The sequence below is a fragment of the Variovorax sp. 10L421 genome, assembly GCF_056395365.1.
Map to the genome: position 1 here is coordinate 166,353 of NZ_JBFTJJ010000004.1, position 55,404 is coordinate 221,756.

Consider the following 55,404-nt stretch of genomic DNA (forward strand, 5'->3'; position numbering starts at 1 on the left):
GCCGCGCTCGAAGCGCTCTGCCCGGCCAGCGCAGGCAACCGTTCGCCGCGCGACCTGCCGATGGAAATCGGCCAGGCGCTTCGCAGCCGCGGCATTGCGCTGATCCTCTACCTGCCGTTCCGCGCGCCGCAGGGCGACCGCGCGCTGATGGAATGCCTGGGCGACGTGTCCGAACAGGAGCCGCCGCCCGCGCGCTTCATCGCCGCCTGGTCGAGCGTGATCCGCGACTGGTCGGAACGCTACGGCTCGCTCGTGAGCGGCTGGTGGTTCGACGGCACCTACAACACGAAGGGCATCACGCCGGCCGGCTGGGAGCTGCTGTGCAGCGCAGCCCGCGCGGGCGGGGGCAACCGCTGGCTGGCCTTCAACGCGGGGGAAGGCGCGGAGCACTTCAGCGCGAAATCGGCGCCCTGCCAGAACCTGATGGCCGGCGAGTACATGCAGCCGCCCGCGCGTCTCTCGGCCCCGCCGTCGGAGCTGGCGCTCCACGTGCTCACGCCGCTGAGTGCCTCGTGGGGCCGCGAGGCGCCGGCGCGCTTCTCGGCCACGCAGCTGCGCAACTGGATCTCGGAAGCGGCCGCCGCGCGCGGCCTCTTCACGCTGGACATGCCCATCGATGCCACCGGCCGTTTTCTTCCCGCGCATGTCGCGCTGATGAAGAGCGTCACGGCGCGCACCCCCTGAATTCAACGAGTGCTGTCACGTCCCCTCACCCCTCAAACAAGAGCCATGAATCCATCCTTGCCCTTCATCGTCGTGGAAGACCGCCAGAACAAGACGCTCGCGCTGTGCCGCGAATCGGCCGCGCTGGCCGGCGAGCCGCTTTTCGTGCTCTCAAGCACCGACGCCGGCCCGGCCTACGAACGCTTCTGCCGGTCGTACGTGCATCTGTCGAGCAACTCGCCCGAGTTCGAGAAGATCTGCTTCCGGCGCTACTTTCTTCTAGCGCAGTTTCTGGAATCCAACCCGGAAGTGCGCGAGTTCACGCTGATCGACAGCGACGTGCTGCTCTTCCAGGGGGCCGGGCCGCATGTCGCCCGGCTCGCGGGCAAGGCCGATTTCTCGGGTTCCTGCATGCAGACCTCGGACGGCTGGAACCACTGCCAGATCTCGCCGCACGTGAGCTACTGGACCGCGAACGGCCTGCGCCAGTTCGTGGCCTACGTGCTCGACTGCTACGCCACCCCGTCGGGACGCAGGAAGCTGCGCGAGATTGCCGCGCGCTTTGCCGCGCGGGGCGTGCGCGGCGGCGTGTCGGACATGACACTGCTCTACCTCTGGGCCCACGCCACGGGCAACGACGCGCCCATCAACCGCGTGCTCAACGGCACCGTCATCGACCACAACATCAACGGCATGCACAACCAGCTGCAGCGGGAGTTCAAGGTCCTGGGCGGCGCCAAGCGCATCGCGTACCGCGAGGGCAAGGCCTGGTTGACGAGCACCACCGGCGACATGACGCGCGTGGTGGCGCTGCACTTCCAGGGCAGCGCCAAGATGGCCATGCCCTACGCACTGCGCGGCCACACGTACGCCGTGGCGGTCGTGACCTTCGTGCTGCAGATGGCACGCCGCGCCAGGAACAATGCGTTCCGGGCCGCGGCGTTCGCGCGCCGGGTCTTCGACCCGCGCCGCGCGCCCCGCGCCTCGGCCAGCAAGCAACCGTGAACCGGCCTGCGCCATGAAGCACTTCAGCCCGCAACTCGCACTGCCCGGCGCCCGCATGGCCTGGCTTTCGGGCGTGGGCGCGCTGGCTTCGCGGCTGTATGTGTACCTGTCGGGTTTCCTGGCCATCTTCCTGATGGCGGCGAGCATTTCCCCGGCGCGCTTCGGCGAGTACTCCATCTACCAGTCGGTCATGGAAGTGGCGCTGGTGGTGGGCACGCTGGGCAGCTCGCTGCTGTTCTCGCGCAATGCGGCCACCGTACCGCCGGGCGTCACGCGCGGCGACGTGGTGCGCACGCTGGCCATCGGGCTGCCGCTGGCCGCGATGCTGGCGACCGTGATCCTCACGGTGCAGCACATGCCGGTGGGCGACGCGCCCTTCCTGCTCGTGATTGCCACGCTGGCGGTCTTCGCGTTCAACAGCCTGCGCCTCTCGTTCAGCCGCGGCCTCGGCCACGCAGGGCTGCTCAACCTGGAGACCGGCATCCGCTCGACCATCCTGGTCGTCGGCGTGGGCCTCTGCGTGGCGGTGCGCTTCGAGCTGGGCGTGGCACACCTGCTGCTCATCAACCTGTTCGCCGTGGTGGTGGTTTGCCTGGCCATCGGCCTGCCGGGCAGCGGCGCGGCGCCACCGGCCGGGCGGGCTGCGCTCGGGCTGGCGTCGCAGGCCGGCGCAACGATGTACTCGCTGCTCATGTTCCTGCTGCGCAAATCGGACCTGCTCATCGTGGCGTACTTCATGCCGCTCGGCTACGTGGGGGCCTTCAAGATCGCCTTCCTGCTGGCCGAGGCGCCGTCGCAGTTCGTGCAGGCTTTTCTCGTGACGAAGACACCCGCGATGCTGGAGACGGATGCGCACAACTTCTCCGCGGAAAAGCTGCGCCTCGCGAAGTATTCCTTCCTGCTGGGCTGCGGGCTCTTCGTCGGGCTGGCCGCCCTCATCTCGGTGGCTGCGCCGCTGCTCAAGCTGGGCAACGAGGCGCGCTCCATCTTCCTGTGCATTGCGCCGTACTTCCTGCTGCGCACCTACACGATCCATCACGAAATGGTGCTCTCGCTGAAGACCTCGATGGGGTCGCTCGGCCGGTGGGCGCTGCTGGAGGTTGCCCTGCGGCTGGCGTCCTACGTCGCGGTGGCGGCGATGTTTCCGGGCAAGCCGCACTACGTGTTCTTCATCGCCTGTGCGACCGACCTCGCGCTGTACGAAACACGCATGCGCCTGCATTTCGGCTTCTTCCCCCTGCTGCGCCTGCTGGCGCGGAGGCAGGCATCGTGAAGATCCTCCTCTACTCGATGAACTTCGCGCCCGAGCTGGCCGGCATCGGCAAGTACTCGGGCGAGATGGCTGAGTGGCTGCACGGCCGCGGACACGAGGTGCGGGTGATTGCGTCGCCGCCCTTCTTTCCGCAATGGTCGGTGTTCGAGGGCTACTCGGCGTGGAGCTGGCGCAAGACTGGCTGGAACGGTGTCACGGTCTGGCGCGCGCCCACCTGGGTACCGTCGAAGCCCCGTGCGCTGGGGCGCATCGGGCACCTGCTGTCCTTCACGCTGTCGAGCATTCCGTCGCTGCTGGCGCAACTGCGCTGGAAGCCCGACGTGGTGTTCGTCGTGGAACCGCCCATTTCCTGCACGCCGGCCGCCCTGTGCTTTGCGAAGCTGCTCGGCATCCGGTCGTGGCTGCACATCCAGGACTACGAGGTGGACGCGGCATTCGGCCTGGGCTGGATACGCGGCGAACGGGTGCGGCGCTTCGCGCTGGCGGCCGAGTGCTGGCTGATGCAGCGGTTCGACCGGGTGTCGAGCATCTCTTCAGCGATGTGCACCAAAGCCCTGGAAAAAGGCGTGGACGAGGCCCAACTGGTGCTGTTTCCGAACTGGGTCGACGTGGAGGCCATCCAGCCTGTCGCAAGGCCGGCGGTGGCCGAAGGCGTGCCGCCGCAGGGCTATCGGGCCGAGCTGAACATTCCGGCCGACGCAGTGGTGGTGCTCTATGCGGGCAGCCTCGGCAGCAAGCAGGGCATCGAGCTGCTGGCCGAGGCGGCGCGCCTGCTGGTCTGCTCGCACGGCATCCACTTCGTGTTCTGCGGCAACGGACCGAGCCGCGCTTCGCTGATGGACGCCTGCGTCCGGCTGGCCAACACGCATTTTCTCGACCTGCAGCCGGCCGAGCGATTCAACGAACTGCTGGGCATGGCCGACATCCACGTGCTGCCCCAGCGCGCCGATGCCGCGGACCTCGTCATGCCGTCGAAGCTCGGCGGCATGTTCGCGAGCGGCCGCGCCGTGATCGTCACCGCGCACGCCGGCACCGCGCTCAGCGAGGCCGTGTGGGGCCGCGGCGTGGTGGTCGAGCCTGGCGACGCGGCAGCGCTGGCCGATGCCATCGAACAGCTCTCCATGTCGCCCGCGACGCGCGATCTGCTGGGCTCGGCCGGCCGCCGCTTCGCGGAGGAAGAGCTGGACCGCGACACCATCCTGCTGCGCCTCGAAGAGGAACTGCAGCGCTGCATCGCGCGCTGACGAAACGCGCCGCACACCAGGACCACGACCATGCGCGCACCCAGAATTCTCGTGACCGGCGGCGCCGGATTCATCGGCAGCCATACCTGCGTGGCGCTGATCGCGGCGGGCTACCTGCCGGTGGTGCTCGACACGCTCGTCAACAGCGACGCGCGTTCGCTGCAGCGGGTGGCGTGCATCACGGGCGTCGAGCCCGTCCTCGTGTGCGGCGACGTGCGCGACGCGGTGGCGCTCGACCGGGTGTTCGCGGCGTACGACGTCGCAGCGGTGGTGCATCTCGCCGGCCTGAAGGCGGTCGGCGAATCGATGGTCGACCCGGTGAGCTACTACGACGTCAACCTCGCCGGCACGCTGGCGCTGGTGCAGGCCATGGACCGGACCGGCGTGCGCACGCTGGTGTTTTCCTCGTCGGCCACGGTGTACGGCGACTCGCAGCCCTCGCCGATCGCGGAAAGCGCGCCGTACGCTGCGGTGAACCCCTACGGCCGCACCAAGGCAATGGTGGAAAGCTTGCTGGCCGACCTGGCGCGGGCCGACGCGCGCTGGAGCATCGCCTGCCTGCGCTACTTCAACCCCATCGGCGCGCACGAAAGCGGACTGCTCGGCGAGCGGCCGCACGGGCCGCCCAACAACCTGATGCCCTACATCGCGCAGGTCGCGGCCGGCCAGCGCGAATGGCTCGTGGTGCATGGCGCCGACTACGACACCGTCGACGGCACCGGCGTGCGCGACTACGTGCACGTGATGGACGTGGCCGAGGGCCACGTGGCGGCGCTGCGCCACGTGGCCCGCCGGCCCGGCATTCTCATGGCCAATCTCGGCACCGGCCGCGGCGCTTCGGTGCTGGAGGTGGTGTCGGCCTTCGAGCGCGCGAGCGGCCGCCGCATCGCGCTGCGCATCGGGCCGCGCCGACCAGGAGACGCACCCGCCTACTGGGCCGATGCGCGCGGCGCCTGGCAGGCCTTCGGCTGGCGCGCGCGCCGCGACCTCGACCAGATGTGCGCGGACAGCTGGCGCTGGCAGGCTGCGAATCCGCATGGTTTCGACGACCCGGCACCGGCCCATGCCTCGGGCCTGCCGCGCTTCCAGGACAACACCAGCACGAGCATCAACTCCAAACCGGGACACAGCCATGCCTGAAAACGCATCCTCATCTCCTGGCGAGCAGGCCGCTGGCCGCTCGGGGTATCCACCGGGTGTCTGCGCGCCCGCCGCGCCGCTATGGCCCGGTTTCCTGAGGGGGCAGGAAAACGCGCCGGTGCGCGTGCTGCTCGTCGACGACGACGAGTTCATGCGCCGGGTCATCGCGCAGGAACTGCTGTCGGACCTGCGCATCCAGCTCGAAGGCCAGGCCGGCAGCCTGCGCGACGGCCGCCGGCTGCTGGTCACGCACGAGTTCGACGTGTTGATGATCGACCTGCGGCTGGGCGACGGCAGCGGCTTCGAGCTGATCCAGGAGGCCCGCGAGCTCCACCGCGCGGGAGAGATCATCGTGATTTCCGCGATGGAGGACGAGGCGCACGTGCTGCATGCCTTCGAACTGGGCGCCACCGGCTACCTGCTGAAGGACGCCTGGCTGCAGAGCTTTTCCCAGGCCGTGCTGCAGGTGGTCAACGGTGGCGCGGCCATCACGCCGCGGCTGGCGCGGCGGCTGCTCTCGCGACTGATCCATCGGCCCGGCAACATGCCGCCGTCGGTGGAGCCGCCCGCACGCGAGGCGACGCTGACGGCCCGCGAGTGCGAGATCCTGCGCTGCGTGGCGCGCGGCCACGTCACCGACGAGATCGGCACCAAGCTCGGCATCTCGGGCCAGACCGTCAACGCGCACATCAAGAACATCTACAAGAAACTGCACGTGCATTCGCGTGCGCAGGCCGTGAGCTACGCGGCGTACTCAGGGCTGATCTGAAGCCCTCTTCCCACTCCCTCAAAAAGAAACGCAGGCAGGCCATCATGACAACCCCTCTCATCCATCCCGTGGTTCTGTGCGGCGGCAGCGGCACGCGGCTGTGGCCGCTGTCGCGCAAGGCGCTGCCCAAGCAGTTCGCGCCGCTGGTCGGCGGCAAGAGCCTGCTGCACCTCACGCTCGAACGACTGTCGGTGCTGAACCGCGACATCACCTGCATCACGTCGGAAGACCATCGCTTCCTGGTGAAGGAAACGCTGGAGAACGCCAATGCCACGGGCCGGCAGATCCTGGAGCCGGTGGCGCGCAACACCGCCGCGGCCATGGCCTCGGCCGCGCTGCTGGCCGATCCCGGCGACCTGCTGCTGTTCGCGCCGGCCGACCACCACATTCCAGACACCGCGCTGTTCGCCCGCACCGTGCGCACCGGCGTCAAGGCAGCACTGGCCGGCAAGATCGTCACCTTCGGCGTGGTGCCGAGTTTTCCGAGCACCGCCTACGGCTACATCGAGGCCGGCGAGCCCTCGGCCGACGGGCGCAGCCAGGCCGTCGCGCGCTTTGTGGAAAAGCCGACGGCGGCGGTGGCCGAAACACTGATCCTGCACGGCGGCTACAGCTGGAACGCGGGCATCTTCCTCGTGCAGGCGCGCACGCTGGTCGCGGCGCTGCGCGAGCACGCGCCCGACATCCTCCAGGCCTGCGAACATGCCACCGCCGCGGTGGCTGCCGACGGCAGCTTTCTGCGGCTGGAGCCCGTTGCCTTCGAGGGCTGCCGCGCCGACAGCATCGACTACGCCGTGCTCGAAAAGCACAAGGACATCGCGGTCGTGAAATTCGAAGGCGCCTGGAGCGACGTCGGCAGCTGGAACGCGGTTGCCAGCCTGCATCCGGCGGACGATGCGGGCAACCGCCTGAGCGGCAAGGCCAGCGCGCTGAATTCGCGCAACACCTTCATCCACGCGCCGCACCGGCCGGTGGTGGCGCTGGGCACCGAAGACCTGATCATCGTGGACACGCCCGACGCCGTGCTGGTGGCCGGCGTGGGCTGCGCCGAGCAGGTGGCTGACGTCGTGCGCAAGCTCGTGCGGGAAGGCTGCGCCGAGGCCACCCAGCACCGCCGCGTGGTGCGGCCCTGGGGCGCGTACGACAGCATCGATCTGGGCGAGCGCTTCCAGGTCAAGCGCCTGACCGTCAAGCCCGGCGGCAAGCTGTCGCTGCAGATGCACCACCACCGCGCGGAGCACTGGATCGTCGTGCAGGGCACGGCGCGGGCCACCTGCAACGGCGAAGTCACGCTGGTGCGAGAGAACGAATCGATCTACCTGCCCTCGGGAGCGATCCACCGGCTGGAGAACCCGGGCAAGACCGTGCTCGAGGTGATCGAGGTGCAGACCGGCGGCTACCTGGGCGAGGACGACATCGTGCGCTTCGACGACACCTACGGCCGCTGCGGGCCGGCCAGGATACTGGCGGACGCGTCGGCCGGATCGGGCGCGACCGCGGTGCTGCAGGCGCCCGTGGACCACTGAATTCCGCGTTCAGCCGAACCCGAATGTCATCGGGGCAGGTACGGCGTGATGTTCTTCAGCGCATTGGCAACGTAGGCTTCCTTCTCGCCCACGGGGGCGACGTAGTGAAGCGCCGCGGTGGCGGCTTCGAGCCCCTCGGTGCGGGCGATGATCCAGCCGGCCAGATAGGGAGAAGCAAGGCAGCCGCCCGCGGTGGCGACATTGCCGCGCGCATAAAAGGGCTGGTTCAGCACTTCCACCCCCGCCTCCTGCACCCACGGCTTGGTGGTCAGGTCGGTGCAGGCCGGCACGCTGCCCACGAGGCCCAGCTTTGCCAGGATCAACGTGCCCGAGCACTGGGCCGCGATCAGCTGGCGCGCCGGATCGAGCGCGAGGCGCCCCATCAGCTCGGGACTGGCGACGACATCGCGCGTCCGCATGCCGCTGCCGACGACGACCGCATCCGCATGGCGCACGTCTTCGAGCAGGGACTGCGCACGAACAGTCACGCCGTTCATCGACGTGACTTCCGCCGTCGGGCAGCACAGGCTCACGCGCCAGTCCGGCTTCTTGACCCGGTTGAGGACGCCGAGCGCGATGAGCGAATCAAGTTCATTGAAGCCGTCGAAGGTAAGGATCGCGATGTGCATGGTGTCCGTGGAGTTCGTGCGTTGGAAGAAGGGGGCGCGCCCATCGTAGGAGAGACGATCAATACAATCAAAAAATTGTCATGGATACATCCCGCGATGGCCGAAGCCCGCTACAAGCAACTGGTCGATCAACTCGCTGCCGAGATCCGCGCGGGGCGCCTGCAGCCCGGCACCCGCCTGCCCACGCACCGGCGGCTGGCCGAACGCCACGGGCTGGCGCTGGTCACTGCATCGCGCGTCTATGCGGAGCTCGAGGCCATGGGGCTGGTCAGCGGCGAGGTCGGCCGCGGCACCTTCGTGCGCGAGACCGTGCGGCCTCGCGGACTGGGTATCGACCAGCAGGCCGTGGCCGCGGGCCTGGTGGACCTGAACTTCAACTACCCCTCGCTGCCCGGACAGGCCGAGCTGCTGCGCGGCGCATTGCGCCAGCTTGCCGCCGGCGGCGAACTGGAAGCGATGCTGCGCTATGCGCCCCATGGCGGCCGGATGCACGAACGCGCCCGCGTTGCGCGGCACCTCGAGTCGCGCGGGCTGGCGGCCGAACCGTCGAGGGTGCTGATCGTCGACGGCGCGCAGCACGGGTTGGCAGTGACGGTCATGGCGCTGCTGCAGCCGGGCGACGTGATCGCGGTCGATGCCCTCACCTACCCGGGCTTCAAGGTGCTCGCCGAGGCGCAGCGGCTGGAGCTGGCACCCATTCCGGCATCCGGCCAGGGACCCGACCTTGACGCGCTGGAGCGCCTGTGCACGCAGCGCCGCGTGCGGGCCGTCTACACCATGCCGACCTTGCACAACCCGCTCGGCTGGGTGATGAGTGCGAGCCGGCGCCGCCGCCTGGCCGCCATCGCGCGGCGGCACGGCCTGCTCGTCATCGAAGACGCGGCCTACGCCTTTCTGGCCGACGACCCGCCTCCCCCGCTGGCGACGCTGGCACCGGAGACGACGGTGTACGTCTCGGGCTTGTCCAAGAGCGTGGCGACCGGGCTGCGCGTGGGCTTCGTCGTGGCCCCGGAAGCCTGGGTGCCGAAGATCGAACGGTCGATCCGGGCCACGACCTGGTGCAACCCCGGCGTGACCACGGCAATCGCCTGCGCGTGGCTGGAGGACGGCACCGTCGGCCGGCTCGAATCCGAGAAACGGCACGACGCCGCGACGCGGCAGGCCATTGCCGGCGACGCGCTCGCCGGGCTGCGCTGCGTGCGCCACCCGGCGTCGTACTTCGTCTGGCTGCCCTTGCCGGAAGAAACGCGCGCCGACCGCGTCGCGGCGGCGCTGATGCGCGATGGCGTGTCGGTGTCGACGGCGGAGCCTTTTGCCGCCTCGCAGCACGTGCCGCATGCGCTGCGGCTGGCGCTCGGCTCCGTCGGGTTGGACAGCCTGCGCAGTGCATTGCGGACGGTGCGCCGGGTGATTGCGGAACAGTCCTTCTGAGAGTGCCTGCAGAGGCGACACAGCCGTTTCATCGGGGGTGTCCATGCCGGCGAGTGGTGGCGAGGAGCCATCGCAAGCTATATTGCCTGCTCCCCAACCTGAGAGAAATCACCATGGCAAAAGCCTACTGGGTCAGTGCATACCGTGCCATCAAGGACGCCGACAAACTTGCGGCCTACGCAAAGCTGGCCGGCCCGGCAATCACCGCCGGTGGCGGACGCTTTCTGGCGCGAGGGCTGCCGGCCCAGGTCTACGAATTCGGACTGGCCCAGCGCACCGTGTTGGTCGAATTCGACAGCATCGATCATGCAAGATCCGTTCATGACAGCCCCGACTACCAAGCGGCGCTGGCTGCACTGGGCGACGGTGCCGAACGGGATCTGCGGATCATCGAAGGGGTGTGAGCAATCCCCGGCAAGGCGGGCGCGGAATGCGCGAATTTTCTTCTGGAGGACCGATGAACTACCAAGGCAGCTGTCACTGTGGCCGGATCGCTTTCGAAGTCGAGGGCGACATCCAAGGGGCAATGGCATGCAACTGCTCGATGTGCCAGCGCAAGGGGTCGTTGTTGTGGTTCGTGCCGCACGACCGGCTCAGGCTGAAGACGCCAGCCGAGGACATGAGCAACTACATGTTCAACAAGCACGTGATCTCGCATCGCTTCTGCCCGGTCTGCGGCATCCATCCCTTCGGCGAAGGCACCGATCCCAAGGGCAACAAGATGGCGGCCATCAACATCCGCTGCCTCGAGGGCATCGACCTTGAGGCGGTGCCGGTACAGCATTTCGACGGACGTTCGAAGTAAACCCGGCCCCTTGCTGCAACTCCGTCAAAGCCATTCGCACTCACAACAGGAACGAGGGATGGAAAGGGTGCAATCTCGGTGAGCAGAGCGGAACTGGGCGACGTTGCGCGTCCTTGCCGAGGTGTTGCACTTCACTTGGTCAGACGACTGGGGTGTTTCCGCACCCCAGCCGTCGCCTTTTTGCCTCGCGTTCGCATCGATGCATGCGCACCGATGACCCGCTGCGAGGCGCAGCGATCGTTCATCCAGGCGGTGAGCGGAGGTGATGCCTTCCTTGCCCGCTCCGCAACGCCCGCGTCACCAACCGTGGAGCCGTCCCCAGGTCTTCAGCGCGCCCTCTTCCGACAGCGCGTGATATTCGGGAAACTGGGCGCCCGTCGCGCAGGCGTGGTTCGGCAGAATGCGCAGCCGCGTGCCGACGGGAAAGCGCGCCGCGATGTCCGCGTCCGGCGTGCCTTCGCGCGAGAGGATGCCGTGCTCCTGGTTGGCACCGCTGAGCACGTAGCCATCCAGCACCTTGCCGTCGATACCGCAGACCTGCCCGTAACCGAAGTCGCGCTTCTGCTTCTGCGTGCCGCGGTCGCGGCTCATGGCCATCCAGCCCGCGTCGACGATGGCCCAGCCTTTTTCGGCCTGGTGGCCAATCACCGTGGTGAGCACGCTCAAGGCAATGTCGGCCTCGGTGCACACGCCGATGTTGCGCATCACGAGGTCGAAGAACACGTACACGCCGGCCCGCACCTCGGTCACGCCATCGAGCGCCTGGGCCATCAGCGCCGTGGGCGTGGAGCCGACGCTGACCGCGGGACATGGCAGGCCCGCGCCGCGCAGACGCTGTGCGGCGCGCACGCAGCCCGAGCGCTCCTGTTCGGCCATCGCCCTCAGGGCTTCTGGCGTGTCCAGCTCGTAGCTGGAGCCGGCATGGGTCATCACGCCGCCAAGGCGCATGCCGCCGTCGTGCAGCGCGTGTGCCACGTCGAGCAGCGCGTCTTCCTCGGGGCGGATGCCGCTGCGGTGGCCGTCGGTGTCGACCTCGATCAGCACGTCGAACACTTCGCCGTTCGCGCGGCCGAACGCGGCAATCGCCCGCGCCGATTCCACGCTGTCGGTGATGATGCCGAGCGCACAGCCTCGCCGGCGCAGGTCCAGCGCATGCGGCAGCCGGTGCGGCGCCATGCCGACGGCATAGAGGATGTCGGTGAAGCCCCCGGCGAAGAACTGCTCGGCCTCCTTCAGCGTAGAAACGGTGATGCCCTGCGCGCCCGCGTCGCGCTGCGCCTTGGCAACGTCGATGCATTTGCTGGTCTTCACGTGCGGGCGAAAGCGCACGCCGAGCTCGTTCATGCGCTGCTGCATGCGCGCGATGTTGTGCTGCATGCGCGCCTGTTCGATGAGGGCGGCGGGTGTGTCGATGGTGGAAAGGGTACTCATGGCCACCGACTGTACGTTTCAAGGCCGTGCCTGTGCTTCAATGCACGGTCATCAATCGTTAAGCAGAAGTTAATGATCCAGATCGAGGACATGCAGCTCGCCGCCGCCCTTTTGCGCGAACCCTCACTGAGCGCGGCGGCCCGCGCGCTCGACGTGACGCCACCCGCGCTGTCGATGCGGCTGCGCAAGCTCGAAGCCGCGTTGGGCCTGTCGCTCGCCACCCGCACCGCACGGCGGCTGGGCCTCACGCCAGAAGGCGAGCGCTTCGCGCGCGAGGCCGCCGCGCTGCTCGGGCAGATCGAGGGCCTGCGCGAATCGATGCAGCGCGACGACCGGCGGCTCACCGGCGCGCTGCGCATCGCCGCGCCCTTCGGCTACGGCCGGCAGTACATCGCGCCAATGCTGGCGCGCTTCGCCCGGCTGCATCCGGGGCTGCGCGTGCAGCTCGACTTGCGCGAAACCCCGTGGCCCGACCGGCACGACGCCGACGCGGTGATCCACATCGGCACGGTGCGCGATTCTTCATGGGTGGCGCGCACGCTGAGCGCCAACGAGCGCTGGCTGTGCGCGAGCCCGGACTACCTGCGCCTGCACGGCGTGCCGCGTGCACCGCGCGATGTGCTGGCGCACGGCTGCATCTGCATCCGGGAGAACGACGAAGACGTGACGCTGTGGCACGTGCGTCCGGCCAAAGGCGCAGCGGGGTCATCGGGCAAGCGGTCGGCCGCGCGGGAAACGCTGCGCATCTCGCCCGCCTACGTCACCAACGATGGCGGCGTGGCCCGGCAATGGGCCGAGCAAGGCATGGGCCTCGTGCTGCGTTCCGAATGGGACGCGGCCGACGCCGTCGCGCGCGGCACGCTGGTGCGCGTGCTGGCCGACTGGCAGTTCGACAGTGCACCGGTCACGCTGCTGGTACCGAGCCGCAAGGGCCGCACGGCGCGCGTGCAGGCCGTCGTCGGGTTCCTGGTCGAGAGCTTCGGGGCTGCGGGAAAGCAGCTGGGCGCATATCGATAGCCGGATTCGTCCACTGCCGCCCGCAACAGGACTACGATGTTTTGCGGCCGCCTTGCCGCCGCTGTCCAACCAACAACCTGAAGGAGACCGATCCCATGTCCAACCATGTCTACAAATCGCTCGAACTGACGGGCTCCTCGCCGACGGGCATCGAAGATGCCGTGCAGGTGGCCATCGCCAAGGCGCACGAGACGGTGCGCAACATCCAGTGGTTCACCGTGACCGAGACACGTGGGCATGTGGTCGACGGCAAGGTGGCGCACTGGCAAGTGACGCTGAAGATCGGCTTCACGCTGGAGTGAAGCGACGGACGCGGGGCGCCACGCTGCGCAGGCCCACTAGCGCAAGTACCCCAGGTCCCGCAGGTCGGAGCGCACGGCCGAGCGATCCACCCCTTGTATCGGCAGGCTCACGAGCAGTTCCAGCCGGCGGCGCAGCGAGAACAGCATCTGGATCGCGTCGTGCGCGATCTTGTCGAGGTCGCTGCCATCGGCCACGTCCGGGTAGGCCCACAACGCCGCGTCGGGCTGGCCGGGCCATGGCGGCTGGCGGGATTCGGTGGTCGCATCCAGCGTGATGACGAAGTCTGCCGCCGCTGCATTCGCGCGCACCAGTTCGTCCCAGCTGCGCGGCGGCCGCAGCGGCACGGGGATGCTCGTGCTCTTCAATGCGGCGACGGCTGCGGGATGGAACTCGCGGGCGACCTGCCCGGGTTGACCGCAGGAAGATGCCGAGAACCGCTTCGGGTCCAGGTGCGCGAGGCACGCTTCGGCCAGGATGCTGCGTAATGAATTTCGTCGCGAGACGAAGATCACGCCGATACGTTTTTGCATGGAACCTTGACTATAGCCAAGCGCGCTGAATCCGTCCTGACCACCGCACTGCACAACGGCCGGCGAACGGTGCAGACTTGGGGGCATGGACAAGCATTTCCTGAACCCGCTTTTCGCGCCCGCCTCCATCGTGGCCTTCGTCGGCCACGCCGACGATCCGGGCGGCCAGACTCCGGCGGGCCACACGCTGCGCGAGGCCTTTCGCACCGACCGCTTCGACGGCACATTGCGCTTTCTGGACGTGCGCACCAAGGGCACGCTCGAAGAGTTGGCCCAGACCCACGCCGACCTCGCACTGATCGCGCTGGCGCCGCGCGACGTGGCGGCCGCGCTTGAAATCGCAGGGCGCATCGGCTGCACGGCGGCAGCGGTTCTTTCGAGCGGCATCGGCGCGGACCAGGCGGCTCAGTGGCGCAAGATCGCGCAGCGCGAAGGGGTGCATCTGCTGGGGCCGAACTCGCTCGGTTTCCAGCGGCCGCTGCTGCATCTGAATGCGAGTGCGGCCGGTCCGCTGGCCAAGCCGGGGCCGCTCGCACTGGTGTCGCAATCGGGTGCGCTCACGGCCTCGATGCTCGACTGGGCGCGGCAGAACGGCGTCGGTTTTTCCAGCGTGGTGTCGCTGGGCCCGCACACCTCGGTCGACATTCCGCAGGTGCTCGACTTCCTCGCCAACGACCAGGCCACGCACAGCATCATCGTGTACCTCGAAGGTATTGCCGACGCGCGCCGCTTCATGAGCGCGCTGCGTTCGGCCTCGCATGCCAAGCCGGTGGTGGTGCTCAAGGCCGGCCGCAAGCCCGCGGGCAACGAGGCCGCGCAGACACACAGCGCGGCCATCGTGGGCAGCGACGACGTGTTCGATTCCGCCTTGCGCCGCGCGGGCGCCGTGCGCGTGCGTTCCTTCGTCGAACTGTTCTCGGCCGCCAAGTGCCTGGCCTCGCGCTACCGCCCCGTGGGCAAGCGGCTTGCGGTGGTCACCAACGGCGGCGGCCCCGGTGTGCTGGCGGCCGACTGGATCAACGAGATCGGGCTCGACCTGGGCAAGCTCTCCGCACCCGCGCAGAAAGTGCTGCAGCCCGCCCTGCCCCCGCTCGCCTCGCTGGCCGACCTGATCGACCTTTCTGAAGAGGCCCTGCCCGCACACTACCGCGCCGCCATCGACGCAGCCTCGGCCGACAGCCAGGTCGACGGCGTGCTCGCCATCTTCTCGCCCAAGGCCGGCGCCGATGCGGCCGCCACCGCAAAAGCGCTGGCGGACATTCCGCGGCCGATGAACAAGCCGCTGCTGGCCTGCTGGATGGGCGACTCTTCCGTCGGCAAGGCGCGCTCGGTGCTGGCCGAGGCAACCATCCCGAGCTTTCGCACGCCAGAGGCTGCGGTGGGCGCCTTCGGCAACATCGCGGCCTTCTACCAGAACCAGCAGTTGCTGCAGCAGACGCCGCCGCCGCTGTCGGCGCTGGCCAAGCCCGACATCGAGGGCGCGCGCCTGCTGATCGAAAGCGTGCTGGCCGAGCGGCGCCGTGTGTTGACGGAGATGGAATCGAAGTCGCTGCTGTCGTCCTTCCACATTCCGATCACGCGCACGATGCTCGCGCGCAGCGCCAGCGAGGCGATGATGATCGCGACGCAGCTTGGCTTTCCGGTGGCGCTGAAGATCGATTCGCCCGACATCCCCCACAAGTCGGACGTCGAGGGCGTCGCGCTCAACGTGATGAACGGCACCGGCGCGCGCGACACCTACATCGAGATGATGGAGCGCGTGGCCCGCCTCGCGCCCGAGGCGCGCATCAACGGCGTGACCGTGCAGAAGATGGTGCGGGCGCGGCGCGGCCGCGAGATCTACGTGGGCATGGTGACCGACGAACCCTTCGGCCCGGTCATCGTCTTCGGTGCGGGAGGCACCATGATCGAGCTGCTGAACGACCGCGCGATGGAGCTGCCGCCGCTCAACCAGTTTCTCGCGCACCGGCTCATCGAGCGCTCGCGCGTGGCGCAGACGCTGGGTGAATGGCGCGGCGCGAGTGCCGTGAACATGGAAGCGATCGAAGACGTGCTGCTGCGCGTGTCTGAAATGGTGTGCGAGCTGCCCGAGCTGCGCGAGATGGACATCAACCCGATCATCGTGGACGAGTCGGGCGCGGTGTCCGTCGATGCGCGCATCGTGATCGGCAGCAGCACGCAGGCGGCGGCGGGCCACCTGGGCAACGGCTACCAGCACCTGGCGATCATGCCGTACCCCGCGCGCTACCGGCGCGAGTGGCCCCTGCCGGGCACCGGCGGCGGCACCTACATCGTGCGGCCGGTACACCCCAACGACGCCCAGATGCTGCAGGCGCTGGTGCAGGGCCTGTCGCCCGAGAGCCGCTGGTTCCGCTTCGTCTCGCGCTTCCACGAACTGCCGCCGTCGATGCTGTCGCGCTTCACGCTGATCGACTACGACCGCGAGATGGCGCTGGTGGCGGTGATGCTGGAGCGCAGCGTGTCGCCCGAAGGCACCGTGCTCGAGAGCGAGCACATCGTGGGGGTGTCGCGCTACGTCACCAACCCCGACCAGACCAGCTGCGAGTTCTCGCTGGTGGTGGCCGACGAGTTCAGCGGCAAGGGCATCGGCTCGCGGCTGATGGAAAGCATCATCGACGTGGCGCGCGACAAGGGCCTTGCGGAAATCGACGGGCTGGTGCTGGCCAACAACCCCGACATGCTGAAGCTGGTGCGGCGGCTGGGCTTCACGGTGAAGCCCTTCCCCGAGGACCCGGACTTCAAGCTCGTGACTTACATGCTGTAGGGCTCGCCTTCTCTTGAAAAAAAACGGGCCGAAGGCCCGTTGAAAAGTCGCCCGTCGAATTGCAGAAAGCGCAACCCGACTCCGACTCACCTCGAACTCAATGCCTCAGCGTCTCCCCTCTCTCTCCATCCTCCAGTTCAAAGCGCCCGCCAACCGAGTTCCGGCGCGATGCGGCCAGACAAGTCGGTCAGGATCTGTTCGTATTCCGCACCGCTGAAGTTGTAGGGCAGCTCCACACGCAATTCGCTCACATGCGGCAGCACCGGGTCGTGCCGCAGGCGCTCCAGGATTTCGTCGGAGGTACCCACAAGGTCGCCCGCGAACAGCGTGCGCCGCTCGCCCTGCGGCGTCAGCGTGCGTTCGACGCGGCCGGCCACAAACTCGCGGTAGCGCTTGCGCGTGGCGGCATCGGCGCCATCGAGCGGCACGATCACGCGGCCCAGCGCCACCCTGCCCCTGCGCCCATCCGCTTCGCTGGCGCGATAGCGCTCGACGAGGCCCAGCTGCGCCTGCAAAAAGTCGTCGGTGGTCTCGCCCGACAGCACATTGCCCAGCAGCAGGTTGAACGCATTGCGTCCCGCCCACTCGACCGAGCGCAACGAACCGCCGCCGTACCAGAGCCGGTCGGTCAAGCCCTGTGGGTACGGTTGAATGCGCGGCCGAACGCGACCGCCGGCCGACTCGACAAAAGTCTGCTCATCGCCAAGCAGCGTGTCCTCCAGGTTGGCCTTGAGCCGCCCGACGCGCTTGTGCGTGAAGTCGACGGTGTTCGGCGCCGCGTCGTAGAAGCGGTTGCCCAACAGCGCGCCATGCTGCGGCGCGCCCGCGCTCAGGCCCACCTGCAGCCGGCCGCGCGAGAGCACGTCGACCGTGGCGAGGTCTTCGGCAAGCCGGAACGGATTCTCGTAGCCCATCTGGATCACTGCCGCGCCCAGCTCGATGCGACGCGCACGCTGCGTTGCGGCGGCCAGGAAGGTCGCGGCCGACGACACGCCGCGCTCCAGGTGCCGCTGCCGCACCCATGCACCGTTGAAGCCGAGCTTCTCGCCGAATTCGAAGAGCTTCAGCGCGGCTTCGAGTCCGGTGTGCGGATCGCCCTCGGCGTAGTTGCCGGGCGTGAGGAATGCAAGATGGCGGATGCTCATGGCGCGAACTTCGGCAAACCGGGCGGGTTGGTCTCCGACTTCGGCAAGGCTTCTTCCACGAGGCTCCAGCGCGCCAGCGCCTTGGCGTAGGTGCCGTTGCGGATCAGGCCATTGGCCGCGGTGGTCAGCGCCACCGCGAGGCCGCTGCCCTTGCGCGTGGCAATGGCCACGTCCGACTTCAGCGGCCAGCCCGCGTTGACCGTTCCGACCAACCGGATCTGCCCGTTCTTCGCAGCCTCATAGGCCTGCGGCGCATTCGGATTGAAGTTGGCATCGACCCGCTTGGTGACCACCGCCAGCGTGCGCGTCACATCATCGTCGTAGTACTGGATCTCGACGGGCTTCAAACCCGCCGCAACGTTCTGCCGGTTCCACTCGAGCAGGATGCGCTCCTGGTTGGTGCCGGCGCCGGTCGTCAGCTTGAGGCCCGCCACGTCCTTCGGCTCCTTGATCGACTTGATCGCGCTGTCGGTGCGCACATAGAAGCCATGCAGGCCGAGGCGGTAGGTCGAGAAGTCGAACTTCTCCTTGCGCTGCTCTGTCACGCCCACGTTGGAGATCACCGCGTCGTACTTACCCGAGCTCAGGCCCAGCGGCCAGTCGGCCCAGGCGATGGGCTGCAGGTCGAGCTTCAGGCCCAGCGCATCGGCGATGAGCAGCGCGAAGTCGGCGTCGAAGCCGACGACCGTCCTCGCGTCGGTGGCGTAGGTCGAGATGGGTGGGGCGAACGGCGCAATGGCGACGGTCAGCACGCCTTCCTTCACGAATCTGAAGCTCGGTGGAATGGCATTGACGGCTTCCGCGTCCTTGCCGGCGCGCAGACGGCTGCGCTGTTCGGGGCTGAAGTCGAACTTGTCGGCAGCCTGCACCGCGCCGGCAACCAGCGCGAGTGCGACGAAGCTGCGGGCGATCCAGGCGCCCGGTGCGTACTTGAAAGTCATGCCCGTCGCTCAGTTCTTCGGCAGGCCTGGCGGATTGGTGCGCGAGGCCTCGATGGCTTCGGAATTCAGATTCCAGCGCGAAAGCGCCTTGGCGTAGTTGCCGTTCCTGATCTGCGCGTTCAGTGCGAGCGTGATGGCGTCCGCAATGCCCGAGCCCTTGCGTGAAGTGACTGCAATCTCGGCGTTCTGCGGCCAGCCGCCGGAGAACACACCCGCGAGCTTCGTCTTGCCGTCGCGCGCCTCATAGGCCGCGATGGCGTTCGGGCCCACGTACGCATCGGCGCGGCCCGACTGGATCGCCAGCCGCTGCACCACATCGTCGTCGTAGTACTGGATCTCGACCGGCTTCAGCCCGGCCGCCACGTTCTGCTTGTTCCAGCGCAGCAGGATCTGCTCCTGGTTGGTGCTGGCCGACACGATCACCTTCAGACCCGCGATGTCCTTCGGCTCCTTGATGGCGCCAAGCTTGCTGTCGGACTTCACGTAGATGCCGATCTGGTCGTTGCGGTAAGTGGAGAAGTCGAACTTCTCCTTGCGCTCTTCGGTCACTGTCACGTTGGACACCACCACGTCGAACTTGCCCGACTGCAGGCCCAGCGGCCAATCGGCCCAGGCGGTGGACACCAGCTCCAGCTTGCGGCCGAGGCTGTCGGCCACCAGCTGGGCGATGTCGGGGGCGTTGCCCACGGGCGTCTTCGTGTCGGTCGCATAGGCCGCGAACGGCAGGCGGCCGGTGGTCGTGCCGACGACGAGCACGCCCTCCTTCTGGAACTTGAAGTCCTTCGCGAGCTTGACGGCCTCGTCGAGCTTCTGCGCGCGCGGCCGGCCGGCCTGCTCGGGGCTCAGGTCGGCGGCGGGTTGCGCCAGGGCAGCCAGGGGCAGCAACGTCGCCAGAAGAGCGGACAGGATGTTTCGTCGATGGGTCATGAAGAGCGATGCAGTAGAGAAAGAAAAGGATGAGGAATCAAAGAACCTTGGCCAGGAACTCAGCCGTGCGCGGATGCTCCGGCGCGTTGAACACCTTGTCGGGCGTGCCGGTTTCGAGAATGCGGCCGCGCTCCATGAAGACGATGGTGTCGGCCACCTCGCGCGCAAAACCGATCTCGTGCGTCACGATGACCAGCGTGGTGCCCGAGCGCGCCAGCTCCTTGATGACGGCCAGCACCTCGCCCACAAGCTCGGGGTCGAGCGCCGAGGTGGGCTCGTCGAACAGCAGCACCTTGGGCTTGAGCGCGAGCGCGCGCGCGATGGCCACGCGCTGCTGCTGGCCGCCGGAAAGCTGGCGCGGATAGGCATGCGTCTTGTCGCCCAGGCCCACGCGCCCCAGCAGCTCGGAGGCCAGTGCCTCGGCTTCGGCGCGCGGCAGGCCGCGCACCGACACCGGCGCCTCGACGATGTTCTCCAGCACCGTGAGGTGCGGGAACAGGTTGAAGTTCTGGAACACCATGCCCACGTCAACGCGGCGCTTGAGGATTTCCTTCTCGTGCAGCTCGTAGAGCGTGTCCGCGTCGCGGCGGTAGCCGATGAGTTCGCCGTCGATGGCAATGAAGCCGTCGTCCACGCGCTCCAGGTGATTGATGACGCGCAGCAGCGTCGACTTGCCCGAGCCCGACTGGCCGAGGATGACCGTCACGCTGCCCTGACCCACGGTGAGCGTCACGTCGTCGAGTACCTTGAGCGTGCCGAAGCTCTTCGAAACGCCGTGGATCGTGACCTCGCCGCCCCGCGTGAGCGGATCGGTCCAGCGCGGCACCTGCGCGGGGGCGTCGGCGGCGACCGGCGCTCCGGTCACGGGTGCCACGGTCGGCGCCTTCGATCGCCACAGGCCGCGCACCACGCCACCGAGCCACGAACGCGGCGGATGGCGCAGCGCGCCGCGCGAAAAATACCGCTCGATGTAGTGCTGCGCCACCGACAGCACCGTGAGGATGATGAGGTACCACACCGTCGCCACCATCAACAGCGGAATCACTTCGAGGTTGCGCCGGTAGATGATCTGGATCGTGTAGAACAGCTCGGGCAGCGCCAGGATGTAGAGGTTCGACGTGCCCTTGGCCAGCCCGATGATGTCGTTGAAGGCCGTCGGCAAGATCGTGCGCATCGCCTGCGGCAGCACGATACGCAGCGACTGCCTTCCGCGCGACAGCCCCAGTGCAGCCGCCGCTTCGAGCTGCCCCTGCTCCACCGAAAGGATGCCGCCGCGCACGATCTCCGAGGCAAAGGCCGCCTGGTTCAGCGTGAGGCCCACCAGTGCCGCCACGAACGGGCTGATCAGCTGCGTGGTCGGGTACGAGAAGAAGGTGACGTCGGTGCCCGGAATGCCCAGCGCTACGGTCTCGTAGAGGTAGCCGAGGTTGTTGATGATCAGCAGCAGCACGATCACCGGAATCGACCGGAAGATCCACGTGAACACCCATGACAGCCGCGCCAGCAGCGGCGAGCGGGAGACGCGTGCCAGCGCCAGCCCGGTGCCGAAAAAGAAGCCGAGCAACGCGCCCAGCGCCGTCAGCAGCAGCGTGCGGCCCAGCCCTTCGAGCACCGGCTGCGCAAAGAACCATTCGGCGAACACGCCCCAGCCCCAGCGCGGGTTGGTGAGCGTCGAATGCAGCACGATGCCGATGACCGCCACGGCAAAGATGGTGCCGGCCGTGCGGGCCGGGTACTTCGCCGGCACGACGCGGAAGTGCGAGTAGTCGCCCTTGGCGGGTGCTGGCGCTGCTGCCGCGCGCGGCGGTTGAGGCGCACGAACGGGCGCAGGGCTGCGCGGCTCGCTGCCGGCGTCGAGGACGGTCGTGTTCATCGCTGTACCGCCTCGGCTCGTTGCGCGGTCGGACGGCCGTGATGGCGCCCCGTGTCCAGGTGCTTCTCGAAAGGCAGCTTGCGCGGCGTTTCGGGGTCGATGGGCGGATCGAACAGCGCCGTGTAGCCATGGCCGAGGTACAGGCCCACGGCCTCGGGCTGGCGAAAGCCCGTCGTCAGGTAGATGCGCTCATAGCCCTGCCGCAGCACCTGCGCCTCCAGCTCGGCAAGCACCTTGCTGGCCAAACCCTGCCGCCGCAGGTCTGCATGCGTCCACACGCGCTTGAGTTCCGCCGTGCGCTCGTCATGGCGCATGAAGGCGCCACCGCCGATGGCGATGCCGTCCCGCAGCAGCAGCACGAAGTTGCCGCCGTGCGACGGCGCAAACACCTCGGCCGGATAGCGGTCTATCTCGCGCGGCGCGCCGGGCTCGCGCAGCACGTCGCCATAGCGGCTGTCGTACTCAAACGAAAGGCCTTCGAGCAACGGCTTTGCGCGCGGGTCGAGCGGCGTGGTGTAGAGGAAGTGTTCGTTCATGCGGTTCGTCTCCGTCTCCTTGCGGTTCACTCCCATCAGGCGACCTTCTTTTTCGCTGCGGGTGCGTCGTCTTGCGCGGCGTAGCGGCTCGCCTTGCGTGGCAGTCCCAGGTGGTCGCGCAGGGTGACGCCAGGCAGTTCTCGCTGGTAGCGCCCGCGCGCCTCCAGCACCGGAATCACGAACTCGATGAAGTCGTCCAGGCCCTGCCCCAGCACCGGGAAACCGAGGATGAAGCCATCGGCCGCGCCCTCGTCCACCCAGCGGATGATCTCGTCGGCGATGCGCTCGCCGGTGCCTACAAACTGCGTGCGCGGCGTGGCCACTTCGAGCGCCACTTCGCGCAAGGTCTGGCCATTGGCCTTCGCGTTGGCCTTGATGCGGTCGGTGGTCGAGCGAAAACTGTTGCGGCCGATTTCGTCCAGCTCGGGGAACGGCGCGTCCAGCGGGTACTGGCCGAAGTCGTGATGATCGAAGAAGCGACCCAAGTAGGCCAGCGCCTCCTCCACCGTCAGCAGTTCGCGGATGGCGCGGTACTTGGCCTCGGCTTCTTCCTCGGTGGCCGCGACCACGGGACCGATGCCGGGGAATATCTTCACGTCGTCGGCCTGACGGCCCTGCGCGACCGCACTGGCCTTCACCTGCCGCAGGAAGCTGCGCGTGTCTTCCAGCGAAGGTGAATGCGTGAACACCGCGTCCGCATACTTGCCCGCGAGACCGACACCCGCGTCCGACGATCCGGCCTGGAAAATCACCGGCTGGCCCTGCGGCGAGCGCTGGATGTTCAGCGGGCCCGATACCTGGAAGAAGCGCCCCTTGTGGTCCAGCGTGTGGAGCTTCTCGCGCTCGAAGAACTGGCCGGTCTCGCGGTTGCGCGCGAAGGCATCGTCGTCCCAGCTGTCCCACAGGCCCTGCGTGACGGCAAGGTACTCGTCGGCGATCTCGTAGCGCAGCGCGTGCTCGGGGTGGCTGCGGCTGTAGTTCTTCGCGCTGCCTTCGAGCGGGGTGGTCACCACGTTCCAGCCCGCGCGGCCGCCGCTGATCAGGTCGAGCGAGGCGAACTGGCGCGCCACCGTGAACGGGTCGCTGTACGAACTGGAAACGGTACCCGCGAGGCCGATCTTCGAGGTCACGGTGGCGAGAGCCGAAAGAATCGAGATCGGCTCGAAGCGGTTGAGGAAATGCGGGATCGACTTCTCGTTGATGTAGAGCCCGTCCGCCACGAATGCGAAGGCGATGCCGGCCGCTTCGGCCTTCTGCGCGGTGCGCACGAAAAAGTCGAGGTTGACGCTGGCGTCGGCCGGCCCGCCCGGATGCTTCCATGAATTCATGTGGCTGCCGGCACCCTGCAGCATGACGCCGAACTTGATGTTGCTCATGACGATCGTTCTTGTGAGGTTGAAGGAAAGGCTCAGGCCAGCGCCGGTTCGCGCGCCTTGGCAAGCAGTTCGACGCAGGCGTGGCGCTCGGCGAAACCGGCCACGGGGATGTCTATGACGAACTCCTCGATGCCGTAGCGCTCGCTCAACGCGTCGAGCGCGTCGCGCACCTCTTCGCCGGAACCTGCGATCACATGCGGGCGGCGTTCTTCGGTGCGGTAGTCGCTCACGCCGGCCTGCCGCGCAAACTCGGCGGCCGCCTCGAGGCTCGGCAAGTTGACGCTCTGGCCCGTGGGCAGGTGCACGCGAAAGCTGCGCAGCGCACCGACAAGCTCCGCGGCCTTCTCGTGCGTCTCGGCCGCGAAGGCGAAGAGCGCGAGCAGCGGCGCGCGGCCCGTCTCGGCGCGGTAGGCCTCGATCGATTGCGCAAGGTTCACCGGGTCGCCGTTGAAATGCCCCGCATAGGCAAAGTCCCAGCCGAGGCGCGCCGCCAGCACCGCGCTTTCAGGACTGCCGCCGAGCAGAACGCGCTGCGGCAACTGCGGGGGATTGGGCGTGGCCACCACGCCGGCCAGCGCATGGCCGGAGGCAATGCCATCGTGCAGGAAGGCATCGAGCTCGGCCAGGCGCAGCCTGAAGTCCTCGCCCTTCGCCTTCACCGGATCGTGCAGCCATTGCAGCGCCTTGCTCGTCAGCGGCAGGCCGCCGGGTGCCTTGCCGATGCCCAGGTCCACGCGCCCCGGTGCCAGCGAAGCCAACACGCGGAAGGTCTCGGCCACCTTGAACGGGCTGTAGTGCTGCAGCATGACGCCACCCGTGCCCACGCGGATTCGCGAGGTCTTCGCGAGCACGTGCGCTGCCAGCACCTCGGGGGCGGAGCCCGCGTAGTTCCTGTTGCCGTGATGCTCGGCGAGCCAGTAGCGGTGGTAGCCCAGCCGCTCCGCGCTTTGCGCGAGCGCAATGGTGTGCTGGAACGCTTGAGCGGCGTCGGCGCCTTCTGGGATCAGGCTCTTGTCGAGCAGGGACAGCGAGTAGGACACGGTGTGCGGCGAAAGACGCCTCGGAAAGAATTGATGCAAATTCTCCGAGGCATCGCGCGCACCGTTTGCGCTGAATTTCTATATCGATATTTGCTGAATGCTCAGTCGCGCACGTGGGACAGGATCGATTGCACGGCCTCATGCGCGCTGAGGCTTGCGGTATCGATGACGAGGCGTTGGGTGGTCCAGGGCGCGTAGTCGTGGCGCTGCACGGACGCCCACGCCGGCGGCACGAGGCCCGGCACGTCGACGCTGCGCTGCTCGACGCGGCGCCGATGTTCGGCGATATCAGAGCACACGATCTCGACCTCGACGATGCGCGATGCGGTATCTGCCGCGACGGTGCGCCAGGCCTCGCGCGTCACCGGCAAGGGATTCACGCAGTCGGCCACGACCGCCTGCCCCGGGGAAAGATTGGCGCGGGCCAGGTCATAGGCCACGATGTAGCCGGCCGGCCCCACGTCACCGGCCAACACCCTGGCCGACCGCAGCGCCTGCTCGATGGTGTCGATGCGCAGGTAGACGGCCGGCACGAGTTCGGCGATCTCGCACGCGATGGTGGTCTTGCCCGTGCCCGGCAGACCACCCAGGACGATCAGCATCTTCTCTTGTCTCCAGGTTCATGGCCCTGGCGCCAAGTTCACCACGAATGCGGCAGCAAGGCCAGCACCGCGGCCGCATGAAGCCGCCGCAGCGCCCGCACAGGCATATAGCCATGCGGCGCCCGGCGCGCCACTTCGCGTGCCGAGCGCGGCGGAATGCGCCAGGCAGTGGCTGTCAGGGCAAGAACTTTGCGGCCCTGGGCCGACGGAGAAAGATGAAAGGTACGCAGTGGCATGGCAATGGTCGAACGAACGCTTCGACCGATTCTGTGCAGTGCCACCGCTTTTCCAAAGACGGATTCCAAGTTTCCTGATGAGGTTCGCGATGGAGGGGCGTGAGCGGGCTGGGTTCGGGTTCGGGCTTCGGGCGGGCCGGTAGAGTTGCACCGTTCCATCGCACAGCTTTTCTCCCGAATGAAAAACCTCACCATTGCCCCCGCCACGCCTGAAGAAATCCGCTCTGGCGAGCTCGGCCTCAAGCTGCGCCACTACAACTATGGCTTCGTCGGCGAGTACCCCGAACAGCAGTACATCCGCCTCAACGCAAGGGACGAGAACGGGCGTCTCCTCGGTGGCCTGCGCGGCTTCGTGTTTCTCTACTGGCTCAACATCGAAGTGCTCTTCGTCGAAGAAGACGCGCGAGGCTCGGGCCTTGGCACCCGCCTGCTGGCCGAGGCCGAGCAGCAAGCCATCGCGCTGGGCGCGAAGAACGCAAAGCTGGACACCTTCGAGTGGCAGGCGCGCCCGTTCTACCTGAAGCACGGCTACGAGGAGTACGCCCGCATCGACGATTACGCGCCCGGCTTCTACCTGGCGTACATGAAGAAGTCGCTGCTGCGCTGAAGCGGCCTATTTCGGCGCCGGCTTCCCAGCCCCGACCGCATGGCTCTCCAGTCCTTCCTTCGGCAGCAGCAACGCCAGCGCGACCACACCCAGGCTCACGGCCAGCATCGCCACGAAGGTGAGATGCAGCGAACCGCCCAGCGCCAGGCGAATGCCCGCGTCATTGGCCTCCGAACCCTGCACACCCTGCAGCAGCAGGCGCAGTTGGTCGTCGGTGAACATCGGGCTGCCATCCCCGCGCGTCAGCCCGAAATTGAAGACTGCGCCGAAGAAGGCCGCGCCCAGCGCACTGCCAAGGTTGCGGGAGAACACGTTCGACGCCGTGGCGATGCCGCGCTGCGCAAGATCGACGCCTTCCTGGATCAGGATCAGCGAGCTCAGGCTCATCACGCCCATGCCCAGGCCGATAACGAAGGAGCCGATGGCGGGCAGCACCGGCGAGCTGCCTGACGCGAGCAAGACGAAGGCCGAGGTGCCCACCGGAATCAGCGCTGCACCGACCACCACCATGCGCCACAGGCCGATGCGATGGAAGGTGCGCGAGGTCAGCGTCGCACCGATGGGCCAGCCGAGCATCACCATCGTGAGCGTGAGGCCGGCCGTGACCGACGAGCGCTCGAGCACCACCTGCACGTACATCGGCAGGAAGGTCGTGATGCCGATCAGCACCATGCCGGCCAGCATTGCCGCGCCGTTGACGGCGGCGATCATCCGCGCGCCCCAGAGCTTCAGCGACATCATCGGGTCGGTGGCACGGCGCTCCTGCGCGATGAACAGCACGAGCGTGACGACGAACAACCCGGCCCACGCGAGTGCCACGCCCGAATTGCCGACGCCGAATTCCGTCAGCGCGATCATCAGCGCCGCAATGCCGATGGTGAACAGCACCGCACCCACCATGTCGATGGACGAGCGGCGCACCGTCGGCGCTTCGTGCAGGAAGAGCCAGAAGCCAGCCGCGGCCGCCAGGCCGATGGGCACGTTGACCCAGAAGATCCAGGCCCAGGACAGCTTCTGCACGATCAGTGCGCCGATCATCGGCCCCACCACAGCCGACACGGCCCAGACGCTCGCAAGCCAGCCCTGCACCTTGCCGCGTTCGCGCACCGGATAGAGATCGCCCACGATGGTGAGCGCCACCGGCTGGATGGCGCCCGCGCCGATGCCCTGGATGAGCCGGAAGCAGATCATGGCCGGCATCGACCACGCGAAACCCGCCAGCACCGACCCGAGAACGAAGACGGCGATGCCCACGAACATGATGGGCTTGCGGCCGTACAGGTCCGAGAGCTTGCCGAACACCACAGTCATCGCGGTCTGCGCCAGCAGGAAGGAGGCGAACACCCAGCTGTACAGATGCAGTCCGCCCAGTTCGGAGGCGATCTGCGGCATGACGGTGGAGACGATGGTGGCTTCGATGGCCACCATCGCCATGGAGGCCATGATCGAGGCGATGACGAGGGGGCGGTTTGTTGTTCTGTTGGTGGAAGTCATGAGCCGTGCATGCTATAGACGGCTTGAGCCCTTGTCCGGCGCTCAAGCTCTAGGGGCTTCCGAACGAGGTGCCGTCGTAGATATAGCGGCGCGACCACGGCAGCGTGTTCGCCGGCCGCCCTGCCTTGCGGCCCACGACCTGGTAGATGGCCACGTCGTCGTTCTCGAAGGCATAGGCGCAGCCCGCGAGGTAGATGCGCCAGATACGGAATTTTTCTTCGTCGACGAACGCGCGCGCCTTCTCGCTGTTGGCTTCGTAGGCATCGCTCCAGCAGCGCAGCGTGCGCACATAGTGGCGGCGCAGGTTCTCCACGTCGAAGGCTTCGAGGCCGCCCTGCTGCATGGCCTGCAGCGCGAGGCTGATGTGCGGCAGCTCGCCGTTGGGGAACACGTAGCGGTCGATGAAGTCGCCGCCGCCGTACGACATGCCGCCGCCGGCGGGGTCGGACGAGGTGATGCCGTGGTTCATCACCACGCCGTCGTCTGCAAGCAGCTCCTGCACGCGCCTGAAGTACGCAGGCAGGTTCCTGCGGCCCACGTGCTCGAACATGCCGACGCTGGTGATGCGGTCGAACCGGCCGGTCACGTCGCGGTAGTCCTGCAGGCGGATCTCGATGCGGTCGTGCAGGCCGGCGGCCTTCACGCGTTCGGTCGCCAGCTCCAGCTGGTTCCGAGAGAGCGTCACCCCCACGCAGCGCGCGCCGAATTTCTGCGCCGCACGGATCGCCAGAGCGCCCCAGCCGCAGCCGATGTCGAGCAGCGTCTGGCCCGGCTTCAGTTCGATCTTGGTGAGGATGTGGTCTATCTTCTTCAGTTGCGCAGTGGCCAAGTCCTCGTCGCCGTTCTCGAAGTAGGCGCATGAATAGACCATGTTCGGATCGAGCCACAGCCGATAGAACTCGTTGGAGACGTCGTAGTGGTACTGGACGGACTTCCTGTCCGACGACCTCGTGTGCGCGAAATGGCGCGCCATGTTCCGCAGCGCCCCGCCGTGCTTGTCGATCGACGTCCTGGCGAGGCCGTAGGCGATGTCGATGACGTCGCTGAGCTTGCCCTCGATGTCGATCTTGCTCTTGACGTAGGCCTCGCCGAGGTTGTCGAGCGTGGGATGCAGCATCAGCGGCAGCGCGGCGGGCGTCTTCACGTGCAGCGTGACCGAAGGCCCGCTGAAGGTGCCGAAGTCGTAGGACTGGCCGTCCCACAAGGTAAGCCGCACAGGCAGGTTGGCGCGTTCGCGGACCACGTCGCTCCATCGTGCCAGCTTCTTTTGCCAAAGCATGCATTACTCCGTGTTGCTGCAGCGAACAAAACAATAGCGAAATTCCGCGAAACCTGCATGGCAGGGGCGACGTGCGAACCGCGGCAGGTGCTACCGCGCGTCCAGTGCATGGCTGGACCAGATGCCCGGCGCGGCCGCCGCAAGCACCACGTAATTCCACGTCGGGTCGCGCATCGGCTCGGGCTGGCGGATGTGCTGGACGCCTTTGTAGAACGAAACGCCGCCGCCCAGCCCGAAGATCAGCACCGCGACGATGAGGCTCCAGAAGTACAGCTCCTTGCCGTGCCCGAACGGATGCCTTCCGACAGCATGGCCGAGCTGCCGGTGATGCCCGCGACGATGAACTTGGCGATCTTCGAATCAGCCATGCGGCGGCGCGCCGGCCATGCTGCCCGGCCGGTTCACGCAGCCTCCATCGAGGCCGCCCCCATCGCGTCGTTGCCTGCCTCGCCGAGCCAGCGGCGCTTGTCGCGCAGCGGCGGCGCGCCGAACATGCGGCCGTACTCGCGCGCGAACTGCGACGGGCTTTCGTAGCCCACGTTGTGCGCGGCGCTCGCCACGTCGGCGCCGGCGATCAGCATCTGCCGGCGCGCCTCCTGCAGGCGCAGCTGCTTCTGGTACTGCAGCGGGCTCATCGCGGTGACGGCCTTGAAGTGGTGATGGAACGACGACACGCTCATGTGCACCGCCCGCGCCATGTCTTCCACCCGCAGCGACTGCGCGTAGTTGACGCGCAGCGCGCTGATGGCTTTCGCGATGCGCTGGGTGTGGCTGTCCTGCAGCGCGATCTGCCGCAGCCGCGCGCCCTCGCCGTTGACCAGCAGGCGGTACATGATCTCGCGCTTGATGAGCGGCGCCATGATCGGCACGTCTTCCGGCGTATCGAGCAGCCGCAACAGGCGCAGCACGGGTTCGAGCACCGGCATGGCGATGCGGTTGACGTACATGCCGCGCGAGGCTGGCGCATTGGCCTTGGCGGGCAGCTTCTCGTCGCCGATGAGCTCGCCGATTTCGTCGAGGGCCAGTTCCAGCCGCACGCCGAGGTAAGGCTCCTTCTCGCTCGTCACGCACACCTGGCCGCACACCGGCAGGTCGACCGAGGTGACGAGGTAGTGCATCGGGTCGTACACGTAGATGTCGTCGCCCACGATGATCCGCTTGGAACCCTGCGCGATCAGGCCCAGCGCCGGAGACGCGAAGGCGTGCTTGGGGCCTTCGGGCTTGCTGATGCAGAACACCTGCAGGCCGGGCACGGCGGTGATGACGGTGCCGTCCTGCCCGCGCGTGATGTGCTCGATGAGCGCCACCAGTTCCTTGCGGGCTTCGTCGAGTTCGGGCTCCAGCGGCATCGGCTGGGCGATGACGGCGGCGATTTCGGGTGTTTCGTCGGACATGTTCGAGGCCTTGTCATGGTTGGGGGCCAAAGGGGCGGCCACCATGGAGGAATGAGCGGTTCGAAGCTTAGCGCTCCTCCATCGGATTCGCACGCGCCACGCGGGAGGTCTGGAGAATCAGGCGAATACTTTGCAGGAACGCGCTCGCCATGGGCCAGGCGCCGGCGGGATACTTTTCCGCAGTCGCCCGGGCTTGTCGGCCCCTTTCGGCGCCTGCCTCCAACGCAAAGGAACCTCTCCATGCAATACCGCAAATTCGGCCGCACCGGCCTCCTGGTTTCCGAACTGTGCCTCGGCACCATGACCTTCGGCGGCTCCTCCGGCATCTGGGGCCAGATCGGCAACCTGCAGCAGTCGGAGGCCGAAGGGCTGGTCGGCCGCGCGCTCGACGCCGGCATCAACTTCATCGACACGGCGGACGTGTACTCCGAAGGGCAGTCGGAAGTCATCACCGGCCAGGCGCTGAAGAACCTCAAGGTGCCGCGCGACAGTTTCGTGCTGGCCACCAAGGTGCTCGGCGAAACCGGCAGCAAGGGCGTCAACTCCGCGGGCGCCTCGCGCTTCCACATCATGGACGGCGTCAAGGCCAGCCTGCAGCGCCTGCAGCTCGACCACATCGACCTGTACCAGATCCACGGCTTCGACCCCATCACGCCCATCGAGGAAACCGTGCACGCGCTCGACAACCTCGTGCGCCAGGGCCACGTGCGCTACGTGGGCGTGTCGAACTGGGCGGCCTGGCAGATCGCGAAGGCGCTGGGCATCGCCGAGCGCGACCGGCTCGCGCGCTTCGAGTCGCTGCAGGCCTACTACACCATCGCCGGGCGCGACCTGGAACGCGAGCTGGCGCCCATGCTGCGCAGCGAAAACGTCGGGTTGATGGTCTGGAGCCCGCTCGCGGGCGGCCTGCTGAGCGGCAAGTACGGCCGCGACACGCAGGCGGAAAAAGGCAGCCGCCGCACCACCTTCGACTTTCCGCCGGTGAACGTCGAGCGCGCCTACGACTGCATCGACGTGATGCGCCAGCTGGCCGAAGCGCGCAAGGTTTCGGTCGCGCAGATCGCGCTGGCGTGGCTGCTGCACCAGCAGGTGGTGACCAGCGTGATCGTCGGTGCCAAGCGCGCCGAGCAGTTGGACGACAACATCGCAGCCACGGCCATCAAGCTCACGGGCGACGAGCTGGCCGCGCTGGACAAGGTGAGCGCGCTGCCGGCCGAGTACCCGGGCTGGATGCTGGAGCGCCAGGGCGGCGTGCGAGCCAAGCGGCTCGTCGAATCAGGCCAGCGCGGCTGATTCCTCCGCCGCGGCACGGCGCGCGGCATGGGCCGCCGTCGCGCGCAGTGCACGCAAGTCGATGTGGCGCGCGGCCTGCGCGGCGCCGGGTTGCTGCAGATGCGGCACCACGCCGAGCAGCGGCGCGCCGAGCCGGGCACGCAGCGTCTGCAGGTTGGCTTGCGGCGCCAGCATCGAGGGATCGACAACGCTCGCCACCCAGCCCGCCAGCACGAGGCCCCGCGCGCGAACCGCCTCGGCGCTCAGCAGCGCATGGTTGAGGCAACCCAGCCGCAGGCCGACCACGAGGATCACGGGCAGGCCCAGCGCCACGGCGAGGTCGGCGCTGTCGAGGTCGTCGCCGAACGGCACGCAGAAGCCACCCACGCCTTCGACCACCACGGCATCGGCGCGCGCCGAGAGTTCCGCGAAGGCCAAGAGCATCGGCCGCAGCGTGATGTGCACGCCCTCTTCCCTGGCCGCCAGGTGCGGCGACATCGGCGCGCGCAGCAGGTACGGGCTGCGCAGCGCCAGTGGCGCGTCGACGTTGCCGGCCGCGCGCAGCTGCTCCACGTCTTCGTTGCGCCATTCGCCGTCGCGTTCTTCGAGCCCTGCGGCCACCGGCTTCATGCCGACCGCGCGCAGGCCGGAACCGGCCAGCAGGCTCAGCATGGCGCTGCTGACCAGCGTCTTGCCGATGCCCGTGTCGGTGCCGGTGACGAACCAGTTCATGCGGCCTCCTTCCAGGGCTGCGCCAGCGCATCGCCCAATGCATCGACGAGCCGGGCGACGTCGGCTTCGCCGTGGCTGGCCGACAGCGCGATGCGCAGCCGCGCGGTGCCGGTGGGCACGGTCGGCGGGCGGATCGCGCCGACGCGCAGGCCGCGCGCATCGAGCTGCGCCATGGTGCGCATCGCGCGCGCGTTGTCGCCGACGATCAGCGGCTGGATCGCGGTGGGCGACTCGGGCAGCCATGCGCTGCCGTCCGCTGGCAGCACGGCGGTCAGGCCCCGGCGCAATTGCGCGATGCGTTCCCGCAGGCGTGAACGGCGTTCGGCGCCCTCCTCGCCCTGGATCAGCGCCAGGCTCGCGAGCAGCGCGTGCGCGACGGCCGGCGGTGCGGCCGTGGTGAAGATGTACGGCCGCGCGCGCTGCACCAGGTAGTCGACGACGGTGCGATGCGCCGCCACAAAGGCGCCCGACACGCCCGCGGCCTTGCCCAGCGTGCCGATCAGCACCAGCCGCTCCGAGCGCAAGCCCATGGCTTCGAGCACGCCGCGTCCGGTGGCGCCGAGCACGCCGAAGCCGTGCGCGTCGTCGATCACCAGCCAGGCATCGTGCCGCTCGGCCAGCGCGAGCAGTTCGGCCACGGGTGCGATGTGGCCGTCCATGCTGAACACTGCATCGCTGACGATGAGCTTCACGGGCGCGTCGCAGGCGGCGAGCTGCGCGTCGAGCGCGGCCACGCCGCAGTGCGGATAGCGCTCGACGCGCGCCTTCGCCAGCCTCGCGCCGTCGATCAGCGAAGCATGGTTGAGTGCTTCCGAGAAGATGACCGCCTCGGCGCCGCCGAGCGCCGACAGCACGGCGAGGTTGGCCATGTAGCCCGTGCAGAAGAACAGGCTCTGCGCTTCGGGGATGAAAGGAGCCATCCACTCGGCAAGCCGCTCCTCGAGCTGCGCGTGGGCGCGCGAATGGCCGAGGATCAGGTGCGAACCACCGCTGCCCGTGCCGTACAGCGCGGCGCCTTCGGCCCATGCCTTCGCCAACGCGGGGTGCGCGGCAAGACCGAGGTAGTCGTTGCTGCTGAAGCCGAGCATGGTGCGCGGCGCGGTGGCGCCGGCCAGCGTGAGGATCTGCTCGGGCGCGCAGGCGGTTTCGGCGATCTGCCGGCGGCGGCGCAGCGACTGCGCGTCGAGCGCGTGGATCTCGCCCTGCAGGCGGTCAAGCAAGCGCGACATCGCGGGCTCCTTCTTCCTGGTTCGTGGCCATGACGGCTTTCAGCGTGGCCAGCGTGCCGTCGACCAGCTGATCGATCTCGCCGTCGCCGATCGTGTACGGCGGCATGAGGTACACGGTGTTGCCGATCGGCCGCATCAGCAGCCCGTGCGCGCGCGCCGCCAGGTGAAAGCGTTCGGCGAAACGCGCGCCCGGCTCGCGCACGTCGAAGGCCGTGATCATTCCGCGCTGCCGCAGATGATCGACCGCCTGCCCTGCAAGCCCGCCGCGCAAGTGCCGCAGCAGGCGCGCGGCACGGCCGCGGTTGCATTGCAGCGCATCCTCGCTCTCGAAAAGATCCAGCGTGGCAATTGCCGCGCGGCAGGCCAGTGCATTGCCGGTGTAGGAATGCGAATGCAGGAAGCTGCGCGCCGCGTCGTCGTCGACGAAACCTTCGTAGATGGCGTCGCGCGTCATCACCAGCGCCAGCGGCAGGTAGCCGCCGCTGATGCCTTTCGACAGGCACAGGAAGTCGGGCCAGATGCCGGCCTGCTCGCACGCGAAGAAGCTGCCGGTGCGCCCGCAGCCCACCGCGATCTCGTCGGCGATGAGGTGCACCCCATGGCGATCGCACAGGGCGCGCAGCCGACGCAGGTACTCGGGGTCGTGCATCGCCATGCCGGTGGCGCATTGCACTAGCGGCTCGACGATCACTGCGGCGATGGTGTCGTGCTGCTCGGCCAGCAGCGCTTCGAGCTCGGCGGCGGCGCGGCGCGCGACGGCGGCCGCGTCCTCGCCGGGCCGGGCGTTGCGCGCATCCGGCGAGGCGACGAGGTGCGCATCAGCGAGCAAGGGCGCATAGGCATCGCGGAACACCGGCACGTCGGTCACGTGCAAGGCGCCCAGGGTCTCGCCGTGGTAGCCCCGCTTCAGCGCCACGAAGCGCCGCTTTCCGCCGCGCCCGGCGTTGCGCCAGGCATGAAAGCTCATCTTCAGCGCGATCTCCACGGCCGAGGCGCCGTCGGACGCGTAGAAGCAATGGCCGAGCGCGTGGCCCGTCAGCGCGGACAGGCGCTCGGCCAGTTCCACCGCCGGCGCGTGCGTGCAGCCCGCGAGCATCACGTGCGACAGCTTGTCGAGCTGGTCCTTGAGCGCGGCGTTGATCGCCGGATGCGCATGGCCGAAGAGGTTGACCCACCACGAGCTGGTGGCATCCATGTAGCGGCGGCCTTCGGCGTCGAAGAGCCACACGCCGTCGCCGCGCGCAATGGGCAGCGGCGGCACCGCTTCGAGGCGGATGCTCTGCGTGCAGGGATGCCAGACATGGCGCCGGCTGCGTTGCTGCCAGCGTGCATTGGCATCGGAGCCAGGGGAAGAAGCTGTGGTGATGGGCACTCGCGCGGTCCTTTCGTAAAGGGCAAGGCGCGGGATCGTATCGACGCGTCGAAGGTGCGGCAAACGACGAAAACGGCGGCGGAATGACCGCCGGTTGCCCGATGTTGGACGGCATAGAAGCCGCGTTCGGCGCAGCGTCGCCGAACAAGCCGGCAACCCGCGTCCACCGCCGGGTGGCGGGAAATCGCAAGTCGTCCGGCTGGCGCCAGAAACAGGTCAGGAATGTCCGGTTTTCGCGGCTTCCCGAGGAGAAATCCGATTTTCGGACATGCCCAATGGCTGGTTTCAGGAGGCCGCGGAACTCGCACGTTCAGGCGGGGTTCCTCTTCACCCCGCTCAGCCGCGCTTTTCGGCGTTGCGCTTGCGCGTGGCGGCGGCCTTCTTCGCCGAGGCCGAGCGTTCGGCCGCGGTGCGGTGGGCGGCGGCAGCGCCGCCCAGGCGCCCGCCCTTGCGCGAGGGGCCGTGGTTCTCTGCCTTGCCGCGGCCGGAACCCGACTTCTTGCCGCCGCCTGTCTCGGCGTTCACCGTGGCCCAGGCGCGGCGCTCGGCCTCGCCCCTGCCCACACCGCGGTGCTCGTAGCCCTCTTCGATGTGTTCGGCCTTTCGCTTCTGCTTGTCCGTGTAGGACGACTTGTCGCCTCTTGGCATGGCATTGCTCCTGCTGCTCCTGCGGGTTGAGAAGCCCCCCATGCTGGGCGCACGGCGCGCGCAAGGGGTAAGAAGACGCACGCGCTGCGCGTCAGCGAAGTCTGTCTTGCGCCCCATGGCGTGCGTCGGCCGGCTGCCGCGCGGCTTGGACGACGCACGGGGTCGGTCCGTTCCCACAGGCATCCTCCATCGGCCGCAGGACAAATGGATGTCTTGTCCACCCCTACCCAGGAAGCCCCATGACGAGCCACAGGCAGCACCCGAAACACAACCCCGACGCCATCACCACCGACGAGCACGACACCGTGCCCACGCAGCACAACAAGGCGGGCAATCAGCCCGCCACGCCAAGGAACGAGCCGCGCCGCACGCCGGAAAGCCGGCACGACCGCGAGAGTCACGTCGGCGCAGGCAACCAGCTGCAGGCGCGCCGCGGCGGCGGCACGCGATGACGGCCGCGATCACGGCCCAGGCGATCTTCTTCGCGTGCGCAGCGTGATCGAATAGCGCAATGCCTCGGTCGGCGCGATGGCGTGTTGCCACGCCCACCGTGCCGGACCGCGCAGCATGTAGATCGAGCGCGGCTCGACAAGAAACTCCAGCGAACTCGGTCGCGAGGCCGCCGCGCCGGGCGCATACGGCCTGAACTGCATGACCGCATCGCCGAGCAGCGAGATGCCGACGATGTCCTCGAAGTCCGGTACGTCGCGGTGCCAGCCGAGCGGCGTGCCAGGCCGGTATTCGGCGATGAGCATGTGGGCGAGGTCTTCGGGCGCGAGGGCGGCCCATGCGGCCGCCCTCGCCCGCAATGGGTGAAGCACCACGGGCAGCGGCGGGCCGGGCTTGAGGCGGTTGGTGTCGAAGTCGTAGCTGCCGCCGAAGCTGGTGCCGCGCCGCCGCGCCGTGTATTCCTTGTAGCGCATCTCCCTGAGCGGCAGGCCCTGGACGATGCGCAGCAACGCCGCCTCTTCTTCGGGCGACAGGAACCCGCTTTCATAGCGCAGTCCCTCGATGGCGGCCACGGGCGCCTCGCCGAACAGGTCAGGCTGGCCGGCGTGTTCGAGGCGTCTAGCTGCGCGCATCTTCTTCATCGCCTCCGCCCAGTTGCACATGCCACCAGCGCGGCAGCAGCTCCCGGATTTCTGCACGCGCGAAGCGGTCGTCGAGCAGGTGCAGCACGCCACGGTCCTGCTCGGTGCGGATCACGCGGCCGGCCGCCTGCACCACCTTCTGCAGGCCCGGGTACAGGTAGGTGTACTCGTAGCCCTTGCCGAAGCGCGTCTGCATGCGCTCGCGCGTGATCTCGTTGAGTTCGTTGTACTGCGGCAGGCCCAGGCTGGCCACGAAGGCGCCGATCAGGCGGCTTCCCGGCAGGTCGATGCCCTCGCCGAACGCGCCGCCGAGCACCGCAAAGCCGATGCCTTGCCCGCCCTCCTCGAAGCGCGCGATGAAGCCGTGGCGGTCGGCCTCGCGCATGCCGCGCGTCTGCGCCCATACCGGCACGCCAGGATGCCGCAGCGAGAAGGCGGCGCAGGCTTTCTCGAGGTAGTCGAAGCTGCTGAAGAAGGCCAGGTAGTTGCCGGGCAGCCGCTCGAACTGCGCGCCGATGATGTCCGCCACGTTGCGCAGCGACCCCGCACGGTCGCGGAAGCGCGTCGACACATGCATCGCCACCTCGACGCGCAGCTGCTGGCTGTTGAAGGGCGAGGCCACGTCGAGCAGCGCGGTGCCTTCGGGCAGGCCGAGCGCATCGCGGTAGAACTCGAAGGGCGACAGCGTGCCCGAGAAGCAGGTGACCGACACCGCATCGCCGAAGCGCGCCTCCAGGAATGGCGCCGGCACGAGGTTGCGAATGGCGAGGCCGCGATCCTGCTGCGCCGCACCCAGCGTGCGCTCGAACACCGAGTGGTCGCCGAAGGCCTCGGCCAGCCGGGCGAAGTGCAGCGCGTCGAAGAAGAAGCGCTGCAGCGGCCCCTGCGAAGCATCGGGCGTGGCGGCGAAGTACTCGGCCATGGCGGTGTTGGCAGCCTGCAGGGTGCGCAGGAAGCGCTCGGGAATCTCGTCGCCGGTTTCGTAGTCGGCCACCTGGGCCTGCTGCACCGTGTCCCATTCGCGGAACAGCCGGGCCAGCGGATCGCGCAGCGCGGCCGGCGCGACTCGGTGCGCCTCTTCGAGCGCCGCGCCTTCGAGCTGCGCGGTGTACATGCCGCGCGAGCGCTCCAGCAGGTTGTGGGCCTCGTCCACCAGCACGGCCACGCGCCAGTCGGCGTCGCGCATGGTGGCGTAGAGGAAGGCGCTGCTGTCGAAGTAATAGTTGTAGTCGCCGACGATGGCGTCGGCCCAGTGCGCCATTTCCTGCGCGAGGAAATAGGGACACACCTCGTGCACGAGCGCGATGTGGCGCAAGGCTTCGCGGTCGAGCCACGCCACCTGCGCGGCCTGCTCGCGTGCGGCTGGCAGGCGGTCGTAGAAGCCCCTGGCGAGCGGGCAGGCATCGCCGTGGCAGGCGCGGTCGGGGTATTCGCAGACCTTCTCGCGGGCGGCGAGTTCGAGCACGCGCAGCCGGCCCTGGCCCTGCCCCCTGTCGAGCACGCGCAGCGCGTCGAGCGCCACCGGGCGGCCGGAGGTCTTGGCGGTGAGGAAGAACACCTTGTCGATCCTGCGCGCGGCGCGGGCCTTGAGCAGCGGGAAGATGGTGGCCAGCGTCTTGCCGATGCCCGTGGGTGCCTGCGTCATGAGGCAGCGCCCGCCCATGGCCGCGCGGTAGACGGCCTCGGCCAGTTCGCGCTGGCCCGTGCGGAAGTTGCGATGCGGAAATTCGAGCCGGGCCAATGTTTCGTCGAGCGCGGCGCGGTGGCCGGCTTCACTCGCGGCCCAGGCGCTGTAGCGGCCGCACAGCAGTTCGAAGTGCTCCCGCAGCGCTTCGCGGGTGTGATGCTCTTCGAGCACCGTCTCGTCGCCGGTGGCGAGGTCGAGGTACACCAGCGCCACCGTCATTTCGTCGTGGCCGTCCAGCTCGCACAGCATCCAGCCGTAGGTGCGGGCCTGCGCCCAGTGCAGCGCGCGGTGGTTGCCACGGATGGCGTCGAAGTCGCCGCGGAAGGTTTTTATCTCTTCGACGCGGGCCTTGCGCGCTTCATAACCGTCGGCCCGGCCGCGCACCCGGACCGCACCGCAAGTGGCTTCGAGCCCGACTTCGCAAGCGTAGTGCTCGGGATCGCGCCGGTGCTGCACCAGCGCGTGGCCTGCCATGCCTTCGAGCGCGCTGGGCGCGGGCACGAACCGCAGGTCGAGGTCGCCCGCCTTCGCACCGAAGGCGCACAGGGCCTTGACGGAAACGACATGTGCGGCAACGGTGGCCGCATCATTCTGCGGGTTGGAGGGTGTGGCGCCCATCTGGCAATGCTGTATGAATTCACAGTATAGCCACAGGGGTGCCGACGATAAGGCTTCCTCGCGCACGTCAAAATTGCGACGGGTCCTTCTCCGACAGGGCCCCCCCGATTTATCGGCAAGACTCGATAGGTTTTGCTTACAAATGCGCCTGATGAAAACTCCCACCGCGATCGACCCCGACGACTTCGAGCGTCTGCTGAGCCGCAACCTCAAGCTCCCGCTGATCGGCGGCGTGTTCGGTGCGGTGGTGTTCGTCGGGCTGATCCTCTTCCTGCTGTCGACCATCGGCTGGGTCGAGCACACCGACCGCGTCACCCGTGTCGCCAGCGAGCTGCGGCACCAGAGCGTCGACATGGAGACCGGCATGCGCGGCTTCCTTCTCACAGGCGACGACGCCTTCCTGGAGCCCTACCAGAGCGCCCTGCCCCGCATCAACGGCGACACGGCCACGCTGCGCAAGCTGGTGTCGGACAACCGCCAGCAGGTGGAACGCGTCGACCGCATCGCCGCCATCCAGAACAACTGGAACGAGCTGGCCGCCCAGCTGATCGCCGCGCGCCGTGCCGGCCCGGACCCCCAGCTCGAGGTGCGCCTGGGCCAGGGCAAGCGGCTGGCCGACGCCATGCGCGCCGAGTCCACGGCGTTCATGGAAACCGAGCAGGCCCTGCGCTTCCAGCGCAACAACGACGCCAACCGCACCGCATGGTGGGTGGTCGGCCTGTTCCTCTTGTTCACGCTGGTCATCACCGGGCTGGCGGCCTACTTCGGGCGGCGCCAGCTGGTGCTGCTGTCCGACAGCTACGACGTGGTGCTGAAGGAGCAGGCCGAGCACGCGGACAGGCTCGCCCAGGAGGCCTGGCTGCGCAGCGCACAGACCGAGCTCGTGGGAGAGCTGGTAGGCGAACTCAGCGCACCGGACATGGGCCGCAAGATCCTCGCGTTCTTCTCGCGCTACCTGGGCACGTCGGTCGGCGCGATGTATGTGCGCGAGCGCCACGGTCCGCTGCGTCGGGCGGCGAGCTATGGCTTTTCGAGTTCGGCCGAGGCGATGCCGCAGGTCTTTTCCCCCACCGAGAGCCTGGTGGGCCAGGCCGCGGCCGAGCGGCGCCGCATGCTGCTCGACCCGGTCGATGCCGACTACCTGAAGGTCAATTCGGGCCTGGGCGAGATGTCGCCCAAGGCCGTGCTGCTGGTGCCCGTTGCCAGCGCCGGCATGGTCAACGGCGTGGTCGAGCTCGGCCTGCCCGGCACGCTGGACGAGCGCGGCAGCCAGCTGATCGACACGGTGGCCGACGACATCGGCAGCTCGCTGGCGGCGGCGCGCTACCGCGAGCAGCTGCAGGACGTTCTTGCCCAGACCCAGCAGCTCAACGAGGAACTTCAGGTGCAGCAGGAAGAACTGCGCACCGCCAACGAAGAGCTCGAAGAACAGTCGCGCGCCCTGCATGCCTCGCAGGCCATGCTGGAGAACCAGCAGGCCGAACTGGAGCAGACCAACAGCCAGCTCTCCGAACGCACCGAGGCGCTGGACCAGCGCAACACCGCGCTGCGCCGCGTGCAGCGCGACCTGGAGGACCGCGCCGACGAGCTGCAGCGCGCCAGCCGCTACAAGTCGGAGTTCCTCGCCAACATGTCGCACGAGCTGCGCACGCCGCTCAACAGCGCGCTCATCCTCGCCAAGCTGCTGGGCGACAACCCGCAGGGCAACCTCACGCTGGAGCAGGTGAAGTTCGCGGAGTCGATCTACTCGTCGGGCAACGACCTGCTGGTGCTGATCAACGACATCCTCGACATCGCGAAGGTCGAGGCCGGCAAGCTCGAAGTGGTGCCCGAAGACGTCGCACTCGCCAAGCTGGCCCGCAGCCTGGAGAGCACCTTCGGCCCGCTGGCGATGCAGAAGAACCTGGGCTTCCGGCTCGAGGTGCGGCCCGACGCGCCGGCCTCGCTGGTCACCGACCGGCACCGGGTCGAGCAGATCCTCAAGAACCTGCTGTCGAACGCGCTCAAGTTCACCGACAGCGGCGAAGTGGCGCTGGTCGTTTCGCCGACGTCGGACGGTGGCGCCGCCTTCGCGGTCTCCGACTCGGGCATCGGCATCGATGCGCAGCAGCACGAGCTGATCTTCGAGGCCTTCCGCCAGGCCGACGGCACCACCAGCCGGCGCTACGGCGGCACCGGGCTGGGCCTGTCGATCTCGCGCGACCTCACGCAGCTGCTGGGCGGCACGCTCACGGTGCAGAGCGAGCCGGGCCGGGGCAGCACCTTCACGCTGCAACTGCCGGCGAAGGCGCCGCAGGCTTCGCCGGGGCTGCCGCAACAGTCGTCGTCGGTCTACACGCCCCGGCCTGCACCGGCACCGTCCGTGCCTTCCGCTGCGCCGCTGGCGCCAAAGCCTCCTCCCCCGGTGCCCGCACCGCAGTTCGCCGATGACCGCAGCCTCCCGCGCGACCAGGTGCGCCGCGTGCTCGTGATCGAGGACGAGCCGCAGTTCGCGCACATCCTCTACGACCTGGCGCACGAGCTGGGCTACCGCTGCCTGGTGGCGCATGGCGCGGCCGACGGCTTCGAGCTGGCCACGCAGTTCCTGCCCGACGCGATCCTGCTCGACATGCGCCTGCCCGACAGCACCGGGCTCGGCCTGCTGCAGCGGCTGAAAGACTCGCCGCACACGCGCCACATTCCGATCCACGTGGTGTCCGCCGCCGAGAACGCGCAGAGCGCGGCGCTGCAGATGGGCGCCATCGGCTATGCGCTGAAGCCGGCCACGCGCGACGAGCTGAGGAAGGTGTTCGGCCGGCTGGAGGAAAAGCTCACGCAGAAGGTCAAGGTCGTGCTGCTGGTGGAAGACGACGAGCTGCAGCGCGAGAGCGTCATCCGGCTCATCGGCGACGAGGACATCGAGATCGTTGCCGTCGGCTCCGGCGAGGAAGCGCTGGAGCTGCTGCGCACCCGCGTGTTCGACTGCATGATCACCGACCTGAAGCTGCCCGACATGCAGGGCAGCGAGCTGCTCAAGGCCATGGCAGCTGAAGAGATCGTGTCGTTCCCGCCGGTCATCGTCTACACCGGGCGCAACCTTACGCGCGACGAAGAAGCCGAGCTGCAGCGCTATTCGCGCTCGATCATCATCAAGGGCGCCCGCTCGCCGGAGCGCCTGCTCGACGAGGTGACGCTGTTCCTGCACAAGGTGGAGGCAGAGCTGTCCAGCGAGCGCCGGGGCATGCTGAAGACGGCGCGCGGGCGCGACCGCATCTTCGAGGGCCGCACCATCCTGCTGGTGGACGACGACGTGCGCAACATCTTCGCGCTGACCAGCGCGCTGGAGCAACGCGGCGCCATCGTGGAGATCGGCCGCAACGGCCGCGAGGCGCTGGAGCGGCTCGACCAGGTCAGCGAGATCGACCTCGTGCTGATGGACGTGATGATGCCGGAGATGGACGGCCTCGAAGCCACGCGCCGCCTGCGCGGCGACCCGCGCTTCGAGAAGATGCCGGTGATCGCCATCACCGCCAAGGCCACCAAGGACGACCGCGAGCAATGCCTGGCTGCCGGCGCCAACGACTACCTCGCCAAGCCGGTGGACCTGGAACGCCTGTTCTCGCTGCTGCGCGTGTGGATGCCGAAGATGGAGCGCCTGTGACCACACGCCCCGGCACATCGCAGGCTGCGCAGACGCCGCCGCTGCACCCGCTGAGCGACACGGAGATCGAGCTGCGCCTGCTGATGGAAGCCATTTACCTGAAGTACAGCTACGACTTCCGCAACTACACCGTGGCCTCGCAGAAGCGCCGCGTGCTGCATGCGCTCGAGCAACTCGGGCTGCCGAGCATCTCGGCGCTGCAGGAACGGGTGCTGCGCGAGCCATTGCTGTTCGGCCGGCTGCTGCAGTTCCTGACGATCCCGGTGAGCGAGATGTTCCGCGACCCGGCCTACTTCCTGGCCTTGCGCGAGCATGTGGTGCCGATCCTGCACACCTACCCTTCCGTCAAGGTCTGGGTGGCGGGTTGCAGCACGGGCGAGGAAGTGTTCTCGCTGGCCATCCTGCTGCGCGAGGAAGGCCTGCTCTCGCGCACGCAGATCTACGCCACCGACATCAACCCCGCTTCGCTGGAGAAGGCGCGGCTGGGCATCTTTCCGCTGGAGGCGATCCGCGGCTACACCGCAAACTATCAGCGCGCGGGCGGACGCAGCGCGTTCTCCGACTACTACACCGCCGCCTACGACGCCGCGCGCTTCGACCCTTCGCTGTGCGCCGACGTGATCTTTGCCGACCACAGCCTGGCCACCGACAGCGTGTTCGCCGAAACCCAGCTGGTGTCGTGCCGCAACGTGCTGATCTACTTCAACCGGGAGCTGCAGGACAGGGCGCTGGGCCTGTTCCACGAGTCGCTGTCGCATCGCGGCTTTCTCGGGCTGGGCTCGAAGGAAAGCATCGACTTCTCGGGCTACTCCAACCGTTTCGATACGCATGCGCGTGCCGAGCGCATCTACCGCAAGGCCACATGAACTGCCACCTTCGCTCACCCGTTCGCAAGCGCGTGGACGCCGTGGTGCTCGGCGCCTCGGCCGGCGGCATCGATGCGCTCTCCGCGCTGCTGCACGGCCTGCCCGCTGGTTGGCAAATTCCGATGGCGGTGGTCCTTCACCTGCCCGAGGGGCACGAGAGCCACCTCGCCGAGATCTTCGCGCAGCGCCTGCCTATTCCGGTGCACGAGGCCGCCGACAAGATGCCGCTGGCGGCCGGCAGCCTTTACTTCGCGCCGCCCGGCTATCACCTGTCGATCGAGCGCGAGCGCACCTTCTCGCTGAGCTGCGAGCCGCCAGTGCTGTTCTCGCGGCCGTCCATCGACGTGCTGATGGCCTCCGCCGCCGACGCCTATGGCCCTGCCCTCGCCGGCTTTCTGCTGACCGGCGCGAACGAAGACGGCGCCGAGGGCCTGCGCCGCATCCATCTGGCCGGTGGACTTACCGCCGTCCAGGAACCGAAAGAAGCACAGATTCCCACCATGCCCCAAGCCGCCATAGCGCGCCACGCTCCCGACTACGTGCTTCCCCTGCGCGAACTGCGCACCTTGCTGCTTCAACTGGAGGCCGCCCATGAACATTGACGTCCAGAGCAAGCTGCTCATCGTCGATGACCTGCCGGAAAACCTGCTGGCGCTGGAGGCGCTGATCCGCGCGCCGGGGCGCATCGTGTACCGCGCCGCCTCGGCCGACGCCGCTCTCGCGCTGCTGCTGGAGCATGAATTCGCGCTCGCCATCGTCGACGTGCAGATGCCGGGCATGAACGGCTTCGAGCTGGCCGAGCTGATGCGCGGCACCGAGCGCACGCGACACATTCCCATCATCTTCGTGAGCGCAGCCGGGCGCGAGCTGAACTACGCCTTCCAGGGCTACGAGAGCGGCGCGGTCGACTTCCTGCACAAGCCGCTGGACCCGCATGCGGTGGTCAGCAAGGTGCACGTGTTCGTCGACCTGTACCGGCACCGCAAGGCGCTGCGGCACGAGATGGAATCGCTCGCTGCCGCGCACCGCAAGCAGGAAGAGCTGGTGCAGCAGCTGCAGCAGACGCAGCACGAACTGGAGCGCGCGGTGCGCATGCGCGACGACTTCATGTCGATGGTGTCGCACGAGCTGCGCACGCCGCTCAACACGCTGTACCTCGAGGCGCAGCTGCGGCAGCTGCACCTGTCCAAGGGCAATCTCGCCAACTTCGCGCCCGAGCGGCTGCCCGCGATGATCGAGCGCGACCAGCGGCAGATCCGCAACATGGTGCGGCTGATCGACGACATGCTCGACGTCACGCGCATGCGGCGCGACGCGCTGTCGATCAAGACCGAGCCGGTCGACCTGGCCGCGCTGGCGCGCGCAGTGGTGGAGAACCTGCGCCAGCAGGCCGAAGCCGCGGGCTCGGCCATCACGCTGATTGCGCCCGCCGAACTGCACGGCGTGTGGGACGAGTTCCGCATCGAACAGGTGCTGACCAACCTGCTGACCAATGCCCTGCGCTACGGCGGCGGCAAGCCGGTCGAGATGGTGGTGCAGCAGATGGGAGGCACCGCCCGGGTGGCCGTGCGCGACCAGGGCATCGGCATTGCGCCCGAAGACCAGGAGCGCATCTTCAAGCAGTTCGAGCGCACCAAGGACAGCCGCAAGCACGCGGCCGGGCTGGGCCTGGGCCTGTACATCACGCACAAGATCGTGAGCCTGCATGGCGGACAGATCGGAGTGGAAAGCGCGCCGGGCGAAGGCTCGCGCTTCGTGGTCGACCTGCCGCTCGAGCCGCCGGCCATACTTCCCTCTTCAACCTGAAGGAAAGAAACCCCTCGTGAACGTGCTGATCGTCGACGACAACAAGGCAGCGGCCGACCTGCTGCAGGAACTGCTGGGCCTGTTCGGCCACACCGCACGCTGCACCTACACGGCGCAGCAGGCGCTGGACACGGCCGCCGCCGAGAGCTTCGATGCCGCGCTCATCGACCTCACGCTGCCCGATTTCCCGGGCACCGAGGTGGCGCGGCGGCTGCGCGCCAGTACCACCCAAGGCACGCCGAAGCTGTTGATCGCGATCTCGGGTTTTTCGGCGGAGGACGCGGGCAGCGAGGCGGCCGAAGGGCTGTTCGACCACCACCTGCAGAAGCCGATCGACATCGACAGGCTCGGCGGCCTCCTGGCGCAGGGCTGAGCGCGGCCGGCAGCCGGCTAGTGGTAAACCACTATCGGTAAATTGGTGAACCACTTTTAGACTGGCTCACCACATGGCGACCATTCACGAACTCCCCCGCCTGCCTGCGACCGAGCCGGATTCCGACCGCTCCTACCAGAAGCTCGCAGCCAGCATCGCCGCCCTCATCACCGAAGGCGAATTCAAGGTGGGCGACCGCCTGCCGTCCGAGCGCGCACTGGCCGACCGCTTCGGCGTGAGCCGCACGCTGGTGCGCGAGGCCATCATCGTGCTGGAGATCCAGGGCAACGTCGAAGTGCGCGGCGGCTCGGGCATCTATGTCTGTGCGCCGGCACCCGGCGCGGTGGCGCCGGCCTCGGCCTACACCCTGTCGCCCGGCCCGGGCCCCTTCGAGCTGCTGCGCGCGCGCTGCCTGATCGAGGCCGAGATCGCGGCGGTGGCCGCCGAGAGCCGCAAGGACAGCGACCTCGACCGCATCTACAGCGCGCTGGCCGAGATGCGCGAGAACATGCACGACAAGGAGGCCAACGAAGCGGCCGACCGCCTGTTCCACCTGCGCATTGCCGAGTCGACCGGCAACAGCGTGCTGCTGCAGATGGTGACCGCGGTGTGGGACCACACCAAGGCCCCGATCTGGTCGCAGCTGGAGGCCCACTTCCACACCCCGGCGCTGCGCCGCGCCTCGCAGGACGACCACCAGCGCGTGTTCACCGCCCTGCTGGAGCGCGACGCAGACGCGGCCCGCAAAGCCATGCGCGCGCACATCGAGCGCGTGATCAGCGAATTCGCGCAAGCCTGGCGCTGAGCAGGCACCCGGCGTCCGGCCTGCCGGCCGGCGCCACCCGAACCACGGAGACAAGACCATGAGATCCACCGTCCTTCGGCGATGCCGCATCGCCGCGCATTGCTTCGCCCTGACATTGCTGGCCGCTACCGCGGGTGGCGCGTCCGCCCAGCCGGCGCCCGGCGCCAGCCCACGCATCGACGCCATCCGCAAGGCCGGCGAACTGCGCGTGGGCGTGCTGCAGAACGCCCCCTGGCTGATGGAAAACACCACCGGCCAGGGCGAACCGTGGAGCGGCCCGGCCTGGCTGCTGGCCACCGAATACGCGAAGCTGCTGGGCGTGAAGCTGCGCACCGTGCCGGTCTCACACGAGACCAAGGTGCCGGTGCTCGCGGCCAACCAGGTCGACATGACCATCAGCCCCCTGGGCGAAACGCCCGAGCGGCTCAAGGTGGTCGACTTCGTCATCTACTCCGCCACCAGCGTGTGCATGTTCGGTCGCGCCGACAACGCGAAGCTGGCCAAGGCCGCCTCTGTGGACGACCTCAACCAGCCCGACGTGACGATCGCCTATTTCACCGGCGGCGCCGAGGAAGGCTGGGTCAAGGAGCGCTTCCCGAAGGCGAAGCTGCGCGCCGTCGCCAGTTCGGGCGCCACCGCCCCCATCGAGGAAATCATGGCGCGCCGCGCCGACGCCGCGCCGATCAACCGCGTGCCATGGGTCGGCCTGCAGCAGAAGGTCAAGGGACTGGCCGTGCTGCCGAAGGACAACAACTGCCAGTCGAGCACCGAGAAGGCCTCGCCGGTCGGGCTCGCGGTGGACAAGAACCAGCCCGCGTACCTGAACTGGCTGCGCGAGGTCGCCAAGGCGCAGAAGGCGCGCCTGGACGCGGACGAGGCCCGCATCGTCGGCACGCTCAAGTGAGCATGAATCCCAGCAACATCAGGAGACAGACAGCATGACGAAGATCAAGACCTTCCTGGCGCGCGCATCGCGCGGTGCCGTGTTCGCTGCGGCACTCGCGGCCCTGGGCTCGACGGCCCTGGCGCAGACCCCGCCCGCGCCGGGTGCCAGCCCCCGCATCGACGCCATCCGCAAGGCCGGCGTGCTGCGCGTCGGCGTGGTCAACAACCCGCCCTGGCTGGTGCAGAACACCAGCGGCGACGGCGAAGACTGGGCCGGCCCGTCGTGGATGCTGGGCAAGGAATTCGCCAAGCTGCTCGGCGTGAAGATGATGCCGGTGGCGGTGAGCCACGAAACCAAGGTGCCGGCGCTGGTGGCCAACCAGATGGACATCATGATCGGCCCGCTGAACCAGACGGCCGAGCGCGCGAAGATCATCGACTTCGTCACCTTCTCCAGCACCGGCGTGTGCATGTTCGGACGCGCCGACAACCCGAAGTTCACCGGCGCGAAGACGCTCGAGGACTTCAACAGGCCCGAAGTCACCATCGCCTATTTCTCGGGTGCCGGCGAAGAGCCGCTGGTGCGCCAGCAGTTCCCGAAGGCCAAGCTGCGCGGGGTGGCCAATTCAGGCTCGGTCGCGCCCATCGAGGAAGTGATGGCCGGGCGCTCCGACGTGGCGCCGCTCAACCGCATGCTGTGGCCCAACATCAGCAAGAAGGTGAAGGGGCTGGCCGCGTTCCCGAAGGAAAACGACTGCCAGGACAGCAAGATCTTCGAGATTCAGTCCGGCATGGGCGTGGCCAAGGAACAGCAGGCGTACCTCGACTGGCTGCGATCGGTGGCGCAGCGCATGCAGCCCGCGCTGACCGCGGAAGAGCGGCGCATGACGCAGAACCTCAAGTAAGTCGAGCGCCTTCGGGCGCTTCCTCCACCTCCCATCGAAGTCTTTCGGGCCGCCGCCATCGGAGCGGCCCGCGGGGACTCCCTTGCCCATCATTTCGAGATCTTCACCATGTTGAATTGCCAGATCCACGGTGCCCGCGACCTGCGCGTGGAAGACGTGCCCACTGAAACGCTCTCGCCCACGCAGGTGCGCGTCGGCGTCAAGGCCGTGGGCATCTGCGGCTCCGACCTGCACTACTACCAGCACGGCCGCGTCGGCGACTTCCTGATCCGCGCCCCGCTCACGCCGGGCCACGAAGCCTCGGGCCAGGTGCTGGAAGTGGGCGCGCAAGTGACCTCGGTGCGCGCCGGCGACCGCGTGGCGCTCAACCCCTCGCGCACCTGCGGCCACTGCCGCTTCTGCCGCGTGGGTGCTTCCAACCACTGCGAGAACGTGCACTTCTTCGGCAGCGCGAGCAAGTGGCCCCACATGCAGGGCGCGATGCGCGAGCAGGTGGTGGTGGAAGCGAGCCAGTGCGTGCCCGTACCCGACGGCCTGTCGTTCGAACTGGCCGCCTTCGGCGAGCCGCTGGCGGTGGCGCTGCATGCGGTGCAGGAGGCCGGCTCGCTGCTGGGCAAGACGGTGATGGTGATCGGCACCGGCCCCATCGGGGCCCTGATCCTCATGGCCGCGAAGCTGGCGGGCGCGAGCCGGCTGATCGCGGTGGACATCCAGGACCAGACGCTGGCCGCCTGCACCCGCGTGGGCGCCACGCAGACCATCAACGCCGCGAAGGACCCGGCGGCACTGGACGCGCTGGCCGAGGGCAAGGGCCAGGTCGACGTGAGCTTCGAGGTGTCGGGCAACTACGCAGGGCTGGCCAACTGCATCCGCCTCACGCGCCCGCGCGGCACCGTCGTGCAGGTGGGCACACTCAACGGCAGCAGCGAGGGCTGCCCGTTCAACCAGGTCATGGTGAAGAGCCTCACCTACGTTGGCACCTTCCGCTTCATCGGCGAGTACGCATGGGCGGTCGACTACCTGAGCCGCGGCGTGCTCGACGTGTCGCCGCTGCTGACCGACGCACTGCCGGTGTCGCGCGTGCACGAGGCCTTTGCGCTGGCCGCCGACCGGCAGCGCGCCATGAAGGTGATGGTCACGTTCTGAAGAACGCACCCGCCCTTCCCTTCATCACCTCACGGGGATTATTCCCATGAACTTCGATTTCTCGCCGATCGCGGACAACTGGCGCTTCTTCGCCAGCGGCCTGGGCATGACCGTGCTGCTGAGCATCGTCAGCGCGGCCACGAGCCTGCTGGCCGGGCTCGTGATTGCGCTGTTGCGCCTGTACGGCCTGCGCTGGCTGCGGCCGCTGCTGGTCTTCTACATCGACTCGATGCGCGCCATTCCGGTGCTGGTGGTGCTGATCTGGATCTACTTCGCGTTCCCGATCATCGCGAACGTGACCTTCCCGCCCTTCTGGGCGGCGCTGGTCGCGCTCACGCTGCACATCGCGGCCTACGCGGCGGAGGTGATCCGCGCAGGCATCGAGTCGATCCGGCCGGGCCAGACGCGCGCCGCACTGGCGCTGGGCATGTCGCGCGCGCAGATTTTGCGCAAGGTGCTGCTGCCGCAGGCCATCGTGCGGATGCTGCCGGCCTTCGGTTCGATCCTCACCATCGCGATCAAGGACACGGCCATCGCCACCGTGATCGCGGTGCCCGAGCTGATGCACCGCGCCGAAACCGTGGCCGGCCAGAGCTACCGGCCGGTGGAGGTGTTCACCGCGGTGATGGTGGCGTACTTCTGCATCCTGTTTCCCGTCACGCGGGGCGTGGACCGGCTCTATCGCCGCTTCGCGCACCTTGGCCGCTCGTAGGAAAGACACAGCCATGACATTCGATTGGTCCGTGATCTGGACGCACCGCGCCGCGCTGCTCGAAGGCGCCGCCCTCACCGTGGGCCTGACCGTGCTCACGATGCTGCTGGCAGTGCCCGGCGGCATCGTGCTCGCGCTGATGCGCCTGTCGCCCAACAAGCTGCTGCAGTCGGTTTCGCTCGGCTTCGTGGAGTTCTTCCGCAACCTGCCGCTGATCCTCGTCATCTACTGGGCCTTCTACGTGATGCCCATGGCCTTCGACGTGCAGTTCTCGGCCATCACCACCGCGCTCGTGGCGCTGGTGCTGAACGTCGCGGCCTACAACGCCGAGACCTTCCGCGCAGGCATCAACTCGATCCGCAAGGGGCAGATGGAGGCCGCGCTCGCCATGGGCATGTCGCGCCGCCAGGCGATGTTCAAGGTGGTGATCCCGCAGGCCGCGCGCCGCATCCTGCCGGTGATCGCGAGCACCTGGATCTCGCTGTTCAAGGACACCTCGCTGGTCTCGGTCATCGCCGTCAGCGAGCTGGCCTACACCTCGATGCAGATTCGTGCGCAGACCTTCCGCGTACTGGAGATGCTCACCGCCATGGCCGTCATCTACTGGCTCATGGGCTACCCGCAAGCCAAGCTGGTGGACTGGATCCACCGCAAATACGGAGTCAAGGAATGAACGCAACCACCCCAACCGCTCTTTCCCCGGCGCGCAAGAACGCCGACCAGCCGCCCGTGCTGGTGTACGAGAACGTCCGCAAGCTGTACGGCGACTTCGTGGCGCTGCGCGGCGTGTCGCTGCAGGTGCACAAGGGCGAGGTGATGTGCCTGATCGGTCCCTCGGGCTCGGGCAAGTCCACGCTGCTTCGCTGCACCAACGCGCTGGAGGCCATCGACGGCGGGCGCGTGCTGGTCGACGGCGTGGCGCTGCCCTCGCAGGAGTCGCAGGTGCGCAAGGTGCGCCAGCGCATGGGCATGGTGTTCCAGAGCTTCGAGCTGTTCCCGCACAAGTCGGCGCTCGACAACGTGGCGATGGGCCCGGTCACAGTGCTGGGCATGCCCGAGGACAAGGCCCGCGCGCGCGCGATGGTGCTGCTGGAAAAGGTGGGCCTGGCGAACAAGGCCGGCAACTTCCCGGCCAACCTCTCGGGCGGCCAGCAGCAGCGCGTGGCCATTGCCCGCGCGCTGGCGATGGAGCCCGAGGTGATGCTGTTCGACGAGCCCACCTCGGCGCTCGACCCCGAGACCGTCGGCGAAGTGCTGAGCGTGATGCAGAAGCTCGCGCAGGAAGGCATGACCATGATCGTGGTGACGCACGAGATGGGCTTCGCGCGGCGCGTGGCCGACTGGGTGGTGGTGTTCGAAGCCGGCGCCATCATCGAACAGGGCCCGCCCACGCAGATCTTCGACAACCCGACGGTGGAGCGCACCCGCGACTTCCTCGGTCACCTCGGCTGGAACGGCTGAACCACTCACCCCCTGAAGCCACGCATCATGAAAATCACCAACGCACGCGTCATCGTCTGCAGCCCCGGGCGCAACTTCGTCACCCTCAAGATCGAAACCGACGAGGGCCTCACCGGCATCGGCGATGCCACGCTCAACGGACGCGAGCTGGCCGTGGCGGCCTACCTCACCGAGCATGTCATTCCCTGCCTGATCGGGCGCGACGCGCAGCAGATCGAGGACATCTGGCAATACCTCTACAAGGGCGCCTACTGGCGCCGCGGCCCGGTCACCATGACCGCCATCGCCGCGGTCGACACCGCGCTGTGGGACATCAAGGCCAAGGCCGCGAACATGCCGCTGTACCAGCTGCTCGGCGGCAAGAGCCGAACCGGCGTGATGGTGTACGGCCACGCCAACGGCCGCGACATCGAACAGACGGTGGACGAGGTGCTTCGCTACAGGGACGAAGGCTACCTGGCCATCCGCGCACAGAGCGGCGTGCCGGGCCTGGAAAAGGTGTACGGCGTGGGCCGCGGCACCATGTTCTACGAGCCGGCCGACGCTGACCTGCCCAGCGAGCACGACTGGTCGACCGCCAAGTACCTGGAGCACACGCCGAAGCTCTTCGACGCAGTGCGTAGCGCCGTGGGCCCCGACATCCACCTGCTGCACGACGTGCACCATCGCCTGACGCCCATCGAGGCCGGGCGGCTGGGCAAGTCGCTCGAACCCTTCAACCTGTTCTGGATGGAAGACGCCACGCCGGCCGAGAACCAGGAAGCCTTCAAGCTCATTCGCCAGCACACGACCACGCCGCTGGCCGTGGGTGAGATCTTCAACAGCATCTGGGACTGCAAGGACCTGATCGAAAACCAGCTGATCGACTTCATCCGCACCACGGTGGTCCACGCGGGCGGCATCACCCAGCTGCGCCGCATCGCCGACCTGGCCTCGCTCTACCAGGTGCGCACCGGCTGCCATGGCGCGACCGACCTGTCGCCGGCCTGCATGGGCGCGGCGCTGCACTTCGACATGTGGGTGCCCAACTTCGGCATCCAGGAATACATGCGCCACACCGATGAAACCGATGCAGTGTTCCCTCATGCCTACAGCTTCGCCAACGGCATGCTGCATCCAGGCGAGGCACCGGGCCATGGGGTGGACATCGACGAGAAGCTCGCCGCCAAGTACCCGTACCAGCGCGCCTACCTGCCGGTGAACCGGCTTCAGCACGACGGCACGCTATGGAACTGGTGAACGGGGAAAGCGCCAGGGCACGTCTGCATCCCGGCACCCTGCCCTCGCTGCCCGCCGACGTGGCAAAACCGCGCTATGTGCGCGATGCGCTGCAGGCCGGCATCGTCCACCTCGGCGTGGGCGCCTTCCATCGCGCGCACCTTGCGGTCGTCAACGAGGGCGCGCTGCATGCCAGCGGCGACCTGCGCTGGGGCACGGTGGGCGTGTCGCTGCGCGCGGCCGATACGCGCGATGCGCTGCAGCCGCAAGGCGGCCTCTACACGCTGGCACTGCGCGATGCGGCCGACGACGGCAGCCCGCGCGAGGCGCTGCAGGTGGTGGGCAACCTGCTCGACGTGCTCGTGGCGCCGGAAGACCCGCTGGCCGTGCTCGAACGCCTCGCTCATCCGGACACGCGCATCGTCACCCTGACGATCACCGAGAAGGGCTATCACCACGACCCGGCCACCGGCGCGCTGCGGCTGGACGACGCCGGCATCGTGCACGACCTCGCGCACCCGCAAGCGCCGCGCACGATGCCCGGCTTCGTCGTGCACGCGCTGAACCTGCGCCGCCAGCGCGGGCTGCCGCCCGTGACGCTGCTGTCCTGCGACAACCTGCCCGCGAACGGCGACACGCTGCGCGGCATCGTGCTGGCCTTTGCGCAGCAGGTCGACGGCGCATTGCACGGCTGGATCGGCGCGCACTGCACCTTCCCCAATTCGATGGTCGATCGCATCGTGCCGCGCACCACCGACGCCGATCGCGAACGCATCTCCGCGCGCCTCGGCGCCGAAGATGCATGGCCGGTGATCGGCGAGCCCTTTCTCGAATGGGTGGTGGAAGACCGCTTCGCCAACGGGCGCCCCGGCTGGGCCGCGGGAGGCGCGCGCTTCGTCGAGCATGCGGAACCCTTCGAGCGGCTGAAGCTGCGCATGGTCAACGGCAGCCATTCGGCGCTCGCCTACCTGGGTACGATGGCGGGCTTTCGCACGGTGGACCGCGCGATGGCGGAGCCGGCCTTGCGCAACTTCATCGATGCGTTGATGCGCGAAGAGATCGCCCCCACGCTGCCGGCCATGCAGGGCCTCGACCTGGACAGCTATCGCGCGCGGCTGCTGCAGCGCTTCTCGAATCCCGCGCTGCAGCACCAGACGAAGCAGATCGCAATGGACGGCTCGCAGAAGCTGCCGCAGCGCCTGCTCGGCACCGTGCGCGACCGGCTCGCTGCCGGACAGCCCATCGACCGGCTCGCGCTCGCCATCGCCGCATGGATTCACTACCTGCGCGGCGTGGACGAGACCGGTGCCACGCACGACATACAAGACCCTCTCGCCGAAGCACTGGCCCACCGGCTCGTGCAAGCTGACGCGGCACCGTCGGTGCAGGAGCGCGTTGCCTTCTTCGCGGGGTTCGCGCCAGTCTTCGGCGAGCTCGGCGGTGAACCGCGCTTCGTCGCGGCAGTGGCGCGCCACCTGGCCGTGCTCAAGACGCGCGGCGTGCTTGGCGCCCTGGCCGTCTTCGACACGACGGCCAGCGGCTGACGTCCGGCTCTGCGGCGGCGCCTCAACGCTTCTTGCGGCGCCCCTTGTAGGCGGGCATGGCCTCGTAGCGATAAACGCGGAATCCGTCCTTCTGCATGAAGCTGACCGGCTCCCAGCCGCGTGCCAGCGCGCAGTCGGTGATCTGCGCCATCTGCACGCCCAGGTAGTCCTGCAGGCTGTCGGCCACAGCGAGTTCGAATTTCTTCAGTTCGCGGTCCAGCGACTCCACCGCCGCAATGGCGGCCTCGACGCGGGTGAAGGGACGCACATGCGTCATCCCCTTGCTGCTCGCCGCAGTGCGCTCCTTCGCGGGATGTTCCGCGCTGAAATTCACACTGGCTCCGCCTTCCATGCCGTTGAGGCCACCGATGGCACCCATGCTGCTCATTGCGTTCATGCCACGACCCGGCTCGCGCAGCCGGCCTCGAACTGTTCCACCATGTTCCTCGCTCCTACGGCGTTTCAGCGCCGGTCGAGCGATACAAGGCAAGCAGCATGCCCTGCGAAAAACTGCTGGCGGGCATCCAAAAACCAGCGCCTTCGCCGCACAAATGTGTACTTGCGTGACTTTTTGGTCACTTCCCAAAACAAAATTGGCATGCCAGTGTGCATGCCATGCTTCATCAAGCCCTGAGGCAGCGGCCGCGCAGCGTCAACGCGCAATCTCCCGGCGCGACAGCATCACATCGCCGCTGTTGGTGTTGAAGGCGATGGTCGGCGCGCTGACATCGCTGAGCGGCGCGCCCAGCCCGATCTCTCCGCGCCCGTGCAGCACGCATTCCTCGCGCCGCAGGGCGATCTCGGTGCTCGGTCCGCCATTGCCATGGAAGCGCACCCAGGTGCCATAGGTGCTGACGTCGATCAGCACACAGCTGCCCTGTCGCAACTCGATGCGCGCATGCAGCCGCGAAACGCGGGGATCGTTGACCACGAACTGGGCGTCATTGACGCGCCCGAGATGGATCGGGAGTTCTTCGGTACGGAACATCGAACGAACGTCGAGCCAGGCCAGTTCGATCTGGCCGAACGTGGAGTCCGGCATCCGCAGCGGAGCGAGCGCCGCAGGCACGGTGAGGAAGCTCGTCACCTCCTCCTGCCAATCGATACGGTGCACCACGGACATCTCGCTGCGGCCGCGGATGTTGATGAGGCCCAGGTCGCGGTGCTGCACCGTGCCTTCGCGCAATTGCGAGATGACCGCGTCAGTCACCCAGATCTGGCCGGGACCGGCCAGGTCGCTCAGGCGCGAGGCCAGGTTGACGGCGTCGCCGTAGCAGTCGCCCTCGACCTCGACCACCTCGCCGCTGGCCACGCCGATCTGCAGCGCCATGCGCAACGGCACAGGCCACGCGAGCAGCCGCTTCTGGTGATAGCGCTGCAGCTCGACAACGGC

General features: G+C 68.0%; 53 protein-coding genes and 1 pseudogene (2 of these 54 running past the window's edge). 30 read left to right on the forward strand and 24 right to left on the reverse strand.

What is annotated here, in order from left to right; genetic code table 11:
• The 7 genes in view from AC1DFC_RS08895 to AC1DFC_RS08925 are tightly spaced (at most 45 nt apart) and all read left to right on the forward strand, a layout consistent with a single transcriptional unit that may run on beyond the window.
• Positions 1-684 carry the 3' portion of a hypothetical protein gene (locus tag AC1DFC_RS08895; RefSeq protein ID WP_478179010.1) on the forward strand. 246 nt of this gene lie to the left of the window's left edge, so 684 of the gene's 930 nt are visible here — the last part of the coding sequence; the start codon falls outside the window, past its left edge; it ends in the stop codon at positions 682-684.
• Between the two features lie 45 nt (positions 685-729).
• Positions 730-1,668: a hypothetical protein gene (locus AC1DFC_RS08900; protein WP_478179011.1), complete on the forward strand. Its 939-nt coding sequence runs from the start codon at positions 730-732 to the stop codon at positions 1,666-1,668.
• 13 nt (positions 1,669-1,681) lie between these two features.
• Positions 1,682-2,941 (forward strand): MATE family efflux transporter, encoded by a 1,260-nt coding sequence (locus AC1DFC_RS08905; RefSeq protein WP_478179012.1) that lies wholly within the window; start codon positions 1,682-1,684, stop codon positions 2,939-2,941.
• Positions 2,938-4,185, forward strand: coding sequence for a WcaI family glycosyltransferase (locus tag AC1DFC_RS08910; RefSeq protein WP_478179013.1), 1,248 nt, complete (start codon positions 2,938-2,940; stop codon positions 4,183-4,185). Before AC1DFC_RS08905 ends, AC1DFC_RS08910 begins: the two co-directional genes overlap by 4 nt.
• Before the next feature lie 30 nt (positions 4,186-4,215).
• A complete protein-coding gene (gene galE, locus AC1DFC_RS08915) occupies positions 4,216-5,325 on the forward strand; it encodes a UDP-glucose 4-epimerase GalE (RefSeq protein ID WP_478179014.1) in 1,110 nt (369 codons plus the stop codon).
• Positions 5,318-6,094, forward strand: coding sequence for a LuxR C-terminal-related transcriptional regulator (locus AC1DFC_RS08920; RefSeq protein ID WP_478179015.1), 777 nt, complete (start codon positions 5,318-5,320; stop codon positions 6,092-6,094). Before galE ends, AC1DFC_RS08920 begins: the two co-directional genes overlap by 8 nt.
• Positions 6,095-6,138: 44 nt before the next feature.
• Positions 6,139-7,620, forward strand: a complete 1,482-nt coding sequence (locus tag AC1DFC_RS08925; RefSeq protein ID WP_478179016.1) for a mannose-1-phosphate guanylyltransferase/mannose-6-phosphate isomerase — start codon at positions 6,139-6,141, stop codon at positions 7,618-7,620.
• 26 nt (positions 7,621-7,646) lie between these two features.
• On the opposite strand, the gene AC1DFC_RS08930 is transcribed toward AC1DFC_RS08925, so the two are convergent.
• Positions 7,647-8,249, reverse strand: a complete 603-nt coding sequence (locus tag AC1DFC_RS08930; RefSeq protein ID WP_478179017.1) for a DJ-1/PfpI family protein — start codon at positions 8,247-8,249, stop codon at positions 7,647-7,649.
• 96 nt (positions 8,250-8,345) lie between these two features.
• Between AC1DFC_RS08930 and AC1DFC_RS08935 the strand changes: the two genes are divergently transcribed.
• The 3 genes from AC1DFC_RS08935 (at position 8,346) to AC1DFC_RS08945 (ending at position 10,485) form a co-directional block, all read left to right on the forward strand.
• A complete protein-coding gene (locus tag AC1DFC_RS08935; RefSeq protein WP_478179018.1) occupies positions 8,346-9,680 on the forward strand; it encodes an aminotransferase-like domain-containing protein in 1,335 nt (444 codons plus the stop codon).
• Between the two features lie 113 nt (positions 9,681-9,793).
• Positions 9,794-10,084, forward strand: coding sequence for a DUF1330 domain-containing protein (locus tag AC1DFC_RS08940; RefSeq protein WP_056596913.1), 291 nt, complete (start codon positions 9,794-9,796; stop codon positions 10,082-10,084).
• A gap of 53 nt (positions 10,085-10,137) precedes the next feature.
• Entirely contained in the window at positions 10,138-10,485 is a 348-nt protein-coding gene (locus tag AC1DFC_RS08945; protein WP_413311811.1) for a GFA family protein, read from the forward strand.
• 297 nt (positions 10,486-10,782) lie between these two features.
• Here the strand turns inward: AC1DFC_RS08945 and AC1DFC_RS08950 are convergent, their stop codons facing one another.
• Complete coding sequence (locus tag AC1DFC_RS08950) at positions 10,783-11,916, reverse strand: DSD1 family PLP-dependent enzyme (protein ID WP_478179019.1); 1,134 nt, start codon at positions 11,914-11,916, stop codon at positions 10,783-10,785.
• A 72-nt stretch (positions 11,917-11,988) separates the two neighbouring features.
• On the opposite strand from AC1DFC_RS08950, the gene AC1DFC_RS08955 reads away from it, so the two are divergent.
• Both AC1DFC_RS08955 and AC1DFC_RS08960 read left to right on the forward strand, forming a co-directional pair.
• The gene (locus AC1DFC_RS08955; protein ID WP_478179020.1) at positions 11,989-12,933 is read left to right on the forward strand and encodes a LysR family transcriptional regulator; all 945 of its coding nucleotides are present in this window, start codon (positions 11,989-11,991) and stop codon (positions 12,931-12,933) included.
• A gap of 95 nt (positions 12,934-13,028) precedes the next feature.
• The gene (locus AC1DFC_RS08960; RefSeq protein WP_007832149.1) at positions 13,029-13,235 is read left to right on the forward strand and encodes a dodecin; all 207 of its coding nucleotides are present in this window, start codon (positions 13,029-13,031) and stop codon (positions 13,233-13,235) included.
• A gap of 36 nt (positions 13,236-13,271) precedes the next feature.
• Here AC1DFC_RS08960 and AC1DFC_RS08965 read toward each other — a convergent pair whose 3' ends face one another.
• Complete coding sequence (locus tag AC1DFC_RS08965) at positions 13,272-13,766, reverse strand: arsenate-mycothiol transferase ArsC (RefSeq protein ID WP_007832150.1); 495 nt, start codon at positions 13,764-13,766, stop codon at positions 13,272-13,274.
• Between the two features lie 85 nt (positions 13,767-13,851).
• On the opposite strand from AC1DFC_RS08965, the gene AC1DFC_RS08970 reads away from it, so the two are divergent.
• Positions 13,852-16,551: a bifunctional acetate--CoA ligase family protein/GNAT family N-acetyltransferase gene (locus AC1DFC_RS08970; protein ID WP_478179021.1), complete on the forward strand. Its 2,700-nt coding sequence runs from the start codon at positions 13,852-13,854 to the stop codon at positions 16,549-16,551.
• 137 nt (positions 16,552-16,688) lie between these two features.
• On the opposite strand, the gene AC1DFC_RS08975 is transcribed toward AC1DFC_RS08970, so the two are convergent.
• The 9 genes from AC1DFC_RS08975 to AC1DFC_RS09015 form a co-directional block, all read right to left on the reverse strand.
• Positions 16,689-17,696, reverse strand: coding sequence for an LLM class flavin-dependent oxidoreductase (locus AC1DFC_RS08975; protein WP_478179022.1), 1,008 nt, complete (start codon positions 17,694-17,696; stop codon positions 16,689-16,691).
• The gene (locus AC1DFC_RS08980; protein WP_007832163.1) at positions 17,693-18,637 is read right to left on the reverse strand and encodes an ABC transporter substrate-binding protein; all 945 of its coding nucleotides are present in this window, start codon (positions 18,635-18,637) and stop codon (positions 17,693-17,695) included. The genes AC1DFC_RS08975 and AC1DFC_RS08980 overlap by 4 nt, the downstream gene beginning before the upstream one ends.
• A 9-nt stretch (positions 18,638-18,646) precedes the next feature.
• Positions 18,647-19,564, reverse strand: coding sequence for an ABC transporter substrate-binding protein (locus AC1DFC_RS08985; protein ID WP_413311795.1), 918 nt, complete (start codon positions 19,562-19,564; stop codon positions 18,647-18,649).
• 37 nt (positions 19,565-19,601) lie between these two features.
• On the reverse strand, positions 19,602-21,437 hold the full coding sequence (locus tag AC1DFC_RS08990) for an amino acid ABC transporter permease/ATP-binding protein (RefSeq protein WP_478179023.1): 1,836 nt from the start codon (positions 21,435-21,437) through the stop codon (positions 19,602-19,604).
• Positions 21,434-21,973: a GNAT family N-acetyltransferase gene (locus AC1DFC_RS08995; protein WP_478179024.1), complete on the reverse strand. Its 540-nt coding sequence runs from the start codon at positions 21,971-21,973 to the stop codon at positions 21,434-21,436. The genes AC1DFC_RS08990 and AC1DFC_RS08995 overlap by 4 nt, the downstream gene beginning before the upstream one ends.
• Positions 21,974-22,008: 35 nt before the next feature.
• Positions 22,009-23,349, reverse strand: coding sequence for an LLM class flavin-dependent oxidoreductase (locus AC1DFC_RS09000; RefSeq protein WP_478179025.1), 1,341 nt, complete (start codon positions 23,347-23,349; stop codon positions 22,009-22,011).
• A 32-nt stretch (positions 23,350-23,381) separates the two neighbouring features.
• The gene (locus AC1DFC_RS09005; protein ID WP_478179026.1) at positions 23,382-24,389 is read right to left on the reverse strand and encodes an LLM class flavin-dependent oxidoreductase; all 1,008 of its coding nucleotides are present in this window, start codon (positions 24,387-24,389) and stop codon (positions 23,382-23,384) included.
• A 101-nt stretch (positions 24,390-24,490) separates the two neighbouring features.
• On the reverse strand, positions 24,491-24,991 hold the full coding sequence (locus tag AC1DFC_RS09010; RefSeq protein WP_478179027.1) for a P-loop nucleotide/nucleoside kinase family protein: 501 nt from the start codon (positions 24,989-24,991) through the stop codon (positions 24,491-24,493).
• A 38-nt stretch (positions 24,992-25,029) separates the two neighbouring features.
• Positions 25,030-25,296 (reverse strand): hypothetical protein, encoded by a 267-nt coding sequence (locus AC1DFC_RS09015; protein WP_478179028.1) that lies wholly within the window; start codon positions 25,294-25,296, stop codon positions 25,030-25,032.
• Positions 25,297-25,405: 109 nt separating this feature from the next.
• Between AC1DFC_RS09015 and AC1DFC_RS09020 the strand changes: the two genes are divergently transcribed.
• Complete coding sequence (locus tag AC1DFC_RS09020; RefSeq protein WP_007832174.1) at positions 25,406-25,834, forward strand: GNAT family N-acetyltransferase; 429 nt, start codon at positions 25,406-25,408, stop codon at positions 25,832-25,834.
• Positions 25,835-25,840: 6 nt separating this feature from the next.
• Here AC1DFC_RS09020 and AC1DFC_RS09025 read toward each other — a convergent pair whose 3' ends face one another.
• The 4 genes and pseudogenes from AC1DFC_RS09025 to AC1DFC_RS09040 all read right to left on the reverse strand — a co-directional run bounded on the left by AC1DFC_RS09025 (position 25,841) and on the right by AC1DFC_RS09040 (position 30,001).
• A complete protein-coding gene (locus AC1DFC_RS09025; protein WP_478179029.1) occupies positions 25,841-27,328 on the reverse strand; it encodes an MFS transporter in 1,488 nt (495 codons plus the stop codon).
• A gap of 49 nt (positions 27,329-27,377) precedes the next feature.
• Entirely contained in the window at positions 27,378-28,607 is a 1,230-nt protein-coding gene (locus tag AC1DFC_RS09030; protein ID WP_413331737.1) for a class I SAM-dependent methyltransferase, read from the reverse strand.
• A 129-nt stretch (positions 28,608-28,736) separates the two neighbouring features.
• Positions 28,737-28,975, reverse strand: a pseudogene (locus tag AC1DFC_RS09035) (cation efflux transmembrane domain-containing protein); the annotation flags it as partial.
• A gap of 33 nt (positions 28,976-29,008) precedes the next feature.
• Positions 29,009-30,001: an AraC family transcriptional regulator gene (locus AC1DFC_RS09040; RefSeq protein WP_042673222.1), complete on the reverse strand. Its 993-nt coding sequence runs from the start codon at positions 29,999-30,001 to the stop codon at positions 29,009-29,011.
• Positions 30,002-30,241: 240 nt separating this feature from the next.
• On the opposite strand from AC1DFC_RS09040, the gene AC1DFC_RS09045 reads away from it, so the two are divergent.
• A complete protein-coding gene (locus AC1DFC_RS09045) occupies positions 30,242-31,294 on the forward strand; it encodes an aldo/keto reductase (RefSeq protein WP_007832178.1) in 1,053 nt (350 codons plus the stop codon).
• On the opposite strand, the gene bioD is transcribed toward AC1DFC_RS09045, so the two are convergent.
• The 4 genes from bioD to AC1DFC_RS09065 form a co-directional block, all read right to left on the reverse strand.
• Complete coding sequence (gene bioD / locus AC1DFC_RS09050; RefSeq protein ID WP_007832179.1) at positions 31,277-32,005, reverse strand: dethiobiotin synthase; 729 nt, start codon at positions 32,003-32,005, stop codon at positions 31,277-31,279. The genes AC1DFC_RS09045 and bioD overlap by 18 nt on opposite strands.
• Complete coding sequence (gene bioF / locus AC1DFC_RS09055; protein WP_478179030.1) at positions 32,002-33,234, reverse strand: 8-amino-7-oxononanoate synthase; 1,233 nt, start codon at positions 33,232-33,234, stop codon at positions 32,002-32,004. The genes bioD and bioF overlap by 4 nt, the downstream gene beginning before the upstream one ends.
• On the reverse strand, positions 33,218-34,606 hold the full coding sequence (locus AC1DFC_RS09060) for an adenosylmethionine--8-amino-7-oxononanoate transaminase (protein WP_413311774.1): 1,389 nt from the start codon (positions 34,604-34,606) through the stop codon (positions 33,218-33,220). The genes bioF and AC1DFC_RS09060 overlap by 17 nt, the downstream gene beginning before the upstream one ends.
• A gap of 336 nt (positions 34,607-34,942) precedes the next feature.
• On the reverse strand, positions 34,943-35,254 hold the full coding sequence (locus AC1DFC_RS09065; protein WP_007832183.1) for a hypothetical protein: 312 nt from the start codon (positions 35,252-35,254) through the stop codon (positions 34,943-34,945).
• Between the two features lie 239 nt (positions 35,255-35,493).
• Between AC1DFC_RS09065 and AC1DFC_RS09070 the strand changes: the two genes are divergently transcribed.
• Entirely contained in the window at positions 35,494-35,706 is a 213-nt protein-coding gene (locus AC1DFC_RS09070; protein WP_007832184.1) for a hypothetical protein, read from the forward strand.
• Between the two features lie 9 nt (positions 35,707-35,715).
• Here AC1DFC_RS09070 and AC1DFC_RS09075 read toward each other — a convergent pair whose 3' ends face one another.
• Positions 35,716-36,345, reverse strand: a complete 630-nt coding sequence (locus AC1DFC_RS09075) for an alpha-ketoglutarate-dependent dioxygenase AlkB (protein WP_237726076.1) — start codon at positions 36,343-36,345, stop codon at positions 35,716-35,718.
• On the reverse strand, positions 36,323-38,650 hold the full coding sequence (locus AC1DFC_RS09080; protein WP_007832187.1) for an ATP-dependent DNA helicase: 2,328 nt from the start codon (positions 38,648-38,650) through the stop codon (positions 36,323-36,325). The genes AC1DFC_RS09075 and AC1DFC_RS09080 overlap by 23 nt, the downstream gene beginning before the upstream one ends.
• A 151-nt stretch (positions 38,651-38,801) precedes the next feature.
• Between AC1DFC_RS09080 and AC1DFC_RS09085 the strand changes: the two genes are divergently transcribed.
• From AC1DFC_RS09085 to AC1DFC_RS09150, 14 genes are all read left to right on the forward strand, one after another.
• Positions 38,802-42,290: a response regulator gene (locus tag AC1DFC_RS09085; RefSeq protein WP_478179031.1), complete on the forward strand. Its 3,489-nt coding sequence runs from the start codon at positions 38,802-38,804 to the stop codon at positions 42,288-42,290.
• The gene (locus AC1DFC_RS09090; RefSeq protein ID WP_413311763.1) at positions 42,287-43,156 is read left to right on the forward strand and encodes a CheR family methyltransferase; all 870 of its coding nucleotides are present in this window, start codon (positions 42,287-42,289) and stop codon (positions 43,154-43,156) included. The genes AC1DFC_RS09085 and AC1DFC_RS09090 overlap by 4 nt, the downstream gene beginning before the upstream one ends.
• A complete protein-coding gene (locus AC1DFC_RS09095) occupies positions 43,153-43,758 on the forward strand; it encodes a chemotaxis protein CheB (protein ID WP_478179032.1) in 606 nt (201 codons plus the stop codon). The genes AC1DFC_RS09090 and AC1DFC_RS09095 overlap by 4 nt, the downstream gene beginning before the upstream one ends.
• The gene (locus AC1DFC_RS09100; RefSeq protein WP_007832193.1) at positions 43,748-44,962 is read left to right on the forward strand and encodes a hybrid sensor histidine kinase/response regulator; all 1,215 of its coding nucleotides are present in this window, start codon (positions 43,748-43,750) and stop codon (positions 44,960-44,962) included. Before AC1DFC_RS09095 ends, AC1DFC_RS09100 begins: the two co-directional genes overlap by 11 nt.
• A gap of 16 nt (positions 44,963-44,978) precedes the next feature.
• Positions 44,979-45,335 carry a response regulator gene (locus tag AC1DFC_RS09105; protein ID WP_478179033.1) on the forward strand — a complete coding sequence of 119 codons (357 nt, stop codon included), beginning with the start codon at positions 44,979-44,981 and terminating at the stop codon, positions 45,333-45,335.
• 73 nt (positions 45,336-45,408) lie between these two features.
• Positions 45,409-46,140, forward strand: coding sequence for a FadR/GntR family transcriptional regulator (locus AC1DFC_RS09110; RefSeq protein WP_007832199.1), 732 nt, complete (start codon positions 45,409-45,411; stop codon positions 46,138-46,140).
• Between the two features lie 58 nt (positions 46,141-46,198).
• Complete coding sequence (locus AC1DFC_RS09115; protein WP_007832200.1) at positions 46,199-47,044, forward strand: substrate-binding periplasmic protein; 846 nt, start codon at positions 46,199-46,201, stop codon at positions 47,042-47,044.
• A gap of 34 nt (positions 47,045-47,078) precedes the next feature.
• Entirely contained in the window at positions 47,079-47,930 is an 852-nt protein-coding gene (locus AC1DFC_RS09120) for a transporter substrate-binding domain-containing protein (RefSeq protein WP_478179034.1), read from the forward strand.
• Positions 47,931-48,038: 108 nt separating this feature from the next.
• Positions 48,039-49,076 carry an L-idonate 5-dehydrogenase gene (locus AC1DFC_RS09125; RefSeq protein ID WP_007832203.1) on the forward strand — a complete coding sequence of 346 codons (1,038 nt, stop codon included), beginning with the start codon at positions 48,039-48,041 and terminating at the stop codon, positions 49,074-49,076.
• A 46-nt stretch (positions 49,077-49,122) separates the two neighbouring features.
• Positions 49,123-49,788 carry an amino acid ABC transporter permease gene (locus tag AC1DFC_RS09130; RefSeq protein WP_478179035.1) on the forward strand — a complete coding sequence of 222 codons (666 nt, stop codon included), beginning with the start codon at positions 49,123-49,125 and terminating at the stop codon, positions 49,786-49,788.
• 13 nt (positions 49,789-49,801) lie between these two features.
• Positions 49,802-50,461, forward strand: coding sequence for an amino acid ABC transporter permease (locus tag AC1DFC_RS09135; RefSeq protein ID WP_413311751.1), 660 nt, complete (start codon positions 49,802-49,804; stop codon positions 50,459-50,461).
• A complete protein-coding gene (locus AC1DFC_RS09140; protein ID WP_007832210.1) occupies positions 50,458-51,249 on the forward strand; it encodes an amino acid ABC transporter ATP-binding protein in 792 nt (263 codons plus the stop codon). Before AC1DFC_RS09135 ends, AC1DFC_RS09140 begins: the two co-directional genes overlap by 4 nt.
• A gap of 27 nt (positions 51,250-51,276) precedes the next feature.
• A complete protein-coding gene (manD, locus tag AC1DFC_RS09145) occupies positions 51,277-52,488 on the forward strand; it encodes a D-mannonate dehydratase ManD (protein ID WP_478179036.1) in 1,212 nt (403 codons plus the stop codon).
• The gene (locus AC1DFC_RS09150) at positions 52,476-54,011 is read left to right on the forward strand and encodes a mannitol dehydrogenase family protein (RefSeq protein ID WP_478179037.1); all 1,536 of its coding nucleotides are present in this window, start codon (positions 52,476-52,478) and stop codon (positions 54,009-54,011) included. The genes manD and AC1DFC_RS09150 overlap by 13 nt, the downstream gene beginning before the upstream one ends.
• 22 nt (positions 54,012-54,033) lie before the next feature.
• On the opposite strand, the gene AC1DFC_RS09155 is transcribed toward AC1DFC_RS09150, so the two are convergent.
• Together AC1DFC_RS09155 and AC1DFC_RS09160 are read right to left on the reverse strand one after the other, a co-directional pair.
• Positions 54,034-54,408: a hypothetical protein gene (locus AC1DFC_RS09155; protein ID WP_413311746.1), complete on the reverse strand. Its 375-nt coding sequence runs from the start codon at positions 54,406-54,408 to the stop codon at positions 54,034-54,036.
• A gap of 255 nt (positions 54,409-54,663) precedes the next feature.
• Positions 54,664-55,404, reverse strand: partial view of an adenylate/guanylate cyclase domain-containing protein gene (locus tag AC1DFC_RS09160; RefSeq protein ID WP_007832214.1) — the 3' portion only. Its footprint extends 207 nt past the window's final position; 741 of the gene's 948 nt are visible here — the last part of the coding sequence; its start codon lies off the right edge, out of view; it ends in the stop codon at positions 54,664-54,666.

Coding starts and splice junctions, on each gene's coding strand:
- AC1DFC_RS08900 (WP_478179011.1), top strand. CDS start 730: ATGAATCCATCCTTGCCCTTCATCGTCGTGGAAGACCGCCAGAACAAG.
- AC1DFC_RS08905 (WP_478179012.1), top strand. CDS start 1,682: ATGAAGCACTTCAGCCCGCAACTCGCACTGCCCGGCGCCCGCATGGCC.
- galE (WP_478179014.1), top strand. CDS start 4,216: ATGCGCGCACCCAGAATTCTCGTGACCGGCGGCGCCGGATTCATCGGC.
- AC1DFC_RS08920 (WP_478179015.1), top strand. CDS start 5,318: ATGCCTGAAAACGCATCCTCATCTCCTGGCGAGCAGGCCGCTGGCCGC.
- AC1DFC_RS08925 (WP_478179016.1), top strand. CDS start 6,139: ATGACAACCCCTCTCATCCATCCCGTGGTTCTGTGCGGCGGCAGCGGC.
- AC1DFC_RS08930 (WP_478179017.1), bottom strand. CDS start 8,249: ATGCACATCGCGATCCTTACCTTCGACGGCTTCAATGAACTTGATTCG.
- AC1DFC_RS08935 (WP_478179018.1), top strand. CDS start 8,346: ATGGCCGAAGCCCGCTACAAGCAACTGGTCGATCAACTCGCTGCCGAG.
- AC1DFC_RS08940 (WP_056596913.1), top strand. CDS start 9,794: ATGGCAAAAGCCTACTGGGTCAGTGCATACCGTGCCATCAAGGACGCC.
- AC1DFC_RS08945 (WP_413311811.1), top strand. CDS start 10,138: ATGAACTACCAAGGCAGCTGTCACTGTGGCCGGATCGCTTTCGAAGTC.
- AC1DFC_RS08950 (WP_478179019.1), bottom strand. CDS start 11,916: ATGAGTACCCTTTCCACCATCGACACACCCGCCGCCCTCATCGAACAG.
- AC1DFC_RS08955 (WP_478179020.1), top strand. CDS start 11,989: ATGATCCAGATCGAGGACATGCAGCTCGCCGCCGCCCTTTTGCGCGAA.
- AC1DFC_RS08960 (WP_007832149.1), top strand. CDS start 13,029: ATGTCCAACCATGTCTACAAATCGCTCGAACTGACGGGCTCCTCGCCG.
- AC1DFC_RS08965 (WP_007832150.1), bottom strand. CDS start 13,766: ATGCAAAAACGTATCGGCGTGATCTTCGTCTCGCGACGAAATTCATTA.
- AC1DFC_RS08970 (WP_478179021.1), top strand. CDS start 13,852: ATGGACAAGCATTTCCTGAACCCGCTTTTCGCGCCCGCCTCCATCGTG.
- AC1DFC_RS08975 (WP_478179022.1), bottom strand. CDS start 17,696: ATGAGCATCCGCCATCTTGCATTCCTCACGCCCGGCAACTACGCCGAG.
- AC1DFC_RS08980 (WP_007832163.1), bottom strand. CDS start 18,637: ATGACTTTCAAGTACGCACCGGGCGCCTGGATCGCCCGCAGCTTCGTC.
- AC1DFC_RS08985 (WP_413311795.1), bottom strand. CDS start 19,564: ATGACCCATCGACGAAACATCCTGTCCGCTCTTCTGGCGACGTTGCTG.
- AC1DFC_RS08990 (WP_478179023.1), bottom strand. CDS start 21,437: ATGAACACGACCGTCCTCGACGCCGGCAGCGAGCCGCGCAGCCCTGCG.
- AC1DFC_RS08995 (WP_478179024.1), bottom strand. CDS start 21,973: ATGAACGAACACTTCCTCTACACCACGCCGCTCGACCCGCGCGCAAAG.
- AC1DFC_RS09000 (WP_478179025.1), bottom strand. CDS start 23,349: ATGAGCAACATCAAGTTCGGCGTCATGCTGCAGGGTGCCGGCAGCCAC.
- AC1DFC_RS09010 (WP_478179027.1), bottom strand. CDS start 24,991: ATGCTGATCGTCCTGGGTGGTCTGCCGGGCACGGGCAAGACCACCATC.
- AC1DFC_RS09020 (WP_007832174.1), top strand. CDS start 25,406: ATGAAAAACCTCACCATTGCCCCCGCCACGCCTGAAGAAATCCGCTCT.
- AC1DFC_RS09025 (WP_478179029.1), bottom strand. CDS start 27,328: ATGACTTCCACCAACAGAACAACAAACCGCCCCCTCGTCATCGCCTCG.
- AC1DFC_RS09030 (WP_413331737.1), bottom strand. CDS start 28,607: ATGCTTTGGCAAAAGAAGCTGGCACGATGGAGCGACGTGGTCCGCGAA.
- AC1DFC_RS09040 (WP_042673222.1), bottom strand. CDS start 30,001: ATGTCCGACGAAACACCCGAAATCGCCGCCGTCATCGCCCAGCCGATG.
- AC1DFC_RS09045 (WP_007832178.1), top strand. CDS start 30,242: ATGCAATACCGCAAATTCGGCCGCACCGGCCTCCTGGTTTCCGAACTG.
- bioD (WP_007832179.1), bottom strand. CDS start 32,005: ATGAACTGGTTCGTCACCGGCACCGACACGGGCATCGGCAAGACGCTG.
- bioF (WP_478179030.1), bottom strand. CDS start 33,234: ATGTCGCGCTTGCTTGACCGCCTGCAGGGCGAGATCCACGCGCTCGAC.
- AC1DFC_RS09065 (WP_007832183.1), bottom strand. CDS start 35,254: ATGCCAAGAGGCGACAAGTCGTCCTACACGGACAAGCAGAAGCGAAAG.
- AC1DFC_RS09070 (WP_007832184.1), top strand. CDS start 35,494: ATGACGAGCCACAGGCAGCACCCGAAACACAACCCCGACGCCATCACC.
- AC1DFC_RS09075 (WP_237726076.1), bottom strand. CDS start 36,345: ATGAAGAAGATGCGCGCAGCTAGACGCCTCGAACACGCCGGCCAGCCT.
- AC1DFC_RS09080 (WP_007832187.1), bottom strand. CDS start 38,650: ATGGGCGCCACACCCTCCAACCCGCAGAATGATGCGGCCACCGTTGCC.
- AC1DFC_RS09085 (WP_478179031.1), top strand. CDS start 38,802: ATGAAAACTCCCACCGCGATCGACCCCGACGACTTCGAGCGTCTGCTG.
- AC1DFC_RS09095 (WP_478179032.1), top strand. CDS start 43,153: ATGAACTGCCACCTTCGCTCACCCGTTCGCAAGCGCGTGGACGCCGTG.
- AC1DFC_RS09100 (WP_007832193.1), top strand. CDS start 43,748: ATGAACATTGACGTCCAGAGCAAGCTGCTCATCGTCGATGACCTGCCG.
- AC1DFC_RS09110 (WP_007832199.1), top strand. CDS start 45,409: ATGGCGACCATTCACGAACTCCCCCGCCTGCCTGCGACCGAGCCGGAT.
- AC1DFC_RS09115 (WP_007832200.1), top strand. CDS start 46,199: ATGAGATCCACCGTCCTTCGGCGATGCCGCATCGCCGCGCATTGCTTC.
- AC1DFC_RS09120 (WP_478179034.1), top strand. CDS start 47,079: ATGACGAAGATCAAGACCTTCCTGGCGCGCGCATCGCGCGGTGCCGTG.
- AC1DFC_RS09125 (WP_007832203.1), top strand. CDS start 48,039: ATGTTGAATTGCCAGATCCACGGTGCCCGCGACCTGCGCGTGGAAGAC.
- AC1DFC_RS09130 (WP_478179035.1), top strand. CDS start 49,123: ATGAACTTCGATTTCTCGCCGATCGCGGACAACTGGCGCTTCTTCGCC.
- AC1DFC_RS09135 (WP_413311751.1), top strand. CDS start 49,802: ATGACATTCGATTGGTCCGTGATCTGGACGCACCGCGCCGCGCTGCTC.
- AC1DFC_RS09140 (WP_007832210.1), top strand. CDS start 50,458: ATGAACGCAACCACCCCAACCGCTCTTTCCCCGGCGCGCAAGAACGCC.
- manD (WP_478179036.1), top strand. CDS start 51,277: ATGAAAATCACCAACGCACGCGTCATCGTCTGCAGCCCCGGGCGCAAC.
- AC1DFC_RS09150 (WP_478179037.1), top strand. CDS start 52,476: ATGGAACTGGTGAACGGGGAAAGCGCCAGGGCACGTCTGCATCCCGGC.
- AC1DFC_RS09155 (WP_413311746.1), bottom strand. CDS start 54,408: ATGAACGCAATGAGCAGCATGGGTGCCATCGGTGGCCTCAACGGCATG.